Genomic DNA, 57432 nt, shown 5'->3' on the forward strand with positions numbered 1-57432 from the left:
AAACCTCCACAAATTAACCAGAAGACAAATCACCCAACAACGAATCAAAACTGACAACCGGAAATCAGGACTTCACATTCCGCGTCATTTCTGCATCTTCCGCGGCCAAGACCTCATCTCTTTCTGGGAACGCCGAGCCCCAGCTCGGCCTGATGAATTCGAATAAATTCGCGGACCAAAAGATCACAAAAGTTGCGTTACTATTTTTTTACAAAAACGCTTGACCTGCTTTATCGAGAACGCTTTCTCGCTAAATAATCCACCAAACTTTGTTCCATAATTCCATTCCACCAACTTTTACGAAATATGTTTTCCCCAGAACGAGCCACTCCGGCACCCTATGTCGCGGATACCTCAACGAAACTATCCCCTCCCGTTCAAAAAACCGGTCCAGTTCATCCCTCAACGACCCAGTAAACACGTTGTCACGTCAGGTCTATGCATGCTCACAGACACGATCTATTCAGCACCCACCTTTACAGCCTAGGTAGAAGACATTCGCGCTCATTCGCGTCCATTAGCGGACCACATCGAAATCAATAATTCCGCTTCCATTCCGCACCTTCTGCGGCAAAAACACACTTTCTCTCCGGGAACGCCGAGCCCCAGCTCGGCATTCTAAATCACCAGCACTAATTACAACTATCATCTCTCTAATCGCCTCTGCGCCATAGCGTCTCCGCGAAATATAAATTCCTATCAATGAAGAGCCTCATTCGATCTATCCTCCTGTTTTGTTCTGTTGTAACCTTACAGGCTAACAATACTTATCCATTCCCAAGTTCAGGCAATGTGGGGATTGGAACGACTTCACCTTCATCATCATTAGAGGTTGTTGGGAACATTGAATTCAATTTAGGAGCGCTCATTGCTAATAATGGAGGCTCAACAAACCTAGACTATATTCGTTATGATGACGGAGCCTCTGGAGGTACGGGAGGGACATGGTATTTTGTCGCAGATGCGGCGGATACCGCACAAGGAAATGCAACTCTGAGCGGGGGGAGAATTACAATGAATACTCTCGGTGCGCTGAATACAATTACTGGCAACTTAGCTATAGGGGACTCACAGAGTGAGATGGACTCTTATAGTTTCTTTATCCGAGAATCAAGTGATTCTAAAGCTATGAAAATTTTTACGGGCAACGGTAATGATGATGTGGGTAAGGATTTTGTGATTCAGTCATATCAACCATCAATTACCTTTGTTGATAGAAGTAATTCTTCAGGTATGGCTTCTATTAGTTTTGATACCAACTCGATTCATTTTTCTGACTTCAATGGCATCGGAAATATTAGTCAAAAAATGACGATTAACACTCAATCTGGCAACGTCGGCATTGGCACCGCCAACCCAAAAGAAAAACTACAGGTCGGCAACGGCTTTGTATTTCACGATGGCGGTAACAAAGTAATCGGATTACAAACATATTATGAAGGAGGTGCTTGGAAAAATTTGTCCAGCGCGAGACCCACATCTGTTTCTGGTGATGCCGCAGGGCATTTAGTTTTTTCTACAGGTTCAGGAACCTCGGTAGGCGGAGCTTCGAACCTAACGAAGCGCATGATAATTCGTAATTCCGGCAACGTCGGAATTGGAACACTGGGGCCTACTCACAAGCTCTCCGTCAACGGCACTATCCGCGCCAAAGAAGTCATCGTCGAATCCGGCTGGTCTGACTACGTCTTTAAAGACGACTACCGCCTCGCCCCGCTCGCCGAAGTCGAAGCCCACATCACCGCCCACGGCCACCTCCCTGGCATCCCCTCCGCCAACGAGATCGAACAAAACGGCGCCAAGCTCTCCGAACTCGTCACCCTCCAAATGGCCAAAATCGAAGAGCTCACCCTCCACCTGATCGAAAAGGAAAAGCTTATCGAAGAACAAGCCGCGGAAATCATTCTCAAGAGCTCTCGGCCATTTTTGACCGCCTCGAAGCCCTCGAAAACTAACCGCATCGAAACAAAAAATTTCCGCGTTCATTCTGCGCTTTCTGCGGCAAAGATACACTTTCTTCCCAGGACCGCCGAGCCCCAGCTCGGCTCCCCAAATCGCCGATACTAATTTCAACCTGCATTCCTCCAAACACCTCAGCGCCACTACGTCTCCGCGCGAATTATAAATTCCTACCGATGAAAAACCCTATCAGATACCTCCTTCTGTTTTGCTCAGCAATCACTGTACAGGCTAGTAACATATTTCCGAGTTCGGGAAATGTCGGGATCGGGGTGAGTTCTCCATAGGAAAAACTACACGTAAACGGAGCATCTTACCTAAGGGGCAATGTTAAGATTTTTGCTAATGAGGGGATAGGGAATGACGGAACGGCATATTTACAGGCTCGAGACAACTCGGGTGCGAGTGATATTGGGATGCAGTTCAGAACCCAGGAGAATGGCAATTACATCAATGTTCTTCGACTGTCGTATGATGGTGACGTCGGTATAGGCACATCAAATCCAAGGAGGAAACTTCATGTCGCAGGCAATACTTATTTACGAGGGCATATGTCTCTTTATGCGTATGAGGGGGATGGGCAAAGTGGAACCTCCTACATCCAAGCTCGAGATGATTCAGGTAACAGTAGTATTTCAATACAGCTTCGAACTCAGGAGAATGGAAGCTATCGGAATGTTATGCGATTAAATGCGAACGGTTATGTAGGCATTGGAACAGGATTGCCTACAAAGAAACTTCACGTCGCTGGAGATACACAATCTCACAAGCTCACCCTGATATCATCCCAAGACGTATCTAAATCTAACAAAAACGGAACGCTGATGATCGGAGATGTAAATGGCATTAACGTGTCTCTAGATAACAATGAAATCATGGCGCGCAATGGGGTGAACAATACGACCCTTCATTTAAACGCCGAGGGTGGCAATATTAGGATGGGAAATACTGATACAAAAGTCGGCATAGGTACCTCGACTCCAGACTACCCTCTCGACGTCAACGGCACCATCCGCGCCAAGGAAGTCATCGTCGAATCCGGCTGGTCCGACTACGTTTTTGAAGACACCGCCTCGCACCGCTCGCCGAAGTCGAAGCCCACATCACTGCCCACGGCCACCTCCCCGGCATCCCCTCCGCCACTGAGATCGAGCAAAACGGCGCCAAACTCTCCGAACTCGTCACCCTCCAAATGGCCAAAATCGAAGAACTTACCCTGCACCTCATCGAAAAGGAAAAGCAGCTCTCATCAGCCAATGAACGGATCGAAGAACAGTCTGCGATCCTTAGCTCCGTGCTCACGAGATTAGCCGAAATCGAATCTAATGATTAGAGGACAAAAAAGGGACGGAATTATAAATGTAGACATTTCCCCGATTTTTTGATCTTTTTCTGAAGTATGCGAACACGACGAATTTATGGCGCGTCTGAGAGTGCGGTGTATCACTGCATGACGCGGACGGTGAATGGTGAGTTTTTCTTTGAGGATCGGGAGAAGGAGATGATGCGGAAGATGTTGTGGCAGGTGGCTGGGTTTTCTGGGGTGGAGGTGTTGGCGTATGTGTTGATGTCGAATCATGTGCATGTGTTGGTGCGGGTGTGTAGTGCGGCGAAGGAGGTGTCGGATGGGGAGTTGGTGCGGCGGTATGCGCTGTTGTATCCTAAGCCGACGGATCACCAGCCAATGGATTTGGCGGTGCTGGAGGAGGCGTTGAAGACGAATTCTGACGAGGGACAGCGTATCCGTGCGGTGCTCCAAGCGCGGATGGGGGATGTGTCCGAATTTATGAAAACGCTGAAGCAGCGTTTCTCGATTTGGTTTAATCGCAGTCGTGGGCGTTATGGTCCAGTGTGGTGCGATCGGTTTAAAAGTACTGTTGTCGAAGATGATCCGGCGGTGCTGCGGACGGTGGCTGCCTATATCGACTTGAATCCGGTGCGAGCGAAGCTGGTGGATGATCCGAAGGATTATCGTTTCTGTGGCTATGCTGAGGCGCTGGCGGGACAGGGGCAGTTGCGAGCAGCTCTGTGCGCAATGACCCTGCACGATGATTTATCCAAGGCCTTTGCGCTGTACCGCACTGTGATCTTTGCGAAGGGGTTGGGTCCGAAACGCAATGGTGAAGGGGCCGGGATCAGCGATGAGGCTTTTCGTGAGGTGATGGACGCTGAGGGAGCGCTGCCTTTGCCCATGTTGCTCCGTGAACGCATTCGTTATTTTACTCAGGGCGCTGTGATCGGTTCGTCCCATTTCGTGGAGAAGCATATCCAAGACTGGACGGAACGTATCGGTGATCGTCGGAGGCGATTACCCAAGTCTATTGAGGGTGCAGCGATGGGCGGACTGACGAGTTTTAGAGATTTGCGAAATCAGTAGAGTTGAGATGGTGTTTCGCAAGAGTCATTGTTTACATAGAGGAAAGGGCCGAGCTGGAGCTCAGCGTTCCCAGTGAGAGCTGTTTCCAGATTTTAATGCCTTCGTTTTTTGGGCGTCGGGTCTTTTTAGAAAACCTGAAAATTTAAGCAGTTTTGATTCTTTGCACGTTTCTTTGAATCAACGTATCGCAATCCTTGGTGAACTCTGTGATGGAATTAGAAACCTTTTCATCGGATTGTGGGGACTTATTGAGTGAACGAAGTATATCCCAGGTGTCAGACAGCTCTCAACGGGCACAAAAAAACCAGTCCGTATCGCGCGGGACTGGTTTTAAAGGTCAGTCTGATAAATCGACTAACTTAAGCGGCAACAGCTTTCTTATCCTGTGCGAAAAGCACGACGATTCCGAAGAGCGGAGTCATCAAGAAAGATGCTGCGAAGTTACCCCAGAAGCCAAACTTGCGGTCACGACCGAAGTAAGCGACAGCACTCACGAGAGCGATGTAAGGGATAAGTAGGATGAGTTTGTTGAGGAGCATTGTCATAGGTTGTATCTGATTGATATGAATTTAGTTGGTGAATGGAAAAGTGAGTTCTAGATGGCCTTGGCCGCGTCCTTGAAGTCAGCAGCGATCTTTTTCCCTTCTTCGAAAAAGGCTGTGTAGTGTTCCTTTGCCTTGTCGGAGTCGAAGTTGATGAGTGTGCCGCCTGATTCAAAGTGATTAACAAAAATCCTGCCAATGGCATAGGTCGCTGCCCCTGCTGTGATCGGGACAGCAATCATTCCGGCCGCAGTACCAACGAATGGAATAAATTTGGCAGCACTGGCAGCGAGCGTGCGGCCTATAAAAGTGGTTCCTGCACCCGCGAGAAGACCGACGACAAGGCCTTTAATCATATCTTCTTTGAAAGGAACGCCGTATTTCTTGGCAAGATCTGCAACGAGCTTTACCTGGATTCCGGTGATGGCGGCGATGTCTATCCCGGGAACCGGAACTAATCCAGCGGCCATGGAGAGGATCACATTATCGTTTACGATTGTAACGCTGCTATCTTGTTCAGGTACTTTTGTAGCTGCCAGGGTAACTTTCTTTGCCTTCTTTGGGGCGGGTGCACTGCTTGCGGATGCTGATTTGGCTGTCATGATGTGAAAGGATTCGGTTGTGAATTGCTATGAGAAGACATTATTAGAAAATTAGAATCTAAAAACTTCTCAACCAAAATTTTTCCGTAAGTTGCTGATTTTCATTAATTTATTGGACCACCAAAGCTGGATTTATTTGAAATGAAACTCGCGCCCTTTGGTGGTCTTTTTTTTGAATCCCTAGTTTTACTTCATGGCAGTGTTTTAGATAATATCGGAAGACATATAAGTGCAGTATTGTATCGGATTTCAGCTAGACATACACACGGCAACGGTCGATTGTCCGGCCTGAGCTGAGCTATGATTGATCAACAACCAGAGAGTCTCGAGAAATTGGAGCCCGATGTGGTTTCGCCGAAGAAGCGTTGGGATGACCGTGTAATCGACATATGGAATTCCCAGAAGAGTAAGCTCGTTATCTTTTGGTTTTTGGCTGTGTTCTTCGTAGCCTATTTTTGGAACAATATCTTTATTTCTGTGCGCTCAGGAGAAGCTGGCGTTTTATGGCGTCGCATGACTTCACCTCTGGGTACAGTAAAAGGAACTGACCTAAAAAAGATCTACACAGAGGGCCTCAATATCATCTGGCCACTGGATAAAATGTATGTCTACGAGACGCGTGTCCAGGAACGGGAGACCAAGTTTTTCGCTCTTAGTAAGAATGGACTCCGCATCATGATCCATGCGTCAGTGCGTTTCCGGCCTAAGGTAGACAGCCTCCCATTGCTCCATAAAGAAGTCGGTCCCGAATACGTAGACAGGGTTGTGATCCCTGAGGTGCAATCTGCGATACGTCGTGTGATTGGCGCTTACAATCCTGATGAACTCTATGGATCCCAAGGGGGGATCATTAACAATATCGTATTGATCGCGGTGAGCGAAATAGGTGAGCGCTATATTCAGGTGGACGACTTACTGATTCGCGAAATTCGACTGCCGGCCGAGGTCGCGGCATCCATTGAGTCTAAACTCCGAGAAGAGCAACGCGCACTCGAATACGAGTTTCGTTTGCGACGGGAGACTCAGGAGGCTGAGCGAAAGCGCATCGAGGGTGAGGGAATTGCTAAATTTCAAGAGGCGATCACCGCTGGAATCACAGACGAGTTTCTCCGATTTAAGGGGATCGAAGCGACGCTCAAGCTCTCCGAATCACAGAACGCAAAGATTGTCCTCATCGGTGGAGAGGGTGGGTTGCCGCTTATACTGAACATGCCCGAGGATGGCCAAGATCCACAGACGGTGCTCGATAATATGAACCCCAACTACGACCGCAGTCCCAATTCACCAGAGGAACTGGACGCATCAGAGACGAATAATCTGACGGGTGACCCGGCTTCAGCTCCGTTGATGAAACAGTGATTTCTGCGGTCCGTGGTAAGGGTCGAGTCGATTGTGGCCAATCAGTAGGGTGTTGTGGCGAGCCGCCCAGACCAAGCCTGGGTTTACCTGGATTAGTGTGAGTTCCCCGCTTTTTCGAACGAAACAAGAACAAGCCCTCAAAATTGCCTTTTTGCCCCGTTTTGATGCCTGCCCTCCGGATAGCCTCGATTACGAACACATCAACGACAACGATCACGATTTACATCCAGAGTCACGTATCGTGCTGATGAGGTAGGGATGCTTCGCCAAAGTGGTTGTGTGTTTGGTGCCGAGACTCGTTGGCACCTGGTTGGAAACCAGCGCGCTTTTTGCCACATAGAGAGGATGTTTAGTCATTACATCGAGCTGGTTTTCTCTAACAAGTGTTCTGCGATAGCTTGATATGCTGGGAGTGAAGTCGGATCAATGTAGGCGTTCTTTGCCTGTGGGAAAGAGGCGAACCGGACGATGACCATCTCTGCGGTTGGGTCGATGTAGATCGTTTGTCCGTGCACGCCACGAGCTGCGTAGGCGCCATGCTTGTTGTGAAATAGCCACCACATCGACTTATAGCTTCCACCTTCCAGTGTTGTGTAGCTGGCCTTGGCGAACTCGGATTTATCGGCACCTGCTGTGATTGATTCGACCACAGAGGCGGGAAAAATTTGTTCTCCATTAAGTGCCCCTTTGTCCAACATCAATTGGCCGATTCTCCCCAAATCACGCAATCCAGCGCTGAGGCCACCCCCTGCGAACGGGGTTCCAATAGAGTCTACTGTCATATAAGCATCTTGTTCGGCACCCACTCTGCGCCAGATTCTATCGGATAACTGAGTCGCTACATCTTTCTGTGTGACTCTGGAAATAATCCAGCCGAGCGCGTCAGTATTGATGGTCTTGTATGCAAAAGCCTCACCATGTTCTCCATCTTTCCTCACCGTTTGTAGATATTCAAAATAGCTGCGAGGCCCCTCATAACCCTTGGGCTTTGGCAGTGGGTTGGCAGCTGCGCAGTATATCCAGATGTCGGCCTTGGGGTCGGAGTAATCCTCGCTATAGTCGAGCGACGTCGTCATATCCATCACTTCGCGCACGGTTGCATCACCGAAAGCGCTATCTGATAGCTCGGGTACGATGGACGAAACTCGGGCTTGATCGTCGAGTTTACCCTCGGCGACGAGTATTTCTGCGAGGAGCCCAGTCATCGATTTAGTCATCGACATGGCCCCATGCTTTCCGTCTTCACTGAGTGAGCCGAAATAGTCTTCATAGACGATCTTACCCTTGTGGAGAATAAGGATGCCGTCCGTGTAATTTGCTGACAACGACGCTTTCCAAGTCATTGGCTTGTCGCTGCCGAGGGGCTGAAATACCACTGCATCGATTGAAGGATCGAGGTGGACTTCAAATGGGATTGGAGCCCCGAGGCCCCGGCTCACTTGTTTGGTTGGGAGCAGTTCGCGAAAGTGAGAAACTGTCCATCGCAGTTTGGGAAAACTGAAGTAGTTCGAGTCGGGTTGTTCGATTATTTTGTCAGCAGGTGGAGGAAAGCCTTGCATCCAGCCCATAGTCTTAGGATCGGATTCTTCGGCTGTTAGGGGCGTGGTTTGCGCTGAAAGCGCGTAACAAAAAGCGCTTAAAAAAGCAGCTATATGTAGGGCGCACTTGGTTCCCTTAGTAGTTGATGACGACATTGATGAATCCTCCAGTCCAATTGGGTGCACCAGCGGCCACTGCTTCGATGCCATCTCCGGGCATTGAGATGCTGAAGCCGCTGGTCAGGTATGTGTTTCGGTTGATGATGCGGGTGTATTCTAGGAAAATATCATCTGACAGATGAGGTTCGGTGACTCCACTCACTACGCTGGAGACACCCGTTGAAAAATCCAGGCGTGTTGCTTGCCCAAACTGCACGGGACTCCGCAATTCATGGACGCGGACATGAGCATAGCGGAGGGTCAGGATGTCCTTCGGAGAGGGCGTAACGCGTATACTCAAGTTGTGTGATTGCACATTGGAATTAATGAAGACCATCGCCGACTTAGATCCGGTCGCCCATGCACTGGGGGAGCCATCGTAGTAGAGGGGGTCGAATCTTTCGAGTTCCGGTGTATCTGGGTCGTCTCCTGTAAATAACTGATAGGCGTAGGAGAGTGTTGGGCGCCACGGTGCCAGCATGCGCGTGTAGCTTATTTGGGCTTTTCCGCCCCAAGCTCTCACATCGTCCTCATTGTCCCACTGATAAGCTAAGTCGCCAGAATGAAAATTCTCCCGACAGTGCTTCGAAGCCATGGGCGTTGCCATAAACATTGACTGAGTTGAGTCCCTCGCGTGCTCCGTTGATAAATTCAGGTGGCCCAACGCCCCCCGTCGGAGCTTTCGGATACGGCGCTTCGGATCGAGTGACATGAATGAAGTTGATGCCTAGGTTGTTATTGCCGTCATCCCACCGCACATCGAACCCAGCTAATTCATTTTCTGAGTCATTGTCAGACGGTTCATTGGCGTCGATGTAGAATAAAGTGCTGGTGAGCTTTTGCCAGGAGGCCTTGAGAACACCGGCCATTTCCCATGCCTCGCGTGGACCAAATTTGAGAGCACCTCGAGTGAAGCCATCACTCCCTCCGTTTGTGATGAGCATCCGGTTTCCGATTTTAAGGACTTGGGGCCCCAAGGTGGTTTCGATTTCTAGCCCTGAGTCCGTCTTAGCTCTGATTCCTAAGTACCCCTCCTCAAGTGTAGTCCGGCCCGTATCACCCGTATCAAATGCATCGGTCCCGGCTGTGTAAGACGCAACGAACGAAAGCTTTCCAAAAAACTGCAGATCATCGCTGTGGGTCGTTTCAAAACTTACCCCGGGTTCAAGATAGAGCTCCAGCCATTGAGCATCGGCGTCAAAATCAGTGTTATTTGTAGCGTTCGCCGCAAGGTCCCAGAACAAATTTGTTTCAGCGACTGCATTGACCCCTGTTTGGATGTGCCCCCGAACTGTCCAATCGGAATGTTCATATAGCTCAATACCCTCATCGGCAGAGACCGAGACTACGATCATGAGCCATCCGATTAAGGCGCGTGATAGACTATGGATTTTTTGTGATACTCCCACTTCTCTCAAATTAGGAATTCTCGGGTTTAGACTTAACGTGCTTAGCCATCTTTATCTTCCGTTCTACGGATAGGAAACAGTATGCTCGATCAGTCAAATAAGGCCGTGCTTAAATCTGAATTTGATCGGCTCGTCATATCTCGATGCATCAGGGGTGGGCAAAAGTGCACGGAGATGCCATGATTTGTAGGGTGATCCCGAGAGCGATCGCCATCGGGTGGGTAACGTTTAGGCCAGGAATCCCGAACGCCTTCGATGACTTCACCCTACGCGGCCTGCTTCAGGATATGATGCGTCTCAACTTAACGAGTCCGGTTTGCTTCGTAAACGGGCATATACTTCGAAATAAGTGCGGTCATGTTTTTGATGCGTGTGTCGTCTGCCGGATGTGTTGAAAGCAACTCGGGTAGGGACGCGCCTCCTTGTGCGCGCATTTTCTCCCAGAAGGTGAGGGCCGCCTTTGGGTTGTAGCCCGCTAGAGCCATATAGTAGATACCGATTTCGTCGGCCTCGTTCTCATGGACGCGGCTGTAGGGTAAGATAGCCCCGACTGTGGAACCGATGCCATATGCTGTCATCAGCATGGCCTGTGTATCGTCTTCCATGTCGTCCGTTCCTGCATAGAGTAGGGCACCGAGTCCTGCTGCGATGAGTTGCTGGGACATACGTTCATTGGAGTGTCGTGCCGTTACGTGAGCGATTTCGTGCCCAATTACTGTCGCGAGCTCAGCGTCGGAATCCACCAGCTCAATGAGTCCGGTATAGACGCCCACCTTACCTCCAGCCATCGCAAACGCGTTTACCTCGTCGTTATCAAAAACAACAAACTCCCAATCGAAGTCGGGATAGTCATCCGCTATGGCCAATGAGATGCGCTTGCCGATTCGGTTCACTATAGCCAAGTGCTCCTTATTCTTCGAAATGGGTTCAGTGCGTTTCATGTCGTCGAAGGCTTGGAGCGACATCGCCACCAGTTGTGATTCTGGCATCAAATTGATCGCAGAGCGACCGGTCTCATTGACGGTGGTGCAACTCACCAGAGTGCAGATCAGAGCCAGGCTAGTAATATTGCGGGTAAAGCGGGTCATGGGAAAATTTCGATTTTTGACGGAATAGGCCTGTCGACTTAGGCCATCAAGACTGATTTGACTCTTGCAGACCACGGCGTGTCGCGGAAGTTCTTGATGAGGATGACGCAAATAGTAGCGCTGCATGGTTTCACGGGCTCGGGAGCAGACTTTGATGCGACCTGCTCTCTGCTTCGGGAGTATATCGAATGGCATGCGCCGGATCTGCCCGGGCATGGCAAAAATGCTGACCTGCGAGACTGCAATTTGGCAAAAACACTGGACTTACTCACAGTATATTTGGAAGAGCGAAAGCTTCATCGTCCTGCACTGCTGGGCTACTCCATGGGGGGCCGTATTGCGTTGCATTGGGCGCTGCGTAAACCTGAATTATTCAGCAAACTCATTCTCGTCAGCGCGAGTCCAGGGCTCGCTTCCGAGAAGGATCGGCATCAACGGCGGATCGCAGACGCCTGTTGGATTCAGAAGCTTAGAGAGGAGCCGCGCGATGCCTGGATCCGCTCCTGGACTAGTCAAAACGTCCTAAAAACCCAACAACATGCGCCCACGGAAGTCCTGGCCCCTATCCGTCAGCGGCAGATTCAGGCAGATGCTGAGGGTTGGATTGCAGCGATGGAGGGCCTGGGTAACGGGGTGCTTCCTTCACTTTGGGATGTGCTTGCCCAGATGCCATTGCACGTCGATCTAGTTGCGGGCGCATCTGATGAAAAATTCAAAAGCATCAATACCGAAATGGCGAAGTTGCTCCCAAGTTATTCACAAACAGTGATTCCGGACTGTGGCCATTCTCCGCACATAGAAAATCCGGAACGATTTGCGACGACACTGAGGGAGTGTATCGAACGCAGCGCTTAAACGGACGCTATTGCATTTCTTTCGCTTTCTGGCCCCTGGCCTGCACTGGAGAGCCGATGCGGCTTTCTTGGAAAATCTTTGATCTCGAAATGCGGGATCCATGGTCGATCGCCAGTCGACAAGGGGAGGGGGGCAAAGGACTAGATGTCACTCGAACTGTCTTTGTGCGTCTTCAGGACGCTCAAGGAAATATCGGCATCGGTGAGGCTTCGCCGGTTCCCTATTATGGAGAAAGCCCAGAGTCTATGGTGGCCATTTTCGCGAGACTCAAGACGGGTGATTGGGAGTTCGCTGATTGGGAGGTTATAGAGCGAGAATTAGAAAAAATTGATGGCCATTATGCAGCCAAATGTGCTTTGAACACTGCGTTACTCGACGGTGCGGCGCGTGCAGGCTCGAAGCCTCTAGATCAATATCTGAATCTGGCCCGTGCCGCGTCTGATTTAACTTCTTCCTTCACTATCGGTCTGGCTGAACCCGAGGTCATTGAGAGAAAGGTCCGCGATGCAGATGCTTATCCCCTCCTCAAACTCAAGGTGGGTCTCGAAACCGATTTCCAAAATCTTCAAGCCTTGCGAGCCGCAGCTCCCACTAAGCCCTTGCGGGTGGACGCAAACGAGGCCTGGAAAACGCGTGATGTCGCTCTTGCGAAAATCGAGGCCTTGGCGATTGACCCAAACATCCTCTGTGTCGAGCAACCAATGCCACGGAGTGCTTCCCCAGAAGACTGGATTTGGTTGCGTGAGCGCAGTCCGTTACCGCTCATGGCGGACGAGTCCTATCGCCAAGCGGGCGACATCGACCAAGTCCTGGGTGGTTTCGATTGGGTCAATGTCAAGCTCGTCAAAGCCGGAGGTCCTCATCAGGCCAAATTGGCCTTAGAAGAGGCTCGGGCCGCTGGGCTGAAGACGATGATGGGTTGTATGATCGAGTCGAGTTGGCTGATTTCAGCTGGGGTACGTCTTGCCGCACTTGCGGACGATCTAGACTTGGACGGCGCAGCCTTGGTTGGCAATGACCCTTTCCGTGGGGCTGCCATTCCCCATGGTATACTGGATACGGAATCATTAACTCACACTCCGGGCATCGGTGCGCAGCCCACCTCTCCAGGTTTTCTCGAAACAGGTTGGCATTATTGCGGCTGACCTCGTCTGAGTTGAAATCCCACCTACTACCTATCGAAGAACGTGGCCGCGTTCGTACGGAGCCGAAACGGTATGGCACCTCGGTGCGTGGATTGCCTCTTGAGGTGTGGATGCCGAATTCTGACGCGTGCGATATTCTCTTATTTGCTGCAATTCATGGTGAAGAACCTGAGACGACTGCCCTGCTTTCCAAAGCGTTACGCTCGCTGGCACAGCCATCAGAACGTTGTGCCGTGGTGCTTAACGCTAACCCGGATGGCGTTCTTTTGGGAACACGCGGGAATGCACGCGGAGTCGAGCTCAACCGGAATTTTCCCAGCGAGAGTTGGCAGTCAGATCCTGTGAAAACCCGTTGGTCTCCACGGGGCGAGCGCGTAGCCTTCTCGACAGGCGAACAGGCGGGATCAGAACCCGAAACACAGAGCCTCATCAACCTCATACTTCGCCTCCGGCCCCGCGTGGTCATCGCCCTACACAGTCCTCTCGGCTGCATCGATGACCCGGCTATGAGCCCGCTCGGGCATTGGTTGTCGGAACGCACTGGTCTCCCGCTCGTTCCCGATATTGGGTATCCCACGCCCGGTTCATTTGGGACCTGGGCGCGCGAACATGATGTCCATGCTATCACCTATGAATTTCCAGGGCAGTCAGTCTCGGCGCTCCAGCATGTGCACTTACCGATATTTATCGATCTGCTGTTTCACGGTCTCGATGTCCTAAAAGATCGACGGCGCGCATGATCCGACTCAAAGGCACTGGCTATCTGGGGCTGCAACATCACTCGAGCTACCAAAAAGCGGTCACTCAGGGCATGAGCCTGTTTGGGGTGAATAATCCTCAAAGTCGCAATAACCCGGGAGACTTTGCGCCTCTTGAAGCAGTTGAAGCGTCCTTGGTTGAAGACTGGAAAACTGACTGGGCTCGACTGCTGCCTAATGGATTTCTTGCGGGACTTGTGATGCGCGATATCGCCGATAAATCAGGTTGTTCCGTCTATGTCGATCCGCGCGGTCATCGATGTTATTCAAGGAACTCAGATGAGTTGCGACCTGAGCCCATGGGCGATTACTTTTTCCTAGTCGACGCAGCCGATCCGATGTCGGGTCACGCTCATTGGTTAACGGATCCAAACATGAATCAGGATCTCCGCGGGGCGGCATGGGTTGCCGTTGATATGTCACATGCTTTTGGGCTTTGGGAACCAGAAGTGTTTTGGAAACATTGGCCCATACCCTTGGAACGCACCTTTCTTTTTGGATCGCTGGGCAAAGCAACAGCGTTTCCGGCTGGATTTATTTTGGGGCCGAAGGGCTGGGAGCACCTGTTGACCCGGCATCCTGCATTCACCACCGCAGCGCCTCCGGCCAATGCCCACGCGCATGCTTATTTGGAAACTGCTCAATTGAAGGCCGAACTGCGCACCAGGTTGTGGCGCCATTGGGATACATTTGTCCAGAAATTGAGTTGGCCTTTACCCCGACCGCGCGCGCCCGTGGTGGACCTAGCTCTCGACTCAGAAGCTCACAGGCGGCTCATCGCCTCGGGAATCGAAATAGGCGCCTTGGCCTACCCGGACGCTTTAGGACCCCGACGCTATCGCGCAGCCTTCGATGCTAGCCTATCATCAGGTCAGTGGGACAAGATCGCCCAAGAATTTGGGAGCCTTAACATCAAGCCTCATCTACCAGAATACTAAAGCTTACCATACTTCCTAGGAACGCCGAGTGGGTATGACCAGAAGTGCCGGGTATATTTGTGTTTAGTAGGGTGATCGCGAGAGCGATTGCCTTCGTGCGGATCAAAGCTCAAGTCAAGCAATGGCTGTCGCCATCACTCTACGCTTCCAATCTGAACTCAAAATCACGTTTCCGTAGATCGGCTCATATCAGACAAAATAAGAAAAAATAGCAAAATAAGGGACGTAACAAAATAAGGGACGGGAATAAAAAAATAGACATCTCCCAAAATAGGTATTGCGGAAGAGATGGATTGCCTTGTGAGCCAGAGACATCACACGCCGAAGTATCTGAAGGGCGACGGATTCGGGGATTTGACGTGTTTCAATAATTTTCAAAGTTAGTTTTGATGCCCGTTTCAACTGTCCGCAATTTTTTGAAGTCTCGACGCTGTATATCTGTCACATACGTGCTTAGCGCGCTTGTTACATGGGGGCAGAACCCCCTGGAAGATCGAGATTTGCTCAGTCAGCCCGAGATTCGAGAAGTCTTTGATGCGCTGGAGCGCTATCAGCCACAGATTGTTTTCAGCCGGATTTCTAGAGATGACGCTGGGTCGGTGATTGGCATAGAGACCCACACATTTAATGTAGACCCCACGCGTTATTTCTATCCGGCAAGCACCGTTAAACTTCCGGCAGCGATTATTGCCCTGGAAAGGCTGGAGTCTGATCCAAAACTTAATGGAGTCGAAGCGACCACGCGATACCGGATGTTTGGCGAGGATTTAGAAATTGCCTACCCGAACCCAGAGCAGCGGGAAAGCAGCCTGCTTCGCGATATCGAGCGCGTGGCAGTTGCGAGTGACAATATGGCCTTCAATCGCCTTTTTGATTTTGTCGGTCCTGATGTGATCGAGGCGAGGCTATTGCAGGGAGAGCGTCCTCCCCAGCTGAGTCATCGCCTAGCGATTTCCCTGCCTTCTAAGCTCCAGCGTAGTTTGATGGGTTTTGAGTTTGAGGCGGGCGTCGGCAGCTTAGAGCCGCGTCAATTGGGGCCGGATACATTCGCACCCGAGGAGGCGTTGGGAATTGGTTACCGTTCACGTGGTGAACTTATACCTTCTCCATTTGCCGTGCATCGGCGTAATTTTATCAGCTTAGAGGCTCTGCATGATGCCTTGTTGGGTTTGGTGATCGAAGACGGTGAGGCGTTTGGCCTGAGCAGCTACAAATTGTCATCTGAGCACCGAAGTCTGCTCATTGAGCTCTTCTCGCGTCTGCCCCGGAACAGCCCGGAGTATGCTTCAGAGAACCTACCGGATAATTATGTTAAATATCTCATTTATGGTGACCAGCCTGAGGCTGTCATTCCCGATTCACTGACGATCATAAACAAAATAGGACAAGCTTATGGCTTCCTCAGCGACGTGGCGTATGTTTCGGATGCGGAGAGCGGGGTGGCGTTCGCCTTATCTGCGGTGGTATATGTGAACGCTAATGAGATTTTTAATGATAATGTCTATGAGTACGATACGATCGGCCTGCCATTCCTTGGAGCACTCGGGCGCGCAGTGTTGCGCTTTGAGCAGGGTCTTGCTTCCGGAAAGTAAGGCGAGTTTTCGATTATAGCGTGCGGCATTTTGGGTTTTATCGGTGGGCTTTTTTGCAATCTTAGGCGCTCGTTTGATCGTGGCGAGACAGCTGGGCGCCTCTACCGGCGAAGCCAGTTTTTCTCCGGATTAAATTCGGGTTAAAACTGGTGGATAGCATCTTTGAAAACAAGCCCAGCGGTGACGAAGCACCGCGCTCCAGACAGCCCGGTAATTGGAGGGGCACGCTTCGTCGTGACCCGTTGCCAAAGCGTCTCCGTTTGTTTTTTGATCGGCCTTAATAAATTACTATCGATTTGGTCTCTCGAATGGAATGTGGCCGCTGATGGTCGGCTGTCTGTCGACTGTTTCAAATCCACATCTTCGAATGACCGCCTGGGAGCGTTTGTTATTGGGATGAATATCGGCGAATAACAGTTTGAATCCGGCCTGATCCGCGAGTGGCAGAATAGCGCGCACTGCGTTGCTCATTATGCCCCGGTGATCGGCACTTGCCCAGTAGCCTATCTCTGCCCGTCTCAAATCTGCACTCTTGATGTCTAATGCTGCCGCGATGGATTTTTCAGAATTAGTCACTACGTAGACAAAGTGCGTGCTGTTTTGCCACCCGTCGGCTCCCCATTGGATCCACTCCCGAGCCATCGTCTGAGGATAAGGGACTCCGTTGCATAAGGATCTAAAACACCACTCATACACGAGATCTTCGTTACAAATTGCGGCGATTTGCTTAAGATTCCCATGACAAGGCTCCAGTCTATAAATCGGCTGCAAGAGGTAGTTCGCCCCTGTGATTGCATTCTCTATGACGAACGTCCTATCGAGATAGTCGTTGATGCACCTATTCATTTTCAGTGCCTTTGATCTTTGCGCGCGTGTCTTTGTCTATGGTTTCTCGGATCTCTAAAAATACTGGATGCGCCTCCATATATTTCTGTCCGTAGGTGAGGTTGAAGGCGTAATCGAAGTCGGGCGGATTGGCTCCTTGGTTGTGCTGAATGAGGGTTTCGATTTTATCTAACGCTTTGACGACTTTTGCCTCTTCCGAGGTGGCGTTGTCATAGTCATCCCAAAGTGTCAGTATCTCTTGCTTAAGCTCGCAGTTGAGGGGCTTGAGGAGTGTGAGCAGGTCTTCCCGCTCTTGGGTAGATTTGCCTCCTGCGTCGCTTTGTTCGGGTGCCGGGATGTCTCCGTTGATCGCTTCGCCTAGGTCGTGGATGACGCAGATTTTGAGTATTTTCCCAAAGTCTAGGTGAGTGAACTGATCTTCGAACATCATCGCCACCAGACAGAGTCGCCATGTGTGTGCGGCCGTGCTTTCAGCGCGTCCGTCTGTGGTGAATGCGGTCCTAAAAACACTCTTCAATTTTTCGGCTTCGCGAATGAAGCTGAGCCGGCTGTGGATTTCGGAAGCGTTCATGGTCAGAAACTGAAAGAGTGGGGCTGTAAGTGCTTAGACAAGTCAATACGTTCATCAGCCAGGCGAGTGAATACGTGTGTTACCAGATCTAAGGAAAATTGAATTTGAGCTCAGATTAGAAGCGTAGAGTGATGGCGAAAGCCATTGCCTGACTTTAGCTTTGATCCGCACGAAGGCAGTCGCTCTCGCGATCACCCTACTAAACATCAGTTTGTCGCGCACTGTCGGGGCGCTGGCCGTTGCTTCGAACCATACTGTAGGGTCGAGGCTCCAGAGAGCTTTATATATAACGGCAGTAGCCAAGGAGCGACAACCTTGTCACTATCTGATAACCCTCATCTTGGACGGCCATTTGACTTAGTTTTAGAGGGCCTCCGAAAGCTAACGGTCGGCCGTCATTTGATACTTTATTTCCCACGGGATACGCACATGGATATCATTCGTATTTTGCATCAAAGCATGGATATTGAGCGTCACTTTGACGATCTGTAGCGGTAATCTTTGTTAAGAAATCAATGTGCTGCTCACCATTTGCTGCCATGAGCCCCGAGTGTCTTGGATCTGTCTTTTGCTGCATACGAGTGCCTTGACCGAGATGATCGACCTTCGGCTATAAGCTCTGGGCGTTGCGCAAGCTGGTTCATTTTTTTGTTTGAGAGCCGCGGAAGGCGCAGAAATTCGCGGAAGTAGGCGTGTTTTTCTGGATTGAGGAGGTGGGGACGCTTTTCAAAGCGTTTGCTCTTGTGATATAGGTCTGCCACTTAGCGTATTACAAACAGACGCGTAGCGGTGACGAAGCACCGCGCTCCAGCGTGACCGATTAACGAAATAGTATCAGGCAGTGCAAGCGACTGAATTCCTTCGAATATTCAATGGTCTAAGACAAGCCACTGTCGCTCTCGGCTTCCATGCGTTTGATGTATTCGCTGACGTTGCATGAGAGCATGCGCAGGCCGGTTTTGCTGACTTCTAGGACCTTGTTGACGACGGGATCGAGGAAATCGCGGTCGTGAGAAACGAGGAGGATGGTGCCGTCGAACTCGCGAATCGCATCCTGCAGGACTTCCTTACTCTTAATGTCCAGGTGGTTGGTCGGTTCGTCGAGAATGATGAAATTTGCCGGTTTCATGAGCATTTTCGCCAAGGCTACTCGATTCCGTTCACCCCCTGAGAGGACTGAAACGGATTTAAAGTGATCGTCTCCGCTGAAGAGCATAGCTCCGAGAGCACCGCGCGGATTGGCATCTTTATTCGCAGATTCTATCGAACTTTCGACTTCTTGTAGGACGGTTTTGCTCGAGTCGAGTTCTTCGGCTTGCTGCTGCGCGAAATAGGCGATCACGGTATTGAGACCGACATCGATGGTGCCGTCGGTTAGGGGTTCCACGCCCGCAATGATACGAGCCAAGGTCGATTTACCTGCGCCGTTTACGCCGACTACGGCAATGCGGTCTCCTTTGTCAATGCGTAAGCTCAGGTCGCGGAATACCTCGTGGTCTTCATAGCATTTACGCACTTCATTGAGGATGACGACTTTCTGACTAGCTGGCGGGGGTGGGGCGAAACGAAACCAGATTTTCTTCTCTTCGCGCTCTGGTTTGATGACTTCGATTTTGTCGAGAGCTTTGATCCGGCTCTGGACCATGCCTGCTTTCTTCACGTTGCCACGAAAGCGATTGATGAGCTCCTTTTGGCGCGTGATTTCTTTCTTCTGGTTTTCGTAGGCTTTGCGCTGCTGTTCTAGACGAGCTTCGCGTTCGGTCTCGTAGAATGAATAGTTACCGGCATAGGAATTCAGTTTTCCAAATTTAACCTCAAATGTCTTGCTTGTGACGGCATCCAAGAAGGCTTTGTCGTGGGAAATGACCATCAGCGCGCCGGGGTAATTTGCTAGGTAGTGCTCGAGCCAATTTTGCGAAACGATATCGAGGTGATTGGTCGGCTCGTCGAGGAGAAGCAGGGATGGATTGGCGAGGAGCAGTTTGGCCAGGGCTATACGCATCTGCCAGCCTCCAGAGAACTCTTCTGTGTCGCGTTCGAAATCTTTTTCGTAAAAGCCGAGTCCGATAAGAATCCGCTCGATGCGGCTCTTCATCTTCTCAGGCTCGTAATTTTCGAGCTGCTGTTCGAGATCGCCGAGCATGTCGATGACGTCGTAATACTCCTCGGAATCCGGATCGAGCTCATACATTTTCTCCTCCGCCTCGGCGATTTGTTCTTTGAGCTCAAGGGCATCCCCAAAGGCGGTTTCGACTTCCTTGTAGAGGGTCTTGCCTTTGGCTGAAATTCCATCCTGTGGGAGGTAGCCGATTTTAACGGTCCCGGCTTTGTCGATTTCGCCGGTATCGACCTTCTGCTCGCCCATAAGCACTTTCAGGAGTGTGGATTTTCCAGTGCCGTTCGCGCCGACCAAAGCGATGCGGTCGCGCATGCTAATGTGAGCAGAGATTTCCTGGAAAAGGTAGCGTTCGCCAAAACGCAGGGTGAGGTCCTTGATGTCGATCATTGCGGTCAGTGAGATGGGCCGAAGGTAAAAGCGTAGCAGCTTAGGAGAAGCCTGTGCGCTTGCTAGAGAAAATGCAGGAAAATCGACGAATCGCTGTTGGCCGTCTGGCCCAGAATTATTCGGGAAGCTCTAGAGTCTGCTGACGCTCGTTCTCAGTGGAAGTGTTGAAGGCGTTTTTAATTTTTTCCAAATCCACGTGATCCATCACTAATTTCTGGATGATCGGGATTTTATCTACGTCGGTCGGCATGGTTTTGACGGTCATCTGGTTGATCTTCGAGGCGACGCTGTAAGACTCATCACTGCTGAGCACCACAGGTATTTTGGTCTTTGAAATCATGTCGACCAATTTGGGATGCGGCAGGATGTTGCGTGTCAGGATGATGCCGGAAAGTTTTTTCCCATCGGATACCGCGGCTGTAGCGATGGCTGAAAGAATGATGTCCTCACGGTCGCCGGGAGTAATGATCAGCACGCCAGGCTGTATGTAGTCCACAATGCCCTTCGCAGTCATCGCTCCGATAACCACACGGTGGACCCGTTCGCTGGTTCCCTTGGCTCGGCCATTGAGCCAGCGCCCGCCAATCTCTTCGACTATTTGAGATAAATTGGGAGCACCCAACGCCTTTTGAACGGGCATGACGCCGAGTAGGGGAACTCCCAGGCGCTTTAGTCCGAGTTCTGCGTAATCGCGGACCATCTCGACTTTGTCAGGAAGCACTTTGTTTAGAATCGCGCCAATGACTTCGACTCCCTCTTTGTCGAAAAGGGCTTTGTTGAGTGCGATCTCATCAACGGGTCGTCCAATGCCTCCCTGGGCGACGATGATCGCCTTTGCGCCGAGTACTTTGGCCGCCTTGGCATTGCTAAAATCAAACACTGAGCCCACGCCTGCATGGCCTGTGCCCTCAACAATCACATAGTCTTTTTCGTAGGATGCCCGGTCGAAACCCCGACAAATGCGATCGACCATCAAGTCGTAGTTGGATTCTGGATCATTGAGGTAGCGTCGCGTAAAGGAGCCATCGACGGCTACGGGGCTCATAGCCTCGATTGGTACTTTGGGGTCGAATACCGTGTCGAAGAGCACCGAGTCTTCGTCTACCTTGAAGCCTTCGACTTCAATGAAGCGTTGGCCTACGGGCTTGATGAAGCCGATATGTTCGGTCATCGAGCGCATGGCTCCGAAGAGTCCCAGGCAGGTGGTCGTTTTGCCGTCATTCATGCGCGTGGCGGCAACGAAGATCCTCTTAGTCGTGCTGTTGCGCGGGGCCGAGAGGAGGCCATCGACAACATCGTTCTCGAAGGGGGCGCGCGTCAACTGGTCGATGGGGCGCTTCTTGCGTCGTCGGTCGCGATTACTGGGCATGGTCTCGTGTCGGATGGAGCAGTTGCTGGTCGATCGCTTGGCATCCTACGACGACAGCAGTGCCGAAAATGTCATGTGCATTGGCGCCCCGGGAAATTTCGGCCGCGGGCTTCGATAATCCTGTGAGGACCGGTCCGTAAGTGCGGCAGCGAGCGATCGTTTGGATCATCTTGATGGCGATGTTCCCTGCGTTGAGGCTTGGGAAAATGAGTACGTTTGCTTTGCCGGCTACCGAGCTTTGGATGCCTTTGGCTTCGGCGACGTGTGGGTTCAGTGCAGCGTCCACTTGCAGTTCACCATCGACGTCGAAGTCGAAAAATAATTTCCGCGCTTTCTCGTGACAGAGATCAGTTGCCGCCTTCATGCGCATGATCGCGGGGACCCTGGAGTTGGAGCTTTTCGAAGAAAAAGCTAACATGGCAACGCGCGGACGTTCGTTGGTGATGTGATAACAAATCCCCGCGGCGGTCAGCGCGAGATCGGCGATTTGTTTCTCATCTGGTTGCGGTATGACTGCGCAATCCCCTAGGAACAGGGTTCCATTGATGCCCAAAGTGCTGTCGTCCAAATCGAGGATTTGCACAGACGATACGGTATCGACTTCCTTTTGGAGCGGTATGATACGGAGGAGTGGACGAATCGCGCTTGAGGCTGATGCCGTTGCTCCTGAAACGAGGGCAGAGGCTTGCCCGGTGGCGAGCATCATCGTCGCAAAGTAATTGTTATTGAGCAGGTAGTCCTCTGCCTCTTTTGCCTTCAGGTTCGAAAACCGCTGAAGGCCGCGAAATTTACCAGCGAGGTGTTCCATTTCATCGCTGCGTGACGGTTCGATGATGCGAATGTGCTCCAGGCTGATTCCAAGCGCTGCCGCCTTGGCTTTTATTTCAGTACGGTCTCCGAGCAAAATCGGCACGCCGAGGTTATTTTTGGCAAATTCTCTGGCTGCCTGCAGGATCCGTGGATCTCCGCCTTCGGGGAAGACAATCCGCTTGGGGTGGCTGCGGAGTCGTTCCATGAGTCGTTCAAGTAGAGCCATATAGGAAGTAGCTTTGTCGTTGCTTATGCTTTGGGAACAGCGACCATCCGGTCGCTTCCGGGTAATAAAAATTTGTATCGGATGCTGTGTTTATCGACAGTGGACAACAAGAACAAAGTAAAGAACCTCCTCGTCGTTGGCGGATCGACCTTGTTGTCACGGCTGCTTGGGTTGCTTCGGGACGTTTTGGTTTATGCCGCTCTGGGTACGAGTGTCTATAATTCTGCCTTCATTTTGGCATTCACGCTGCCCAATCTGTTTCGCCGTTTATTTGGCGAAGGTGCGCTCACGTCTGCCCTGATACCGGTGCTCGCGCAGGCATCGAGCGGCGAGCGTGAGCGCCAAAAGCCGCGTATCTTCGACCAGGTATTAACGCGGCTTGTTCTGGGCTTGGGAGCAATGATGCTGATTCTGATGGCTGTCTTTGCTGTATGTTCAATGGTTGGCGTGGGGAGCGAACGCTGGCAGATGGGGGCACGGTATGGGGTCTGGCTTGCCCCTTATATGCTTCTCGTCTGCGTCACCGCGGTAATGGCGGCAGCACTCAACCTACTGGGTCGTTTTTATGCATCTTCGCTCTCTCCGGTTTGGCTGAATTTGGCAATGATCGCAGCCGCTTGTTTGCCTCTGCTCATGGAAGATATGAGTCTGCATATGCGGGTGATTTGGCTCTGTTGGGCGGTGCTGTTGGGAGGGGTGGTGCAAGTAGGCTTAGTCTGGGTGGGGCTGAACCGCTGTGGCTGGCGGCCCAGCTGGGATACGGGAACTTCGGTTGAGCTGAGCCGTGTCGCGTCGCTCTTGATTCCTGGGTTGAGTGCGGCGTCGATTCTTCAGGTGAATATTCTCCTAACCCGTTTGTTCGCAAATAGTATCGATGACGGTGCTGTGGCAGTGCTGTATCTGGCGAGTCGTTTTATGGAGCTTCCCCTGGGCCTCTTCGCGATTGCGATATCGACCGTATTTTTCCCCTTGATGTCCAAGGCATTAGCCGCGGGAAACCGGGTGGAGATGTCGCATGCCTGCTTTCAGGGTTTACGCTGGATATGTTTGATGACGCTGCCCAGTGCAGTCGGGCTCTGGATTTATCAAAGAGAGATTGTTGATGCCTTGTTCCGGTATGGTGTGTTTGATGGTGAGGCATTGACGCTGACTGCCCCTATTGTGGGGATCTATGCTTTGTCCATCCCGGCTTATGCTGCAGTGTCTTACTTCACGCGGGCCTTGCATGCCCAAGAAGACATGAAGGGGCCGATGCAGATTTCTGGGATTAATCTCCTATTGAATGCAGCGTTTTGTTTAGTGGGGATCGCGTTGGGCGGTTTAGCCGGATTGGCTTTGGGAAATGTTGCTGCCGCGTGGGTTCAGTGCCTGCTTCTGGGGGTGCGTTTATTTCGCGTTTCTGGCGGAGGTATGGTTGTTCCTCAAGGATTTGTTATGGACCTCTTCAAAATCCTTATTAGTGCATGCCTGATGGGGTTAGGCTGCATGCTGGGTCTCATATGGGTATCAGGGTTTGGTCTATCAGAGAAATCGACTTCATTGTTGATCGTGGGACTGGGCATACCTTTGGCTATCGCTGGGTATTTTGGCGCATTGTTGATGCTTCGGCAGCGTGATGTCTGCTCCTTACTGGTGCGTCTTTTTCAGCGAGTGAATCCTCATGCTTAAGAAATTCATAAATTCTAACAGTTTCCTCATTGGTGTCTGCGTGTCTGTTTCGCTCGCCTGGTTACTGCCGCAGCTTGGCTCTTCTGGAGGGTTGTTGTGGTCGGAGATTACGACCAAGTTGGGCGTTTTCGTGATTTTTATCATTCAGGGTCTGACGCTGCCAACCAATGAGCTCCGCGACGGCCTGTTTCAGTGGCGGCTGCACCTCTTTTGTCAGGGGAGTAATTACCTGCTCTTGCCCCTACTGGGTATCGCTGTGCTAGCTTTGACAGAAATATTTGGCAGTGTCCCTCCGGATCTGCGTGTGGGCTTTCTCTATTTGGCCATTTTGCCGACCACGGTATCGACGGCTATTGTTTTCACTGGCAAGGCGGGAGGGAATGTTGTCGGGGCTTTATTTAATACTTCGGTTTCTAATGTTCTGGGAGTTTTTATCGTTCCGATAGCAGCGACATGGATTATCGGCTCAGTGGCTGTTGCTGGGCCTGACCTAAGTCGCATTGGCGGGCTACTTTTTAAGATAACGAGCCTCATCTTACTTCCTCTGATTCTCGGACAGATTCTCCGCATTTGGCTTAAATCATGGGCGACGACTCATAAGAAAAAGCTGAGCCAGACCAACGTCTATATCATCTACTACATGATCTACGCCGCTTTCTGTAATTCCTTTGTCCAGGGGGTTTGGCAGCAATATGGCATCGAAGTGGTAGGTTGGGCACTTGGGATGACGTTGCTTCTCCTCGCGCTCGGACTCGTGTCCGTGTTTGTTTTGGCCCGGGTGTTTCGGTTCAACCTTCAAGACCAGGCGACCGCGCTTTTTTGTGGATCGCAGAAGACCCTTGCCTCAGGCGTGCCGATGGCTGGATCGATCTTTACCGCAGAGTCGCCAGCACTTGGGATTGTGCTGCTTCCCCTCATGTTTTATCACCCAATCCAGATATTAGTGGGGGGGTACTTGATCGGTTGGTTTGGGAAGCGAACTGGAGACTGAGGCGGAGGCGTGCTCAATCTAAAATCTCTAATTCATTCAGTAAGTTTAAATATCCGTTATAGTTCCGGATGTTTTCGAGGTCTGGATCCTCATTCATCCAGGAAAAGTCGCGGTAGCCCAGCTCGATTGCTCTGCGGATGGAGGCAACTGCGTCCTTTTTGCGAGACTTGAGAGCAAGCGAGCAGCCGAGGTTGTAGTGGGCTAGAGGGTTGTCTGGCTGCAGCTTAACCAGACGGCGATCCATGCGCAGGCCTTCGGTAATGCGTCCGGTCGTGGTGTAGAGGTGACCCAGGGTCTCGATTACGCGTATATCGCTCTTGCCCCGTTCGTAGACGTCACGAAAGAACGCGACTTCAAACTCCAAATCTCTTTCCTTCATCGTCTCCGGGCCTGGTTAGGCTCCGAGCGCAATCTCTCTACTCCGTTTGTCAGGGCATTTTTTACCCTTGCGGCAGCGAGCGGTGACCTGGAGGCGTCGAGAAACGATCTCCATGTCCAGCTTGTCGGCAACCGACTTTCCATACCACTCCATGAATGGGGCATCGATCTCGTAGATTTTTTCGCACTCTGTGCAAATGACCTGTGCCTTGAAGGTGGTGACGTCGTGGTTGGTGGCGTAAAACTTGTGCTCCTTAGCAACGTCGACTTCGCGGATTACGGAACTTTCGATGAGGATCGGAATACTTCGATAGACTGTTGCGCGCGAGACCGATCGATCGATCTTACGCGCTGCGTCCAATAGATCATCCGCTGTGAAGTGGTCAGGCATGGCGAATGCGGCATCGAAGATTGCGATGCGTTGGTTCGTCACGCGCAGGCCCTCAGAGGCTAAATACTTTTTGAATGACTCCAGAATGTCATCGCGAGTGCTCGGTGTATGGTCATCCATCCTTATTGAGACAAAATTGAAATTGAGATCAAGGCGAGCGAAAGCTAACGAGTAATTCGATATTTTTTTAATCCTTTTCTGAAATGGCTTTCCTTCATCAAGAATCCACGTGCTTTGTCCAGGTTATTCCCCTGGCTGCCGGCGCGAAGTTGGATGATGGACTGACTTACCGGGTTCCAGATCATTTGATGGAGGCGATGGCAGAAGGTTGTTTAGTCAGGATTCCTCTTCGGAACTGCTCGGAGCTTGGAGTTGTGGAGAAATTCGATGATGCCGCGCCGCTCGATTTTAAACCAAAACTAGTCACCGAAATCGTTCATCCGTTTCCTATTATCACGGCTGAGCTTATGAAGTTGGCTCGGTGGATTGCACGCTATTACGCCTGTCGTCTGGACCAAGTTTACGAGATGATGCTTCCTGCTGCGGTACGCCGTGGGATGGCTCCTCGAGTGACTGTGCTCGTGCAGCCTGGAAAAGTTAAACCGAGCAAAGAGGATCTGGACACTCTAAAACGGCGTGCGCCTAAGCAGGCCAAATTGCTCTCATTTGTCAGGGATCAAATCCAACCGGTCCCGAAGGTTCCGCTGCTAAAACGTTTAAAAATTGGGGTGTCGAGTTATCGATCTTTAGTGGCGAAAGGCTGGCTAGAAGAGTTGTTTCAGACTGTGCAGCGCGATGGCTATGCGGATGCTTTGGGCGAGGAAGCTGAAGAGATTCAGCAGGGTGGGTTTGAGTTGAGTCCTGATCAGGAGCGCGTAGTCGAAGAACATAGGCAGGCACTCGATTCAGGTGCTTTCAGCGTGCGGCTGCTGCATGGCGTGACGGGTTCGGGGAAGACGGAAGTCTACCTGAAGGCTGCTGAAAAAGTCTTAGCAGAGGGAGGCAGCGTGCTCTTTCTTGTGCCCGAAATCGCTTTGGCTCCTCAGACAGTCGCTCGGCTTAGATCACGCCTTAAAGCGCAGGGGTTAGAGGCAGTCGCTTGGCACAGTCATCTCGCCGATGGTGAACGTTTTGATGCCTGGCGTGCAGTAGTCACCGGAGCCTGTCGCGTGGTCGTGGGAGCCCGTTCTGCGATTTTCGCTCCCCTGCGCGATTTGCGCCTCATCATTGTTGATGAGGAGCACGAGCCCGCCTATAAACAGGAAGAGACGCCGCGCTATCAAGGGCGCGATTTGGCAGTCTTCCGCGCGAGTCTGAACAACGCGTTGTGCGTACTTGGTTCGGCCACACCTTCGATGGAGACACTCTACAATGTGGAGCAGGGGAAATACGGGGTCGATGAAATGAAGAAGCGCATCATCGATCGTCCGCTCCCAACGATCCATATCGTCGATATGCGTATGGAGGTGCTCAAAGCTAAGGGGAGCACGGGGATCTCACGGATTCTTGCAGATGGCTTGATTGATCGTCTTGAAAAGAAGGAACAGAGTATCCTTTTTCTCAACCGTCGTGGCTTCTCGAGTGCATTGCAATGCCTCGACTGTGGCTGGTTTGCGGAATCGCCTAACTCCAGTATTTCAATGACCTACCACCAGGCCGATGAAGTCTTGCGGTGCCATTTGTCCGGAGTCGAACAACCGGTGCCGCAGCGCTGCCCGCAATGTGGTTCGACGCAAATGCGTAAACGCGGTTTCGGCACACAACGGATCGAAGCCTCAGTAAAGGCGTTGTTACCCCGCGCTCAGGTGGTGCGTATGGACGCCGACACGATGAGCAAAAAGAATCTGTATCGCAGCATCCTGAACGATTTTCGACGCGGGCGTATTGATGTTTTGATTGGTACCCAGATGATCGCCAAAGGGCTTGATTTTCCCAATGTCACACTGGTTGGACTCATCGACGCGGATCTATCGATGCATATGCCCGATTTCCGAGCGACCGAACGGACTTTTCAGCTCTTGGTTCAAGTCGCGGGTCGAGCGGGGCGGGGTGATGCGGCAGGCGAGGTGATCGCCCAGACTTTCGCCCCGCATGCCGGGCCGCTATTGTTTGCGCGGCAGAACGATTTTGAAGGGTTCTATGCCGAAGAGTTGGAGCAGCGAAAGGAATTTTTGTATCCGCCCTATCGGCATCTCGTGCGTCACATTTTTCGTGGACGCAATGAAGACAAAGTAAGTTTCTATATCGATAAATGGGTTACCTTCGCTGAAGCGAATATGCAGATCCCCGTCGAAGTCCGCGGTCCGGCCCCAGCACCCATTCTTAAAATACGTGATACTTATCGCTACCAAGTGTGGTTTTTCGCACCCCAGGCTATGCCGCTCGTCCGCGAACTACGGAGATTACGTGCGTCGTTTCCCCTGGATCCCGAGGTGACCGATGTGATGGACGTGGATCCGATGAATTTGTCGTAGCCGTTGCATCGAGCGCTACCCGCTTAGAACTAGAAGCGATTCTTTACGATTTTCGAAATCAATAATCTGTTCTCTCTTTGATCGGAAAAACTGTTCTGTTTCTGCTCGTCTCATATTTGGAGTGTTAATCCAAATAATCTTCGGAGGCCCACCAAGAGTTAAAGCTCTTTGATGAAAATCATCATCTTTCGTTACGATTGTATAGCCTTCCCGTGCGGCGAAATACCAAATTTTTTCATCACTTGCATTTTCCAGGTTGAAAAAGTTTATGTGGTGGCAGCCCGGGAAGTCTTGAGAGAGCAATTTGACACTTCTGTAAGAGAAATGCTCGTCGAAGAGCAGCTTCATACTCTTATGCGCTCAACAACCGGCGTTCTCTATCGGCTGCGAATTTGAAGCAGGCTGTGATATCGTCGATTTTGAGCTGAGGGAAATCTTCAAGTATTTCGTCAACAGATTGGCCTGATGCTAAGAGGTCGAAAATATCGTAAACCGCTATTCTAGAGCCTCTTATGCATGGCTTACCAGATCTCTTTTGGGGATCGATCTCGATGTGGTCCTCGATTTCCATAATTCACACTATATGCGGTCAATATATTCGATCAAACACATTTAAATGGTTGTAGGCTGGGGTAGTCTTTGGGAATTCTGAGATAAGAGCCGTGTGATTGAGAATGAGTCCACTCCTTATCCGCTAATTCACGCGAATGAACGCGAATCGTTCCTGAAGCCTGTCGTGGTGATTGGAATTTGTGGCCGAGAAAGGAATCTGAGGTGATGCGGGGGGTGAATAATTGATCTCTTTGGGGCTCTTCTGCCAGAATGACTTGAAGTTCGATATATGCTGACGAACGTTATGATTACAGTCCTAATGAAAACGCTCCGTGACATCTTATGCTTTCTGATCTCAAGCGGAGTGATTTTGGGCAGCGTTTCGTTTCCTGCGGTTAGTGATTTTTCCCATGATTCGGGCTCGTGCTGCTGCTCGAGTGAGGCGGATTTATCGATTGTTGTGGAGTCGTGCTGTTCACCTTCGGGGAATAATGATCCGTGCGACCTTTTAAAAGATTCCGAATCATGCTGTTCTGAGCACTGTCAGAATTGTAATACATTCTTCTCGAAAATACTTTTGTATCATCAAGAGCAGCCCCATTGCTCGCTGGGTCAGGAGAGTTTTCATTTTCGGTTTTCCCGTGAAATCGGGTCATCTTTAACTCATTCGCCCGATACACCGCCTCCGAAGGCGTTGGCTTAATTTTGAGATTCTAATTCGATTTTAAATTTAAACCAAAGTATCAAAATGAAAACACTTATAGCCTTAGCAATGGCCTGCTCACTAGGAGTAGCCACAAATATAGCAGCCGAACAGAACGGGCCATGCCCATGCTGCGAAGCCGACTGCACCTGCACAGTATGTGCTTGCTGCGAATGTGCTGAATAGAGGGACTCTCTCGGGCATTTAGCCGACCCCGCCACAACGTGTGGCGGGGTTTTTTGTTTTGATAGGGTCTTGGAGAGCCGCTTTTTTCAATCCATTGATGGAAACATCGGGTATTTCGTTGTCCTCGCTTGGCTTCTGGTGAGCGGGGATGTTTGAAGTGGTTCCGAACCTTGGACAGGTTTCGATCCACTTCAGTCCATATCGCAGCGAAAGGCAGGGAAATCGACCCGTCACTCTATGGTAAGCCCGAGGCCGAAGGAAGACGATTCAACTGTGAATCAATGGCTTAACGACTTCTAAAATCAGCCCGTTTACGAAAACCGCGATCCTTCCACTCATATTTCGATTTTTCATTATTAAGATCGTCTACGAATCCAGTGAGTTTCTTACCGGTGTCATCCGCTAAAAATTCGTTTGCGACAGCCAAGTTGATGATCGACTTGAGCTCGTTTGCTGACTTCGAGGCGGCGAATCTTTTCAAAATCCTAGCCTTTGCAGAGTGCGGGATGACCCCTAGAAAGCCCCAAAATCTATAGCGGATGATAACAACTATACCCATGACTATTGAGGCGATCAAAAGCACTTCAATCGAGGTGATCCATGAGTAAAAGGAGGTCACCTTCGACCCCCAGCCATGGATAGTATCAGAGACATGGTCATATATGCGCTCAAACCAGTTACGATATTCGGAGATCTTCACATATCCGCCATACTCGTTAGCTTTGACTTCAAAAACGATCTCCTCATTCAATGAGTCCGTGAGGATGTTTAACAATGAAGAGCCAGTGGAATAACGATTTTCAATCTTCATTGGGCGATTGAGGATATCATCGTGCAGATTAACCTCTAGAGAGTAGTATTGAGACAACTGATCTAAGATCTCTTTCATGGGCACCTCAATGATGCGTGGCCCGGACACCCCCCTCACATTTACAACAGCGATAGCTGCTGCAAAAACGAAGCCCAGTAGCAGAGTGAGGACGAAAAGCAATTTCACCTTCATGACCCCAAGTCTCCTATGGGATCGGTTTTCGCTTCATTTGGTTTTTCCGGCTTGAATATCTTTAAATTACGCGGGCGGGCCAAATGCCGGAGCTTCCTTCGGTAGAGTCCCATATCATGATAGCGATCAATTCGGCGATAGGAGTCCGGCATAGTTATGATTGATATCAGGCGCTTAATTCGCTGGCCCAAGTCGAAATTCGTGAAGGTCTTAAAGGTGAATTCACCATCTTTATCCTCGGTAGCATTAGCCATGTATCTCAAGTCACCCGCATGAAGGTATCCCTGACGTTTCGTCGCGAATTTTCGGAACCATAAAAAGAATGAAGGGAAAAGAAATGTAGATAGCACCTGGTTTATAAACTTCAGCACGGCCACATGTTCTTTAGAAGGTGGGAGTAAGGTGACCGGATCAAACGAGTTTACGACCCGGTATATAGGGGTATAAAACTCCTGGAAAAACTCATAATTACCCAGGCGAGGCGCTCCAAAGGTGTAGCAAGCAGCCAGGTTATCTTTGGGTTGGAAATAAGCACATAAGACTGCGAGCGCTCCTCCGAGAGAATGACCGGTAAGGTAGAGCGGGTATTCTCGAACGCACTTCAGTTGTTCGTTTATGTCCGTTTCTGCATTCTTGTAGCTCCTCCAAATTCCTCGATGCACTTGTGGAGGTACTTTTTCATCTGGTCGCTTCGCTCTTACATCCTCGAGCTTTGCATCGACATTATTGAGCCAGTCTACAGCAGAGGTGGAGCCCCTGAAGGCGATCACTGCAAACCGATGGTCAGGATTATCCGGGTCATCGTAGGTCGCTAAAAAGGCCTCGGTGTCGTTAGTAGGATCCCCCTCATCATTAAAGATGGTCGCCTGCAATTTTAAGCCAGCTAGCCCCAGGATTTCCTCAAGCTTAGACGCATCGCCTCTATTTTCAGACCATCGTGACTTAAGCTCTGAGAGGCGCACCTCGATTGTTTTCGGATCGGAAATTTCCGCCAAGTCTTCGGCCAGCTTGAACACTGACTCTTCCGTGGCTTGTTCGAAACGTATATAAGCCGCATCTGCTAAGATCGCCATGAGCCATGCGGTTCGATTGCTAAATGCGGCACGCTGGGTCGGGTAATGAGCTCCATTTTGGCCGAGCTCCTTTGCATTTTCTAACAGGTTTTTCTCATCTGGCATGCCGGATTGATAGCAGGATCTGTGAAAATCTCTTTTCAGATCTCATAGGCTACGAAGCGGATCATCGGAGAGAGTGTTGTAAGATAGATCCTGCTTCATCTCTGATTAAATGGCTGCGCCTCTTTTTTTCTCCCAAACTCTAACTTCACGAAACGATCGGGGATGCTGCATCTTTCCCGATTACTGTGGTCCATTCCCGGACATGCCAAGAAGTCACGAGTCTATTGGTGACATAAGGATCTGCCTTTGCATAAGATTCCGCGGCCTCGGGGGAATCCCCTTTAAACACCAGTGCGGCTCCGTCAGCTGGGTCTGCAAAGGCACCACCCAAGAATAACTCGCCTCGATCGATAGCGGCTTTTGCTAGGGAGAGGTGCTCATCCCGGTAGACTCCGCGTCGCTCGAGATAGTCAGACGCATATTTATAGAAGAGTATGTAATGCATGAGCTAGGTGTATTTATCATCTGGTTCCGCTGAGACCTTCTTAGCTGGGGTACGTTTCTTTGCTGCTGTCCTCTTTTTGGCAGGGCTTTTCTTGGGGGCTGTTTTCTTTTTTGCCGGGGTCTTTTTCTTGGCTGGCGTGCGTTTTTTAGGAGCGGCTGTGTCGGTTTTTGAGGGGGCTTTTTGTTGAGCTGAGTCGCTGGCTTTCAGTTCTGACGAAGCAGATTTTTTAGCGGGTGCCTTCTTCTTGGCGGCAGATTTTTTGGCAGGGCGTTTTTTGGGTGCAGGCTCATCGGCTGAATCTGTTTCTATGGGGGTTTTTTCTTCCTCAACGGTTTTGTTATTGGGCTCTTTCTTTTCCTCGGGCTGTGGGGTGTCACGTTGCTGGGAGCGACGTTCTTTCCAGCGTCGTCGGCGTTCGCGGTTGCGCTGTTGTTTGCGATTGGGAGTCGATTCGTCAGAGCTTCCTTTTTCTTGATTTGACGGGGATGAATCGTCGTCTTTGTCGGTTGAGTTAGTATCGCGGGTGTCGGGCTTCCGACCACGTCCGCCGCGGCCGCGCGAGCGTGATTTTGGCTGGGCCTCGACGCGGGCTTCAAATTCTTCTTCAGCCGCTTCGTCGTATTCTAGGGACTCGACTAGGCTGGTGTAGGTGACGGGTTCGTCGCTGGGTTTGGAGTTTTTGCGCTGGGGCTTGAGTGTGGGGATGAGTTCAGGTTCGCGCCGGGTTTTGTCCGGGGGCGGAAGTTGGACGCTGCTGTAGCTGCCTGGTTTCAGGACTGTGCGCGCGAGAGGAGCTGGGCCCTTAGGGGTGCGGGGGCGGAGGTAGATTTCTGTTGCGAAGTTGCCCTCGCGTCCGATCACCAATTGTTCCAGCACGTCGGCTACGGCTTCGGGGTCGATGCGGTTTTGGGAGTCGATGTGTTGTTTTACATCCGCCTCAGCACTTTGTTCAGAAGAGTCGCTTTCCGTGACGAAGAACTCGGTGTGGAGCATTGTGATTCTGAGGCCTGAGTCGTGGTTCTGACGCTGTAGAGCCTCAAATGCGGCTTTGAGCGGACTCAGCGTCGCGAGAGACAGGACGGGCTGGCTTTCCTCAACGGCTTGTGATGGGCACACATAGAGCAAGTTGCCGTGCGTCTGGTTGAGGTCTTCGATGCAGAGCCGTGCGACGAAAAGTGGAAGAGCCGTATGGAGCTTTAAAAAGAGTTCGAGCTCTTCGGGTGCAATGCGGTTAAACTCAGTTTGCTGGGGTAAGTAGTTGCTGGTGAACGCGACCACTGAAAGGCATGCGCCGGCCTCGTGGATCTTTCCGATGGCGTCGTGCACCGCGCTGAAGTCTGCCAGATCGATCTCGAGTTTTATAAACGACTTGTCGTCGATCCCACTCGCTGAGAAATCGCGTCCGAGGGCAAAGACTCGAAATCCAATTTTAAGAAGGCGCCGACAGAGGCCTTCACCAAGGCGCGAATCGGCGCCGATCACTAAAGCTTGATCCATTGATCTGTAAAAGGGGGTTAACCGACGGCCACGGGGACTCGGGGAAATGCTTCCTCGAGTCTATCCTGTATGAACGTGACGACGGATTGGTGGTGCTCATTTTTGAGAGAAACGAGGCCAGATTTGCGTTCGAGTTGCTGGAAGTAAAGATCTGAATCGGGACGCTGTTTACGTATGGTCTTGAAGGTGTCGAGGCCCATGCGGAACGTGCCTAGGCTGAAGCTATCCAGCTCTTCTGCTTGGAAGCTGGATTGGACTGCATCGAGCAGCTCGGTATAGGCGGATTCCCAGCCCTCGATGGGAATCGCGGGATCGATGCAGAGGCGGACGCGCCATCCGGCATCCCGCGCGGCACGTGCCGCCTTGAGGCGACGTTTTGGAGAGGCAGTCCAAGATTCGTAGCGGCGATAGACGCGATCGGGCGACAGAGTCCAGGCCAGCAGAATCGAGGGGTCGGGTTGGATGTCTGAGATGACACGGAAGTTGGAAGACTTGGTGCGGATCTCTATCTCCAGATCGCTCCGCGCACGCGCCGCTTCGATCCAGAACCGCGAAACGGGGAACAGGTGTTCAAAGCCAAGTAGGTCTGTGTTGTAGGAGAGGGCTAGGTAAAGGGGTTGGCTGGTATCGCTCCGCTCAGGAATCGCCTGGTCTACGGCTTCTAGTATGTCTTCTTGGTTCACGTAGAGGACAATGTTTCCAGACGGGTAGAGTCCTTGGAGAAAGCAATAATCGCAGTTGTAGAGGCAATTCGCGATGGGGGTGTTGTAGGTGAAATTAGTATAACCAAAGTCTTGGGCTTGTTCACTCCCGTCATAGAGGTAGGGGGCTTCTTTATATGCCAGGATAAGCTTCATGCTCTTCTTCTGGCTTTGGAAGTGTTGTCCGGGTCGGTTGAATACGTCTTTGTAATGATCAACGGGTATCCAGATTGCCTCTGGGAATTTCTCGGCTACATGTTTTCCCAGTCTAGTATTCCGCGTTTCCGGTTCGTGGTAGATGTGGGAGAATCTAGAGGTTGTGGAACTCATCAAGTAAACGGGCACAGCGTGCGTTACGTGCACTAGGTTGAGAGGAACTGAGGGCTTTGATCGGCTGAGCAAGGCGTTTTGCGACTGCATCAGCATTGCGTAGCAAAGCCCCGTGCACAGCTTCGCGCAACTGGCTGCTTTGGCTTTGGGTGAGGCGTAGTGTGTGAGCCGCCAGTTCAATCCATTGTAGGTGACTGTTCTGTAGAGGGTTGGGGCAAGGCGGCGCTATCTTTCGTGCTTGTGCTCGGTATGCTTCGACGGGTTCAAAGGCTGTGCTAACGAGTGATCGAACTTCGCCTACATCCAGACGTTTCGATCCATAGTCGGAGAGGAGTTTAAGGCAGTGAAAGTGGTGCGTGGGTAGGAAGCGTCGAGCGGCTTGAAAAAACGCCGATGCTTCCATGTCGACCCAGCCCTGCGCGCCCGGCGTTTGATGGGTGACAATTTGGTCGTGAGTGGTAAGCGCGGATTCCGGGATGTCGGTCTGAACGAGTCGGTCTGGGTAAAAAGATCGGCCGGTGGCCTGCTCATCAATACGATGGATGAGGCGAAGGGTTCCGCGTTTTGGAGGTGTCCCGTCCGTATCGATGAATCCTGCCAGGCCAAAGTTGATAACTACATCGGGTAGGTCAGGGCTCACTAGATGCGGCCATATTGCTAGGGTCTGAGTCAAAGCAGTCGCCATAGCGATGCGACCAGTTCCCGTGATCAAGACTGCGGTTTGCTGTTCGGCGTTGAGGAACAATTCCAGTTTGCCTGAGCTGTTATGTTTTATCAGTTCGAGGCGATTGAGCCAGGGTTCGGCCTCGATCCGTAGTGCTGTTACGATGAGGTCCAATTCAGGTGTTTTGCGCGATGTATTTTGCGACCTGTTTCGGAAAGTCTGGTCCGCCGTAGACGAAGCCTGTGTAAAGCTGGATAAGGGACGCACCGGCCTTGATCTTTTCCAGGGCGTCCTCGGGGGTCATGATGCCACCCACTCCGATTATGGGGAGCTGCCCTTTGGTTTTTTGGGCGATAATCGAGATGATCTCGGTTGCACGATCCGTGAGCGGCTTGCCGGACAAGCCTCCTGCTTCATCGACCCTCGAGAAAGGACCTGGACGAGCGAGCGTCGTATTTGTGGCGATGATGCCGTCAAACCCATGTTGCTGGAGGGCATCGAGGATGACATCCAATTCCTCCTCAGTAATGTCGGGAGCAATTTTCAGGAAAATGGGAAGGGCGCGTTCAATCGTCTCGGATACCTGCGTGCGCGATCCTACGATCGGGCCTAATAAATCGTTTAAGTAAGAGGCTCCCTGCAGATCGCGGAGCCCTTGGGTATTGGGGCTACTGATATTGATGGTGATATAGTCAGCAAGGGGGCCCAGAGCTTCGATGCCTTTAACGTAGTCTTGAGTGGCTTGGTCCAGGGGAGTGACTTTTGCCTTTCCTAGGTTGACGCCAAGAATGCCTCGTCGTGTTGCTCTGGAAAAATTCTTTTCGAGGCGGTGGCGCATGGCTGCCGCTCCTTTGTTATTAAAACCCATGCGATTGATAAGGCCTTGCTCCTCGGGGAAGCGGAACATGCGTGGCTTGGGATTTCCCGGCTGCCCGTCAGGCGTTACCGTGCCGACTTCGACATGACCAAAACCCAGGGCAGTAAAACCAGGTGCGCAGCGGCCATCTTTATCCATGCCCGCCGCGAGTCCGACGCGATTTGGAAACTCGATACCCGCGACGGTCACTGGATCTTTCACAGTGTAGAGGGCTTCCATCAATTTGAGCACGGGCGGTATGGCAGATACCCGCTCCATCCAATCGATGGCCCATTCGTGAGCCACCTCGGGATCGTTCCGGAATAGGTATGGGCGGATGACGGATGAGTAGAGCATAATTTAGATAGAGTCTTCACAATCGCCATAGGTGCGTCCATGCAAAAGCGAGTTGGTCGGTATCCTACAGTGATGGGGCTTTGCAGTGTTGTTTTGATCCGCGAATATACGCTAATGAACGCGAATTTTTTAGTTTGTGGAATGCGGTTTTTTAACGGCAAGTCGCTGAGCAACGGACTGGCAATTTAGGCTGACTATGAGTGTTTGGCAGGAAACTCTCGTTGGGTTTTGCGGTAACGGCCAGGTGTTATTCCGGTGATTTGTTTAAATCGCTTGGCGAGGTGAAATTCGTCAGTGAAGGCGTAACGCTCAGCGAGTTGAGCAAGATTGATATCTGTCGAAATAAGCTCTCGTGCGACCTGCTCCATTAAAAATCGTGACCGGTAATTGTGCGGAGAGACTCCAGTAGCTACTTTGAACTTTTTTCTGAAGTGCTCGTAAGACAGATGAACCGATTGGGCTACTGCCTGGTAGTCAATTTGTTTCCCAGGCTGAGCCCGGAGAGCCTGAATTGAGCTTTGCAGCCATGGCTCAGGGTGGCCTCTTCTCATCCAAAGATCGCTCAATATTTGGAGTAGGTTGAGCACTTCGGTTGTGAGGGTGTGTGGTGTTATGTCAGCCGAGTCTTTTACAAGAGATTGTATGCGTTCTTTCCAGTGAGAAACAGGCTCAGCGATAGTAATCGGTTGGAGTGGGTCGAAGCGCCCTTGATTTCTCCAGAGGTCAAACACCGGTCCTATAAATATAACATAGGTTTCTGACCAGCTATCGCCATCGGGCTGATAGCTGTGGGGGAGTCCAGGTTGAACAACAAAGGCTGTGCCGGGATCAACACGCCAAGACTGTTCGGACTGACGCAACTCTCCTGTTCCGCTTTCAACCAACACTAGAGCGTATCGATCCCAAGTGCGCGGCATATTATGAGGAATACCGCGGTTCTTGTGGAGATGTGCAATGCGAGTGATTGCACCGAACGAGAGATCTAGATTTTTTTCGAGGCGGAAAAACACTATGTCAATGATATGACCAGAATATACAAAAAAAAGATCATAATCATCATGTTTTTCATTCCTTGAAATTGATACCTTTTAGGGATGAAAAAATACCCGGAAGAATCTGTGACTATCTCCCAAGGTGTTCAGCTTGAAGGTATGGCTGATCTAATCGAAGATACTGATTATATTTTTAATAAGAAGAAACTTAAAATACTTCTGGATGAAAAAGGATATCTGTTTATACGTGGGTTTCATCCACGTAAAGAAGTAGAATTTGCTAAGAATCAGGTTCTCGAAATTCTCCATGAAGCAGGCAAATTAGCCGTCGATTCAGATTGGCATGCTGGTAAATTTAGAGCACCCCATAATTTACTTGGAAAGAAAGTTCCCGGCGTTGAAGCACTGCTCTATGGAAAACGCACTATGCAGTTCTTTGATGATCTCTTTGGGGAGCCTTCGCGCCATTTTGACTTCACTTGGCTGCGTGCGATGCCTCCAAAGATGGCCTCTAAACCGCATTGTGACATTGTCTATATGGGTCGCGGAACAGATGAGCTCCTCACGACATGGACACCACTAGATGATATCTTTAGGACGGAACTCGGCGGTCTTATGATCTTGGAGAACTCGCATCAGACCTCGGCAAAGCGAGGGAGTTACCTCGATCTGGATGTTGATAGCTACTGCGAGAATTCTGCGAAGGCTCAAGCACGCATCAAAGCAGGAGAGCCCATTCATAGGGCAGGGCATTTGGGTGCGCATCCCCAAAGTCTGCCCCGGCGTCTGGGGGGCCGTTGGCTTACAGCGGACTTTGAAATGGGAGATCTCTTAATTTTTGGAATGAAGATAGTCCATTGCTCGCTTGATAACCAGTCCGACCGTTTCCGTATATCCGTAGATTCTCGTTATCAACCTGCTTCGCAAGCGATCGATGAGAGATGGATTGGCGAAAAACCTATTGGGCATTCACTAGCTGGGGCACGTGGTCGCGTGTGTTAGCTCTTCGCAGCGTTGCGAGTTTTACTGTTGGGCGTTAGTTGGGGTGAGGACTGATGTAGGTCGAGTGGCAAACAATTACAGCCTTTTTGGCAATTGAAGTCGTGAGTATTTTGGCTGGTGCTATCGGCAATTGTATATACATAGATATATATGAAAAATATATCTATCAATGTATCAGAACCTGTTTATCGAGATTTTCAGGCTTATGCGCGAAAGGTAGATCGCAAGGCTTCGGAACTCATTCGTGAGGCTATGGAAATGTATCACGCTGAGCGGATTAACACACAGCCTCATGAGAGCGTTCTTGCCATGGCACCTATGGATTTGGGGGAAATGCGGGTGGATTCTGTGTTTGAGGGAGATATTCTCGATGAAATGTCGGAGATCTAGGTGGTGAAGTCGAATTCTCGAATAGTAGGTTTGGATACCACAGCCCTGGTTGCCTTCCATATTGCCAGTCATCGTCATCATACGGAGGCACGCGACGCTGTCTCTAGCATTGTAAAGGGTGGCGGACGTCTGGCGCTCTGCCCGGTAGTCCTTGATGAATTTGTTCATATCACAACAGACGTGCGTCGATTCGAGCGGCCGCTTTCGATGTCTGTTGCAGTCAATTGTCTCGATCGCATGCTTTCTGGGAAGGAAACGATGTTGGTATTGCCCACTCAGTCTTCCGTGGCTCAACAGTGGGGCTGGATGACTGAACATCGCCTGGGGCGGAAGCGGATTCACGACACGGAGATTGCCGCAATCTACTCTGGCCAGGGGATTCGGGAAATTATGACAACGAACGAACGGGATTTTAGGATTTTCGACGGTTTCACTATCCTCGATTGGATCCATGCATGAACAACGGGTTCCAGTGGCACGCTGCGTCGGCGAAGTTAAGCAAGCGAAGTCAGCGCACGAGGTAGCGGTTTACTATTGAAATGCCGCTGAGCATGGCACCGACGATGCCGAGGAATCCTTGGTCCGTTCCGGCGATGAAGACATTATCCAGGTGGGTCAGGCCGTCTTTACGTTTTTCGGTGCTGCCATAGATGGCACCGCCTAGGTGGCCCGTGAAGCGCTCGACGGTGAGTGGGGTGAACATGTCGGTATCGAGGATATGATCGGCAAAATTTTCAGGAGCCGGTTGGGCTAGATAGGGCTGGATTGCGGTTTGGAGCTGAGTGTATCCGACTTCTTTGGCTGCTGCATAGGCGTCGGGATCCAGGGCTTTCCAGCGATCGTAATGGGCTAATGCTGTTACGCGAAGGAGGCCTTCTTCGAGCTGCTGACCGTCGGCGTATTGGTAGTTGTTTGGGAAGCAGATGACGCCACTGCGAGGATCGATGAGACCGGTTTCGGGAGACTGGTAGTCAAAGCGTTCGGCATCGTTGAAGAAGATGATCGTCTCATCCCAACCTAGGTCTTTGGGCTGTTGGTCAAGGACGGTGATGGTTTCGCAAAAGGAAAGCTTGCCGATGGCTTCAGCGCCCGAGTCTTTAGGTTGGTCGGAGCAGAGGCGTGCTGTTTCTACCATGCCAGCAGTGGAGACAATGTTGTCTGCCGTGATGGTGCTGCCGTCAACCAGATCCAAAGCTTGGGCGCGGGGACCGTCGGTGTGGATCTGCTTCACTCCGAGGCGCATACGGCGCTCGCCACCGAGGTTGGCATATTTCTGGGTAAGCGCTCTGATGATTTGGCGGACACCCGCGAAGGGCCGTGCGAAGCCTTCGAGAAAGAGGGCGCTAAACATGATGACGAACTGGCCTAGATCGATGTCATTTTCCCGTGAGCTGCCGTAGTAACAGATTGGGCAGTAGAGCATGTGGCGCAACAGGGTATCGCTGATAAATTCGGCCACTACAGGATCAGCCGAGCGCTCGCCAGCATCGAGGTCGGTGGCATCGAAGGTTTTGACAAATTCGACCAGACGTCGAAAGCCGTCGATTTGATCGGGGAAGGCTGCTTCTACCTCGGACTCAAGGACGGCGATGTCATTTGAAAAATGGAGATCTACACCGGGAAATGCGATGCGGGAGCCGCATTGTTCACTCAGGTCGAAGGCGTCTCGTGGGATCCGGAGTTGGCGAAAAATTTTGGCGAGAGGGGTGCCTTTGACGCCTGCCGAGACGTAATTCGTCATAGCATGTAGACCCACGTCGTAGCGGCGTTTACGTAGGCTGTAGAACGAATTTAGCCCTCCCGGGGCCTCGTGTCGTTCGAGAATCAGGCAGGGCTTGTCGGCAAGCGCGAGACGGATGCCAGCGGCGAGTCCGGCCATGCCGGCGCCGATAATGACGGTGTGGTAGTGCTGTCGCTTCAGCGTAGCCAAGGGAGGCGGACGCTGGAAATTAGGAGGCGGCCTTCGCGAGAAACTTGGGCGTCAGGTAGGTCGCACAAGACTCGAGGCTGGCTAGCTCTGGATAGTCTGCTTCAGGGACTTCAATCCCGTGTTGTTTGCGCAGTTCCATGACGATGTCGAGGAAATCCATGGAATCCAGGTCAAGCTGGTCGCGGAGGCGCACTTCGTCCTTGAGGTCAGATGTATCCTCGTCCGGAGCGATTTCTTCGATGATGTCTTTTACGATTTGTTTGACGTCTTCTTCTGTCATTTTCTGAAAAGTGTGAGGGATGCGCGGTTGACCGGTTGGGTCGATGTTCAGCGTTATTCTTCGAATTTGGCGATGATGAGGGCGGAATTAATCCCGAGCATTCCAAAGGAGTTGTTGAGGATACGCGTCACGGAGTCGCGTTGTTCGGGCACGTTCTTCACGAGCGTGGGAAGATCGCAGGTGGGGTCAAGGTCAACAATGTTGATGGTCGGGTGTATCAGTCCGTCTTCAAGTGAGGGGAGATTTCCTGCTAATTCGAGGGCACCGGCTGCTCCCATGGCGTGGCCGATATAGCTCTTGGTGTTGTTGACTGCGGTTGTGGGCGAGTCGCCGAAAACATCGCGAATGGCCACACACTCTTGGATGTCGCCTTGTGGGGTGGACGTAGCGTGGGTGCTCACGAGGTCGATATCCATTGGCTCCAGGTTCGCTCGTTTCAATGCCTGGCGCATGCAGACTGCCTGTTGCACGGGGTTGGGTAATACGTAGTCGCTGGCATCGGAATTGATGCTGTATCCGACGATCTCTGCTATAATCGGAGCACCGCGCTCGAGTGCGTCTTCAAGGCGTTCCAGCACATACACTGCGCCACCTTCGCTGACTACGATCCCGTTGCGACCTTGGTCAAATGGGCGTGAGGCTAGGGTAGGGTCTTCGTGCTCAGCGAGGGCGCCTTGGCTCTTGAATCCAGCAAAAATCCCGAAAGTATGAATGCTCTCCGAAACGCCACCGGCCAGGGCCACATCGACTTCACCGAGCTGGAGCATCTGTAAGCCTTGGATGATGCCGGCGTTTCCTGCAGCGCAGGCAGCACCAATAGCATAGTGTGGTCCGGTGATCCCCATGTTAATGGTCACCTCCCCAGCGGGATTATTGGCGACGGTGCGGGGATTGTGGTGATGGCTCCAATACTTGGTTTCGTATTCGAACTGAGAAATGTTGTAGACTTCGTTCTCTGTTTCGACGTTACCGTGCTCGGTGGTGCCGATGTAGACGCCAACGCGTTCTTTGTTAAAGTTTTCCCAATCGAGTTGGCTATTCGCGACAGCTTCGTGGCAACAGTAAATGGAGATGCTGCCAGCTCGTGTGCCGATGCGGACTTCTTTGCGTTTCTGGTATTTATAGGGATCGAAATGACAAACGCCGGCAGGGACTTTCCCCATGTAGCGCATGTCGATCAGCTCGACACCGCTTTTTCCAGCTAAAAGGTTTTTCCGATAAGTAGCCAGGTCGTTTCCTAGAGGAGAGGTTAGGCCTAGACCTGTGATCACTATGCGACTGCGTTCCATCGATTCCAAAAGACAAGCAAAAGCATGGATTTGCTGAGGGGTGTCAACGGCGAAGCGATAAAGGCGGGTTTGCGGTTGAGGTTTGGAACGTTAGATGATCTTTAGTTTCAGAAACGTCTCTTAGAGACTTTCTGGAACTCTCGGATATGGTCGAAAAACATTGCTTTGGAATCTACGCGCAAAGCTGATGAAGGATATGGGCATCTTCTGCCAATGCTTCAGATGAGTTATTGCGAACAAACTCGAGAAGTAAAAAATGAGTTCGAGGTGAGTCTTTGAGATACTCTATCCATGCTTGCCATGGTTTGATGCCTTCAGATAAAGCGCGCCGTTTGGGTGGATCGTTCCGCCAATGAAAAACGTGAAGGTTGAGGAGCCATTCATCCAGCTGACCAATTTGGTTGAGGCCACATTCTGCTGACGTGTCTGGAAATGGCTGCCAAAGCGAAAATAGATTCGGGTGATTTACGTCTTTTAAAAACTCAGAAGTAGATTCTGGGGTGTCCGCGAGGGTATTTAAGTGATACTCTAGCGCGACTTTGATGCCGTGATTGCTAGCAAGATCGCAGATGCGATAGCAGTCTTCAGCTAATTTGGAGCGCTGAGCATCGTCGATTTCCGCTGAACTTTGGTTACCGGTCCATACGCGAATAGAAGGAGCGCCCAGAGCAACCGCAGTTTCTAGGACCGTACGGAACGGTAGACCCTCTGCTTCACTTACTCCACACTTGTAGTAGGAACCGTAAGCAGCGACGGAGAGACCGGCATCTTGGGTTTGTTTTGCGATGTCCTGCGCCTGTGTGATTTTACCATGCGGCACGTGGATATCGCCACCCCACTCGATGGCTTTGAGTCGGTTAGTCTTACAGATCGTGATGATTTCTCTAGGCGTAAGGTTTCGAAAAGTGATGGATACCAGGCCGGGAATTAGCATAAAAAGGAATGAGTTTGTGCCTAGGCACTGCGGAGGAATTGTGTGTGGCTTATCTGGTAGCTGAGAGGACGTCCCGCCAGATAGTTTTCCAGGTCCTGTTGCATATAATATCCCATACGATGACACTCGCGGCCATGAGAACCAGAGATATGTGGTGTTAGAAAAACATTGGGGAGTTTTCTAAGAGGTGAGTCTGGAGGTGCAGGCTCTGGAAAGGTTACATCAAGTAGGGCCTGGATGTCCGGGCGTTCTGTTAGAGCACGGATCATTTCAGGTTCATTAATGACGGATCCGCGAGAGGTATTGATAAAAACACTCCCGCGCGGCATGGACGCAAGCAGGGGATAACCGATCAGCCCAAAAGTTTCTGGGAGCTCAGGTGTATGGACAGAGACTGCATCACAGGTCTTAAACAGGGTGTCCAGATCCACCATATTTACTCCGAGTCGATCTGCATCACTCCGAGAGACGAAGGGATCATAAGCGAATACTTCCAGATCAAAGGGCTGGAGCCTTTCTGCTACCAAACGTCCGATATTCCCGAGTGATACAATGCCCACCTTGGCCTGGTATGTTCTGGTATAGGGGATCTCACGGATTCGCGTATGTTTCTCACCATGGTGTAGGCCTACAGTCTGAAAGGCCTGCTTAAGGCCAAGGATGATCTGCGCTAGGGTAAAGTCGGCCACAGGTATTGCGTTCGCGGACACGGCAGAGCAGATAGGGATTTGTCGATCCCAGAAGGCATCCGAAGTTATCGATCGGACGGTGCCTGCTCCGTAAAGAACGAGCTCGAGGTTGGGAATTTTACTCAGTAGGTCCGAGTCTAAACACGGTGAACCCCAACCACCCAGGATGATTTGGCACTGTTCCAAATCATCCTCCGTAGCCCGTTTCCAATCTCCGTCATGACGGAATGGGTCAGACCATGAGTAGGAGCTGAACACTTTGCGGACCTCCGGACCGTATATTTTCTCGGCTGAATCTGCTGAAAGGAGGGCGAGAATGTGGCGCTGTGTAGACATTACTATTAAAAAGTGACCTTAGAAGTTGCATGCAATTAAAAATTGGCAATGGATTGCATGCAACAAATGAAAACGACATCGAATAACTCAGATTTAAACACGGTTCATGGGTGGCAAGAGCAGATCAAGCCACGTCGACAAATTGAGGGCATGGCGGCTTGTTTGCTTCCTTTCGAAGCTGACGGTGGCGTGGCTTGGGATGCATTCGCGCAGGCTCTCGTGCGCACTCGCGACGCCGGCCTCGCCTGCGCGATCAACATGGACACCGGTTACGCTAATCTGATCTCGGATGCTGAGCGGGCTGAAATCCTCGATTTTGCTGCAGGTGTTTTGGGTGACGCAGGTTTTGTCGCGGGCGTATTTGTTGAGGGCAAGGAGGGCGATTTAGTGGGACTCTATCGCGATCAGGCGGATGCGATCGTTGCTAAAGGAGGGACTCCGATTCTTTTCCAGACGACAAGATTTCATTCATGGAGCCCTGATGAGGTGATTAATCTGTATTCGGAAATTTGCCGAGGTTATCCAGCAGTCATTGGCTTTGAGCTAGGCAAAATATTCGCCCCGAATGGTATGATCTATGACGAAGAGACTATCCGAGGCCTCATGTCGATACCTGAGCTTAAGGGTATCAAGCACTCTTCGCTCGATCGTAAAATCGAGCTGAACCGCTTGGCATTACGTGATGCAGTGCGACCGGATTTCAGGATCTACACGGGTAACGACCTGGGAATTAATATGATTGAATACGGCTCTGATTACTTGCTTGGCTTGGCGGCATTCTGCCCTGAGAAATTTGCTGAGCGGGATCGTCTGTGGGCTGCGGGTGATTCGAGCTACTATGAGCTCGCGGACGCATTGCAATACCTCGGGAATATTGCATTCCGCCATTCAGTTCCTGCGTATAAGCATAGCTGTGCGGTCTTCCAACACCTGCTCGGTAGAATTCCGACGGATAAAACGCATCCTGAATCACCCGCGCGCCCTGAGTGGGAAGTAGGCATTTTGAAGGACTGCGCGTTACGTCTGGGTTACGAGATAGCGTGAGCTAGGTATGAAGATAACCATTTACGATATCGCGAAAGAGCTGGGCGTATCTGCGAGCACAGTTTCACGTGGATTAAATGAAAGTCAGCTGATCGAGCATGATCTGGTGACCACCATTCAGTCAAAAGCCGAGGAGATGGGCTACACTCCTCGCCGCATCAGAAAGCAACGTGAACGTGCCATTCTCAATGTTAAGCTGGTCCTTCCCATGTTCCAGGATCGCTCGCTCCAGCTGTTTTATGATTTCGGGGAATTGGCTGAAGCGATTGTCGAGGGAGCAGATCCGTGCCGGGTACAATTAATTGCCGAGACGTTGACGCCCGATTTCCAACCCTTCTCTCATAAAAAGGGAGGGGATGTGGATGCGTTTATCTTCGCATTTTGCGAGCCGCCAAGTGGTGTGCTTGAAAAGCTGAATAAGCACCGCGTTCCAATCCTCTTTCTCAATCGAACAGTAGAGGGTTCCAACTACATCACAGGGGACCACTTCTCTGGGATGCAGCTGATCGTGGAGCATTTGTTGTCACGGCGTGAGAATATGCACCCCGTTTTTGTTCAGATCGGTAAAAAATCTCAAGTTATGAGGGAGAGGCAGGCAGGCCTGAAACATGCGCTGGATTTAGCAGGCATTTCTTTCAGCTTGCGCAGAGATGTTCTCAGTTTCTCTGGGCCAGACCAAATCACGGAAAGTGATTTGACGGTGCTTCTGGAACGTGGCGTGGATGTATTCATCGGATACAACGACATGACGGCGTTGTGTTTGGCGCAGCGGCTTCGGGCGATGGGGTGTAAAACACCCGAAAATGTAATGCTCACTGGTTTTGATAATTCGCCGGTCCGTCCCCTGTCTTATCCTCTTATCACAACAGTCGACATGCCGGTGAAGAGCTTCGGGTATCGAGCTGGCGAGTGGCTTGTTCGTCGCGTGATTGAGAGAGAAGAGGGCCTGCTTCAGCTTAAATTGGACGGAAAATTAATTCCTGGAGGTACAACATGAGTGACGTCGACCTAAGCAGCATGGCTGTGCATACAATGACCAATAAGCCTTGGTCAATTAATGAGTGTATCGAGCACTATGCCCGACGCGGAATAGGTGGAATTTCAATCTGGAAGGAGACCGTTGAAGGCGAAGACTTGAAACAGGTCCGTAGGCACCTAGTGGACAGTGGATTAACGGGAGTAAGTTATGTGCGTGGCGGCTTCTTCACTGGGCGAACGCCTGAAGAACGTGATAACGCGGTCAAACAAAACCTTGCGAGACTGAGTGAGTGTGCAGCCCTTGGCTTACCTATGATCGTCCTCGTTTGTGGGGCGACTCCCCAACAAACTCCTGAGGAGAATTTCGAACAGATTCTTGCTGGTGTCAGTAGCATTCTGCCATCGGCGCGAGACTCAGGGATCAAATTAGCAATCGAGCCCTTACACCCCATGTATGCTGGAGATCGTTCAGCGATTGCATGCTTAGACGATGCCATGGCTGTGTGCGATGCGATACGCGATCCTTTAGTTGGTATCGCTGTGGATACTTATCACGTCTGGTGGGAACGTGGTTTGCGGGAAAAATTTCAGCAGATGGCCGCGGCCCAGCAACTTTTTGCTTACCATGTATGTGATTTTAAGCCCGATATGGCGGACTTGCTCCAAGACCGCGGTATTATGGGTGAAGGATGCATTGCATTGAGGGAGTTCGATCTGTGGATGCGTGAAACCAATTTCTTAAAGAACGGAGGATTCCGCGAGGTCGAGATTTTCTCGAAGAAATGGTGGGCTGAGAGTCAGGAAGCTTTCTTGGACGAAATCGTCGAGAGTTATCGAGTGCATTACCTCGAACCCAGTCATTGAGGGCACGATAGAACAATAAAAATCAGAAGGATATAAATTATGAAAGAACACAAAATAGGGATCATTATGAACGGCGTCACCGGGCGGATGGGTAAAAACCAGCATCTGTTGCGGTCGGTTATGGCTATTAGGGACCAAGGCGGCGTGCGCATCTCCGACAATGAAACCATTATGCCAGATCCAATTTTGGTTGGGCGTAATGAGAATAAGCTCAAAGAGCTCGCAGCGTTGTCCGGTTTCACCAAGTGGTCGACAGACCTGGATGCATGTCTAAAAGACGATGCTTACACAGTCTATTTTGACGCGCAGACGACATTGCGTCGGTTTGAGGCGGTTAAAAAAGCTGCGGAGGCTGGAAAGCACGTATACTGTGAAAAACCTACTGCAGTAACGACCGAGGACGCCATCAAACTCGCTGAAATATGCCAAAATGCCGGTGTGAAGCATGGTGTGGTACAGGATAAACTATGGCTGCCGGGCATCATGAAATTGAAGCGGCTCAAAGAGCAGGGCTTCTTCGGCAAGATCCTGTCAGTCCGGGGTGAGTTCGGCTATTGGGTATTCGAGGGACAAAACATTCCTGCCCAAAGACCTTCATGGAACTATCGCAAAGAAGATGGCGGCGGCATCATTGTGGATATGCTCTGCCACTGGCGATACGTGCTCGATCACGTCTTTGGTGCGGTAAAGAGCGTTTCATGCAGAGGCGCAACGCACATTTCTCAGCGGGTAGACGAAGCTGGAGAGACTTACACCTGCACCGCTGACGACTCAGCTTACGCAACCTTCGAGCTGGAGGGCGGCGTGATTGCTCACATCAATTCTTCGTGGAATGTTCGTGTGCGGCGTGATGATCTACTGACCTTGCAGGTTGATGGGACGCATGGCTCGGCTGTAGCGGGCTTGCGCGACTGTTGGACCCAACACTATGGCAACACGCCGAAACCGGTTTGGAATCCCGATATCGATCAACCTATCAAGTTCTTCGACGGATGGGCCAAAGTGCCCGAACAGGAGACATACGACAACGCATTTAAGACCCAATGGGAATTGTTCCTGCGCCATGTGCTGCTCGACGATCCATTCACCTGGGATTTATTCGAAGGTGCAAAAGGAGTTGAACTGGCAGAAAAAGGGATCGAGTCTTGGGAGGAAAGAAAGTGGGTAGACGTGAATGCCCCATCTGCCTAATAAGACAAAATTATCGTGAATCCTATCCAAAAGCCCAATATCCTTCTCATCATGACCGACCAACAGAGCGCAGATGCTCTAGGTCACAAAATAGAAGGAGGGTTTTTGGATACACCCGCACTGGATCTTTTATCCCGAGAGAGCCTTGCCTTTGAGAACGCGTATTGCGCGCACCCGCTCTGCGTTCCATCACGCAATTCCCTTTTTACTGGGCGCTACCCCCATAAGATCGGGGTGATGGTAAACAATGATTCCAAGAAGGATCTCTCTTCGGTGCCCTGCATGGGTAAAGTCCTAACGGACGCTGGCTATGATACGGGTTATGTCGGAAAATGGCACCTGTGTTACTCTGCCGGGAGGCATGCAGACATACACGGGTTTCGTTACGTCGATAATATCAGGTCTAACGGCGCCGATGCACACAATGTAGACGCGGCCGTTAAGTTTCTGGACGAGGAACGATCTGATCCGTTTTTCTTGGTCGCCTCGTTTAACAATCCGCACAACATTTGTGAATGGGCACGCTCTCCTGAGACAGGTGCTTTCCCTGATATCGATGTTGGATCACCACCACATCTTTCAGATCGTCCCCCCCTTAGGTCTAATCACTCAGACCAGCATGGACGGCCTCAGATTTTGGCAGATTTGCGAGAAGCGTATCAGGCGACGAATACATTTCCTGTGGGTCATTTTGGGGAAGAAGAGTGGCGAGCTTATCGCTGGGCGTATTATCGTATGGTCGAATCGATTGATCGCGAAATCGGCCGTCTTCTTGAGGAGCTTCAGCGTCGTGGTTTAGCGGAGAACACCGTGGTGGTATTTACTTCGGACCATGGCGATATGCAGGGAGCCCATGGATGGAATCAAAAAACGACATTGTACGACGAGTCTACGAAAGTTCCCTTCATGATCCGTTGGCCCGGTGTGGTAGAACCTGGTGAGAGTAAAGCTTTGATACAAAATGGTATCGATCTCATGCCGACTCTCTGTGCGGCAGCGGGCGTTCAACTATCGGAAGACTATCCAGGCGTCGACGTTCTCGGTTTGAATTCGGAGAATGATCGAGAGTTTATCGTATCTGAGACCTGCTTTGCTCAAGGCGCGGACCTGGGCAGTTCAGATGCGAAAGTTGACGGGCGTATGCTGCGAACTGAACGTTACAAATATTGTGCCTATCGCGCGCCGACCTCGGATGATCTAGAGGAGTCTCTAACAGATCTTCATGAAGACCCAGGTGAGATGCTTAACTTGTTGGCGAGTGATACCGGAGGGAGTCTATCTTCAATCTTAGATGAACACCGCCGACTTTTGAAAACGCATTGTGAATCACAGGGAGATGCTTTTTTTGACAGACGGCATTGATAGAAAATTGGGACGCCAGTGAATTTTCAGGTTTTTTAGTCTGTTACGCCCGGTGGGAGTTAACTAAAGACTATTGTTAATGAAAGTGCTAGTCGTCGGCGGAGCTGGGTATATCGGGAGTCATTGTGTGAAGCAGCTGGAATGTGCGGGGCACACGCCTGTGGTCTTGGACAATTTAGTCTACGGGCATCGTGCGGCGGTGAGTCCCGAGATTCCTTTCTACACGGTAAATCTAGGCGACACGGCTGCAGTGGGGGAGATTTTGAAGCGGGAGGCGATCGATGTGGTGATGCACTTCGCGGCTTATGCTTACGTAGGCGAATCGGTTACCGATCCGCGCAAGTATTATCACAACAACGTCGTTGCGACGCTCGGTCTGCTAGATGCGATGTTAGACGCAGGGGTGAAGCGTTTTGTCTTTTCTTCGACCTGTGCCACCTATGGTGAGCCGGACAAGCTCCCGATTACTGAGGATACGCCGCAGTCGCCGATCAATCCGTACGGGCAGACCAAGTTGGATATGGAGTTTACGCTCAAGAATTACGCTCGAGCCTATGGGTTGAGCTTTGCGGCGTTCCGCTATTTTAATGCTGCGGGTGCAGCTGCAGGCGGAGAAATCGGAGAGCACCATGATCCTGAAACACACCTCATTCCGTTGGTGTTTGATGCCGCGATGGGACGCCGGGAAAATATCAAGATTTTCGGAACGGATTATCCGACGCCCGATGGCACCTGTTTGCGTGATTATGTGCATGTCGACGACCTGTCCCGTGCACATATCGCGGTCTTTGATAAACTTCCCGAGCCAAGCGTGGCTCTGTTTTATAATCTCGGCACGGGTAAGCCAGCTTCAGTTCGTGAGGTGATAACCGCAGTGGAACGGGTAACTGGGAAAACGGTACCGGTGGTCGAAACCGAACGCCGTGCTGGTGACCCGCCAGCGTTGTATGCTGATAATTCTAAGGCGGTCAGCGAGCTGGGGTGGGAAATTGAATTTGATGACATCGAAGCGATCGTCGCTTCTGCCTGGGAATGGCACGCGGCTCATCCCGATGGGTTTCGAGCCTAGTAAACAAAAAACGCCGAGCGAGGAGGGCCCGCTCGGCGTTGAATGAAAGAGCTTATCCGAGTAGTCTCAGAGCGCTCTGTTGGCTTGAGTTCGCTTGGGCAAGCATCGCAGTTCCAGACTGAACTAGGATGTTATACTTAGCAAACGCTGTCGACTCCGCCGCGATGTCCGTATCGATGATACGGCTATTTGCAGCTTCGAGGTTAACCTTGTTTGTGTTCAGGGTCTCTGAAGCGAATTGCAGACGTGATGTCTGCGCTCCGTTCACAGCGCGCTGAGTGGCTACTTCCTGAATGGCATCTGTCACGTTCGTGACCGTGACGCTGGTCAGAGAGCTTGCCGCAGTGATGGTGGCTACATCAGAGCTTGCTTGATTGAAGTCAGCTTGGGAGATGGTGACTGCTCCTCCGCCTGTTTCAGTTGTTGCAACACTGAGTGCCCCGTCTGCCGCGGCAAAGAGGTTAACGCCGTTGAACTGCTCGTCGTCCAGGTTGTTGAGTTGAGCTACCAGTTCGGTGAACTCTGAGTCATAATTGGCCTTGTCGTCAGCTGACTTGGTGACGTCATCATACATGACCTTGAGCTCAGATATCCGATCGAGGATGTTTGTAGCAGTCTTCAGAGCACCGTCCTGTGTTTGCAGGAACGAGATAGAGTTCTGAATGTTTTCATTAACCTTTTGTGTCCGGTTAATGGCTGCAGTCATCTTCATAGAAACCGCAAGACCGCCCGCGTCATCGGAGGGTGATGCGATTTTTGAACCGCTAGACAACCGTGCCAAGCTCTTCCTGAACATGGCACTGCTGGAGTTGAGGTTATTCGCTGCAGTAGATGCACCGGTGTTTGTATTGATTACCATCGACATAACGATCTTCCTTGATTCGTGGCAGCTCCCTGCTGCCCAGGGCCAATAGACGTTGCGGGGATTGGCGCCCCAATCGGAGCATCCGTGCTCCGGAAACCTGTGGCAGAATGAATTTCAGATAGAACAAATGTCTGAATTTCATCATACTCCACGTGCTCAACTTGGATGTTGGCAACAATCCATAGGGAATGATCGTCGAGGTAAGGTGTGACGAGAATACGCCCACCGGGTGCACCCGCTACAGAGTATGCCTCTGGAGTCGAGTGTTCTGTTTTCTGCAATCTGGAATAACGCGTGGTTGTCTCCCAGCGAAAGTACTTGCCGATTTAAATCGGTTCAGCATCCGCAAATGCGTTAGGAGGATTGCAAGAAATGTTTATCAAAGAACGGGGTGAGAGGTTGGCACTTTGGGTTTGTTTACTGTGGCCGCGCATTAAGTCGGCAGGAGCAGACGATTCTGGAGTGCAATGGTCTCCCGCATCGCAGTCTGTGTCTGCTCCGAATAGGTCGTGGTTGGAAGAAGGATCCAGATGGTTGCGGATCCTAGATGTGATGGTCGTGGTCGATTGTGGTAAAGTCAGTCAGAACATCGGGTCCCGATCGTGGACCCGATGCCTGACGGAGAAGAGCTTATCCGAGAAGTCTCAGAGCGCTCTGTTGGCTCGAGTTCGCCTGAGCAAGCATCGCGGTTCCAGACTGGACCAGGATGTTGTATCGGGCGAACGCGGTAGATTCAGCGGCGATATCTGTATCAGCGATACGGCTATTCGCGGCTTCGAGATTGACCTTGTTCGTGTTGAGGGTCTGTGAAGCGAACTGGAGGCGTGAGGTCTGCGCACCATTTACGGCGCGTTGAGTCGCGACTTCCTGGATCGCGTCTGTGACGTTGGTCACGGTGACATTAGCTAATGAAGCAGCTGCGGTAATCGTGGCCACATCTGAGCTGGCTTGATTAAAGTCAGCTTGTGAGACGGTGACTGCGCCCCCACCTGTTTCAGTGGTGGCTACCGTGAGTGCTCCATCAGCAGCAGCGAACAGGTTAACCCCGTTGAATTGCTCGTCATCTAGATTGTTGAGCTGAGCCTTTAACTCAGTGAACTCAGTATCATAGTTGGCCTTGTCATCGGCTGACTTAGTGACGTCTGAGAACATAGTCTTCAACTCCGAGATCCGGTCGAGGATGTTGGTTGCGGTTTTCAGTGCTCCGTCCTGAGTCTGCAGGAATGAGATAGAGTTCTGAATGTTCTCGTTGACCTTTTGAGTCCGGTTAATGGCAGCAGTCATTTTCATGGATACTGCGAGTCCACCGGCATCATCGGCTGGGGAGCTGATTTTCTGTCCACTAGACAGACGAGCTAAGCTACGCTTGAACATAGCGTTGCTTGTGTTGAGGTTGTTCGCTGCTGTAGAGGCAGCGGCATTCGTGTTGATTACCATCGACATTGTTATTCTTCCGTGATTCACAGCAACCCGCTGTGAGGGACCGATAGGGAGACAGGGGATCGGCACCCCTCCAAAGCGTCCTTGCTTTGGAAGTCGATCAGGCACGGGCTTAGCTCGGATAATGCCGGGCTAGGCTGCGCTCGCTCAACTTGGATGTGTGCAGCATCAGGCGGAAGAATGATTGTAGTCGGACAGCCACGGATACGAAGCCGCTGCCCTTGAGCGTAAAACAACCTCAAGGTAGATTCCGCAGGAGCGGCTGAAGAGTTCTTTGGTGTGGGAGTAGGCGGTGGCTAAGCACCGCGCTCCATTGGGCCCACAGATCCATAAGGGTCGATCTGTGAGGTGATGCGAACTCTCTAGTCGCTCCTGGCTAGACTTTTCAAAGAACAGGTTGGGTGGATCGGGTAATGGATCCGGTGTGGCCCGGCTATGATGCCTGGCGGAGACGGCTGATTCAGGAGAGGGAGGCGAGGGTGGGTGGCGGATCGGACGTCACCCAGAGCCCTCTTTACCTTCTCATTGTCTATTCCGTCATCGTGTAAGAAGTCCTTAAAGGTCTGATGACCTACCCGAGGAGCCGGAGGGCAGACTGCTGGGACGAGTTGGCCTGAGCGAGCATCGCTGTGCCTGACTGAACGAGGATGTTGTATCGAGCGAATGCTGTAGATTCCTCGGCTACATCAGTATCCTTTATTCGACTATTCGCGGCTTCGAGATTCAGGCTGTTGGTTGACAGCGTATCGATCGCGAATTGTAGGCGGGATACCTGGGCACCGTTCACCGCACGTTGTGTGGCTACTTCCTGAATAGCGTCGGTGATGTTCGTCACCGTGATGCTAGTCAGTGAGCTGGTGCCCGTTACGGTCGCTACGTTAGAACTGGCCTGGTTGAAGTCGGCCTGAGATATGATGATGCTACCTCCTCCTTGTTCGGTAGTCGCGACAGATAGAGCTCCATCTGCGGCTGCGAATAGGTTGACTCCGTTGAACTCCTCGTCGTCGAGGTTATTCAGCTGAGCGACAAGCTCCGTAAACTCTGAATCGTAATTTGATTTGTCCTCTGAGCTTTTGGTGACGTCATCATACATCACTTTTAGCTCGGAGATACGATCGAGTATATTTGTTGCTGTCTTCAGCGCTCCGTCCTGCGTCTGCAGGAAGGAGATGGAGTTCATGAGGTTTTCCTTTACCTTTTTCGTTCTGTTGAGTGCAGCAGTGATCTTGAGTGATACTGCTAGGCCACCAGCATCGTCAGATGGGCTGACGATTTTTGATCCACTTGAGAGCCGTGCTAGGCTCTTTTGGAACATTTTGGTGCTCCCGTTCAGGTTATTTGCGCCGACTGATGCGCCGACGTTTGTGTTGATTACCATGGAAATGTGGTTGATCCTCCGTGATTGGATTTAGTGACTTCCGTGTCACTAAGAATTGCCGACGTTTTATCCTGGGTGGTCAGCACACCCTTTTTGGACATCCGTGTCCAAAATTTGGAAAATTATAACAAATCGTTGAGTTAATACATTCTTAGATGATTCTATGGTTTGGTGGCCGCATACGGCCGATTGCGATATTGAGCAAAGATAGGGGTAGAGAGCGCGTAGAGATGACGCTCAGTTTAAAGTCCTTCGACTCCTTGGACGGGGGGGAACGACCAGGGCCGTGCCCCCCCGCAGTGTCACTATTTTGATGTTGCTTATCCAAGGAGCCGGAGTGCGGCCTCTGAAGATGAGTTGGCCTGTGCCAGCATGGCGGTGCCCGACTGAACCAGGATATTATACCTGGCGAACATTGTGGATTCTTCGGCGACATCCGTGTCTTTAATCCTGCTGTTCGCAGCCTCCAGATTGATTGAATTGACCGATAGCATATCGATCGAGAAATTGATGCGGCTCGAAGTCGCGCCGTTCACTGCTCGCATTGTGGCTACATCTTCGATGGCGGTGACAACATCCGTCACTGTGAGCGATGTAATTCCGGCCGCTGATGTGATGGTGTTTGTCGTGCCGGCGAGGTCTGCCTGACTCAAATCAACAGTTTGACCACCACCTTCGGTAACAATGGTGGATAGCGTGTTTCCACCATTCACGAAGAGATTCACGCCATTGAACTCCTCGTTAGTCAGGTTGGTGAGCTGATCCTGAAGTTCGGTGAACTCTGCGTTATAGTTTGAGATGTCTGTGCTACTTTTTGCGACATCCTCTGCCATTATTCGCAATTCAGACATCCGATCTAGGATCTGAGCCGCGTTTTTCAATGCACCATCCTGAGTCTGCAGGAACGAAATACTGTTCTGCAGGTTATTTTTAAGCGCTTTGGTGCGGTTAATTGTCGCAGTGATCTTTAGGCTGACTGCGAGGCCTCCAGCATCATCGGCTGGTGAAACGATTTTTGAGCCGCTGGATAAACGAGCCAGGCTCTTCTGTAGACTTTGATTTGAGTGACTTAGATTAAGGGCTGCCGCGCTGGCCGCCGAATTAGTATTAATTACTAGTGACATTATATCCTCCGTGATTTTTTGCGCACCATCCTTGGTGCAGCGTGCCCAGATTTTTCAGGTTTGAGCTTCCTGGTTCTGACCTCCTTGTCGGAACACCTTATAACTCGCTGGCCACGGGGGGGGCCTTTAACAGAAAAGAGGATTTTTTGTCGAAAAGATGATCTTACTTGCAGGATGACGAGCGCGGTAGTGTGTGATCAGTGCTTCCGCATGTTTCTATGAGGTATATTCCCGTTTCTAAACTATCCGAAAAAAGAGTCGATTTCGCGGCGTTCTTTCTTGGTGGGGCGTCCGGCGCCTCTGGGCCGCATTAGGTGAGGAAAATCGCGGTCAAGCTTTTCGGTCTTCGGAGGCGCGGGGGGCGTGTGGTCTATAAGGAACGGGGCCACCTGAGAGGCGGAAAGCCGCTTTTCAAGTAATCCGGCTACCTCAATCGTGAGTGCGTTTCCCGCTCGCTCGACGGAATATATCTCACCTATTTTTACGCAATGGGAAGGTTTGAGTCGCTGTCCCTCAAGTTTTACATGACCCCCTTTGCAGGCATCGGTCGCTAAGGATCTTGTCTTGAAAATACGGACTGCCCAAAGCCACTTGTCTATGCGGAGCTTTTTTGTCTGACTAGGTATAACAGAATCCAAAATCGAGTATTTTGAGTGATGAGGCTATTAACTCATAGAAGTGTTTTTCAAGTCGCGATTGCCTTATTGTTATTGTGGTGCAACTGCCTGAGAGCTGAAGCGCCGAGAGTGCCTAGTTTAAAACTGGAGCTTGAGAGTAAGTCTTTTCGCGAGGCCAGAGGCGTGTTGCGCATAGCGTTTTTTAGTTCTTTGGATCAAATGAAAGCTCAACGTCCTGCCGCACACAAAAATATAGTTGTTAATAAAAGTGCGGCGACGATGAGTGTATCTATGGATCATCCTGGGGAGGGCTTCTATGTCGTAGCAGTATATCATGATCTCAATGAGAACGATGAGCTGGATCTCGGGCTTTTCGGCATGCCTTCCGAGCCTTACGGTTTTTCAAATAATGCGCGCGCCGTCATTGGTTTGCCAAGCTTTGAGGCAGCAGCGATCAGCCTGGAATCAGCGGAGTCAGGCGCACAGCCGACTTATTACATTCGCTTGCACTAGTCTCTCAATCGATCTGAGCGATTGCCTTCAGGATATGTGCTGCTGCGGCGAATCCTAAGGTTCCTGTGATAGAGCTCATCGTCCCAAAACCATTGTCGCAATTCAGACGGTAGTCAGCGCCT

At 51.1% G+C, this 57432-nt stretch carries 57 protein-coding genes and 1 pseudogene (1 of these 58 only partly in view); 23 read left to right on the forward strand and 35 right to left on the reverse strand.

Annotation, left to right across the window (positions count from 1 at the left end):
* The first annotated feature begins 702 nt into the window (after positions 1 to 702).
* Positions 703 to 2067: a hypothetical protein gene (locus tag HRU10_01475; GenBank protein ID NRA25902.1), complete on the forward strand. Its 1365-nt coding sequence runs from the start codon at positions 703 to 705 to the stop codon at positions 2065 to 2067.
* A 943-nt stretch (positions 2068 to 3010) separates the two neighbouring features.
* On the opposite strand, the gene HRU10_01480 is transcribed toward HRU10_01475, so the two are convergent.
* On the reverse strand, positions 3011 to 3151 hold the full coding sequence (locus HRU10_01480) for a hypothetical protein (protein NRA25903.1): 141 nt from the start codon (positions 3149 to 3151) through the stop codon (positions 3011 to 3013).
* Here HRU10_01480 and HRU10_01485 point away from each other — a divergent pair, their 5' ends adjacent.
* Positions 3152 to 3292: a hypothetical protein gene (locus HRU10_01485; protein ID NRA25904.1), complete on the forward strand. Its 141-nt coding sequence runs from the start codon at positions 3152 to 3154 to the stop codon at positions 3290 to 3292.
* Between the two features lie 66 nt (positions 3293 to 3358).
* Entirely contained in the window at positions 3359 to 4336 is a 978-nt protein-coding gene (locus HRU10_01490; GenBank protein NRA25905.1) for a transposase, read from the forward strand.
* A 359-nt stretch (positions 4337 to 4695) separates the two neighbouring features.
* On the opposite strand, the gene HRU10_01495 is transcribed toward HRU10_01490, so the two are convergent.
* Positions 4696 to 4881, reverse strand: coding sequence for a hypothetical protein (locus HRU10_01495; GenBank protein ID NRA25906.1), 186 nt, complete (start codon positions 4879 to 4881; stop codon positions 4696 to 4698).
* A gap of 50 nt (positions 4882 to 4931) precedes the next feature.
* Positions 4932 to 5480 carry a DUF697 domain-containing protein gene (locus tag HRU10_01500; protein ID NRA25907.1) on the reverse strand — a complete coding sequence of 183 codons (549 nt, stop codon included), beginning with the start codon at positions 5478 to 5480 and terminating at the stop codon, positions 4932 to 4934.
* A 300-nt stretch (positions 5481 to 5780) separates the two neighbouring features.
* Here HRU10_01500 and HRU10_01505 point away from each other — a divergent pair, with 300 nt between their 5' ends.
* Positions 5781 to 6839: a prohibitin family protein gene (locus HRU10_01505; protein NRA25908.1), complete on the forward strand. Its 1059-nt coding sequence runs from the start codon at positions 5781 to 5783 to the stop codon at positions 6837 to 6839.
* Positions 6840 to 7052: 213 nt separating this feature from the next.
* Here the strand turns inward: HRU10_01505 and HRU10_01510 are convergent, their stop codons facing one another.
* From HRU10_01510 to HRU10_01525, 4 genes and pseudogenes are all read right to left on the reverse strand, one after another.
* The gene (locus tag HRU10_01510) at positions 7053 to 7196 is read right to left on the reverse strand and encodes a hypothetical protein (protein ID NRA25909.1); all 144 of its coding nucleotides are present in this window, start codon (positions 7194 to 7196) and stop codon (positions 7053 to 7055) included.
* Positions 7196 to 8533, reverse strand: coding sequence for a serine hydrolase (locus HRU10_01515; protein NRA25910.1), 1338 nt, complete (start codon positions 8531 to 8533; stop codon positions 7196 to 7198). Before HRU10_01515 ends, HRU10_01510 begins: the two co-directional genes overlap by 1 nt.
* Positions 8514 to 9858, reverse strand: a pseudogene (locus tag HRU10_01520) (hypothetical protein). The gene HRU10_01515 and the pseudogene HRU10_01520 overlap by 20 nt, the downstream one beginning before the upstream one ends.
* A gap of 389 nt (positions 9859 to 10247) precedes the next feature.
* Complete coding sequence (locus HRU10_01525) at positions 10248 to 11033, reverse strand: M48 family metallopeptidase (GenBank protein ID NRA25911.1); 786 nt, start codon at positions 11031 to 11033, stop codon at positions 10248 to 10250.
* 102 nt (positions 11034 to 11135) lie between these two features.
* On the opposite strand from HRU10_01525, the gene menH reads away from it, so the two are divergent.
* The 5 genes from menH (at position 11136) to HRU10_01550 (ending at position 16321) form a co-directional block, all read left to right on the forward strand.
* Positions 11136 to 11888: a 2-succinyl-6-hydroxy-2,4-cyclohexadiene-1-carboxylate synthase gene (menH, locus tag HRU10_01530; protein NRA25912.1), complete on the forward strand. Its 753-nt coding sequence runs from the start codon at positions 11136 to 11138 to the stop codon at positions 11886 to 11888.
* A gap of 56 nt (positions 11889 to 11944) precedes the next feature.
* A complete protein-coding gene (locus HRU10_01535; protein NRA25913.1) occupies positions 11945 to 13033 on the forward strand; it encodes a dipeptide epimerase in 1089 nt (362 codons plus the stop codon).
* Positions 13034 to 13044: 11 nt separating this feature from the next.
* The gene (gene mpaA / locus HRU10_01540) at positions 13045 to 13773 is read left to right on the forward strand and encodes a murein tripeptide amidase MpaA (GenBank protein ID NRA25914.1); all 729 of its coding nucleotides are present in this window, start codon (positions 13045 to 13047) and stop codon (positions 13771 to 13773) included.
* A complete protein-coding gene (locus tag HRU10_01545) occupies positions 13770 to 14729 on the forward strand; it encodes a hypothetical protein (protein NRA25915.1) in 960 nt (319 codons plus the stop codon). Before mpaA ends, HRU10_01545 begins: the two co-directional genes overlap by 4 nt.
* Positions 14730 to 15178: 449 nt before the next feature.
* A complete protein-coding gene (locus HRU10_01550; protein NRA25916.1) occupies positions 15179 to 16321 on the forward strand; it encodes a serine hydrolase in 1143 nt (380 codons plus the stop codon).
* Between the two features lie 288 nt (positions 16322 to 16609).
* On the opposite strand, the gene HRU10_01555 is transcribed toward HRU10_01550, so the two are convergent.
* Entirely contained in the window at positions 16610 to 17167 is a 558-nt protein-coding gene (locus tag HRU10_01555) for a GNAT family N-acetyltransferase (GenBank protein ID NRA25917.1), read from the reverse strand.
* Positions 17160 to 17738, reverse strand: coding sequence for an HD domain-containing protein (locus HRU10_01560; GenBank protein ID NRA25918.1), 579 nt, complete (start codon positions 17736 to 17738; stop codon positions 17160 to 17162). The genes HRU10_01555 and HRU10_01560 overlap by 8 nt, the downstream gene beginning before the upstream one ends.
* A 282-nt stretch (positions 17739 to 18020) precedes the next feature.
* Here HRU10_01560 and HRU10_01565 point away from each other — a divergent pair, with 282 nt between their 5' ends.
* Entirely contained in the window at positions 18021 to 18230 is a 210-nt protein-coding gene (locus tag HRU10_01565; GenBank protein NRA25919.1) for a type II toxin-antitoxin system RelE/ParE family toxin, read from the forward strand.
* A gap of 385 nt (positions 18231 to 18615) precedes the next feature.
* Here the strand turns inward: HRU10_01565 and HRU10_01570 are convergent, their stop codons facing one another.
* The 3 genes from HRU10_01570 to HRU10_01580 all read right to left on the reverse strand — a co-directional run bounded on the left by HRU10_01570 (position 18616) and on the right by HRU10_01580 (position 22649).
* Complete coding sequence (locus tag HRU10_01570; protein NRA25920.1) at positions 18616 to 20244, reverse strand: ABC-F family ATP-binding cassette domain-containing protein; 1629 nt, start codon at positions 20242 to 20244, stop codon at positions 18616 to 18618.
* 115 nt (positions 20245 to 20359) lie between these two features.
* Positions 20360 to 21613, reverse strand: a complete 1254-nt coding sequence (locus tag HRU10_01575; protein ID NRA25921.1) for an AAA family ATPase — start codon at positions 21611 to 21613, stop codon at positions 20360 to 20362.
* Entirely contained in the window at positions 21603 to 22649 is a 1047-nt protein-coding gene (locus HRU10_01580; protein ID NRA25922.1) for a phosphate acetyltransferase, read from the reverse strand. The genes HRU10_01575 and HRU10_01580 overlap by 11 nt, the downstream gene beginning before the upstream one ends.
* Before the next feature lie 99 nt (positions 22650 to 22748).
* Between HRU10_01580 and murJ the strand changes: the two genes are divergently transcribed.
* Together murJ and HRU10_01590 are read left to right on the forward strand one after the other, a co-directional pair.
* Complete coding sequence (gene murJ, locus HRU10_01585) at positions 22749 to 24317, forward strand: murein biosynthesis integral membrane protein MurJ (protein ID NRA25923.1); 1569 nt, start codon at positions 22749 to 22751, stop codon at positions 24315 to 24317.
* Positions 24310 to 25308 (forward strand): bile acid:sodium symporter, encoded by a 999-nt coding sequence (locus HRU10_01590; protein NRA25924.1) that lies wholly within the window; start codon positions 24310 to 24312, stop codon positions 25306 to 25308. The genes murJ and HRU10_01590 overlap by 8 nt, the downstream gene beginning before the upstream one ends.
* Before the next feature lie 13 nt (positions 25309 to 25321).
* On the opposite strand, the gene HRU10_01595 is transcribed toward HRU10_01590, so the two are convergent.
* Positions 25322 to 25687, reverse strand: coding sequence for a hypothetical protein (locus tag HRU10_01595; protein NRA25925.1), 366 nt, complete (start codon positions 25685 to 25687; stop codon positions 25322 to 25324).
* A 15-nt stretch (positions 25688 to 25702) separates the two neighbouring features.
* Positions 25703 to 26197, reverse strand: coding sequence for a transcriptional repressor (locus tag HRU10_01600; protein ID NRA25926.1), 495 nt, complete (start codon positions 26195 to 26197; stop codon positions 25703 to 25705).
* Positions 26198 to 26280: 83 nt separating this feature from the next.
* Between HRU10_01600 and priA the strand changes: the two genes are divergently transcribed.
* Entirely contained in the window at positions 26281 to 28551 is a 2271-nt protein-coding gene (gene priA, locus HRU10_01605) for a primosomal protein N' (GenBank protein NRA25927.1), read from the forward strand.
* Positions 28552 to 28566: 15 nt separating this feature from the next.
* On the opposite strand, the gene HRU10_01610 is transcribed toward priA, so the two are convergent.
* From HRU10_01610 to HRU10_01655, 10 genes are all read right to left on the reverse strand, one after another.
* Complete coding sequence (locus HRU10_01610) at positions 28567 to 28899, reverse strand: DUF5615 family PIN-like protein (protein NRA25928.1); 333 nt, start codon at positions 28897 to 28899, stop codon at positions 28567 to 28569.
* A 4-nt stretch (positions 28900 to 28903) separates the two neighbouring features.
* The gene (locus tag HRU10_01615; GenBank protein NRA25929.1) at positions 28904 to 29122 is read right to left on the reverse strand and encodes a DUF433 domain-containing protein; all 219 of its coding nucleotides are present in this window, start codon (positions 29120 to 29122) and stop codon (positions 28904 to 28906) included.
* 1156 nt (positions 29123 to 30278) lie between these two features.
* Positions 30279 to 30995 carry a hypothetical protein gene (locus HRU10_01620; protein NRA25930.1) on the reverse strand — a complete coding sequence of 239 codons (717 nt, stop codon included), beginning with the start codon at positions 30993 to 30995 and terminating at the stop codon, positions 30279 to 30281.
* A complete protein-coding gene (locus HRU10_01625) occupies positions 30992 to 32173 on the reverse strand; it encodes a lipase family protein (protein ID NRA25931.1) in 1182 nt (393 codons plus the stop codon). Before HRU10_01625 ends, HRU10_01620 begins: the two co-directional genes overlap by 4 nt.
* A gap of 145 nt (positions 32174 to 32318) precedes the next feature.
* The gene (locus HRU10_01630; protein ID NRA25932.1) at positions 32319 to 32618 is read right to left on the reverse strand and encodes a YciI family protein; all 300 of its coding nucleotides are present in this window, start codon (positions 32616 to 32618) and stop codon (positions 32319 to 32321) included.
* Positions 32619 to 32621: 3 nt separating this feature from the next.
* Positions 32622 to 34115, reverse strand: coding sequence for a hypothetical protein (locus tag HRU10_01635; protein NRA25933.1), 1494 nt, complete (start codon positions 34113 to 34115; stop codon positions 32622 to 32624).
* Positions 34116 to 34132: 17 nt separating this feature from the next.
* A complete protein-coding gene (locus tag HRU10_01640; GenBank protein ID NRA25934.1) occupies positions 34133 to 35146 on the reverse strand; it encodes a DNA photolyase in 1014 nt (337 codons plus the stop codon).
* Positions 35127 to 35984: a hypothetical protein gene (locus tag HRU10_01645; GenBank protein NRA25935.1), complete on the reverse strand. Its 858-nt coding sequence runs from the start codon at positions 35982 to 35984 to the stop codon at positions 35127 to 35129. The genes HRU10_01640 and HRU10_01645 overlap by 20 nt, the downstream gene beginning before the upstream one ends.
* A 1-nt stretch (position 35985) precedes the next feature.
* Positions 35986 to 37023: a quinone-dependent dihydroorotate dehydrogenase gene (locus tag HRU10_01650; GenBank protein NRA25936.1), complete on the reverse strand. Its 1038-nt coding sequence runs from the start codon at positions 37021 to 37023 to the stop codon at positions 35986 to 35988.
* A 194-nt stretch (positions 37024 to 37217) separates the two neighbouring features.
* Positions 37218 to 37940: a helix-turn-helix transcriptional regulator gene (locus HRU10_01655; protein NRA25937.1), complete on the reverse strand. Its 723-nt coding sequence runs from the start codon at positions 37938 to 37940 to the stop codon at positions 37218 to 37220.
* 177 nt (positions 37941 to 38117) lie between these two features.
* Between HRU10_01655 and HRU10_01660 the strand changes: the two genes are divergently transcribed.
* The 3 genes from HRU10_01660 to HRU10_01670 all read left to right on the forward strand — a co-directional run bounded on the left by HRU10_01660 (position 38118) and on the right by HRU10_01670 (position 39866).
* Positions 38118 to 39017, forward strand: a complete 900-nt coding sequence (locus HRU10_01660; GenBank protein NRA25938.1) for a phytanoyl-CoA dioxygenase family protein — start codon at positions 38118 to 38120, stop codon at positions 39015 to 39017.
* Between the two features lie 150 nt (positions 39018 to 39167).
* Positions 39168 to 39407 carry a hypothetical protein gene (locus tag HRU10_01665; GenBank protein ID NRA25939.1) on the forward strand — a complete coding sequence of 80 codons (240 nt, stop codon included), beginning with the start codon at positions 39168 to 39170 and terminating at the stop codon, positions 39405 to 39407.
* A 30-nt stretch (positions 39408 to 39437) separates the two neighbouring features.
* The gene (locus tag HRU10_01670) at positions 39438 to 39866 is read left to right on the forward strand and encodes a hypothetical protein (GenBank protein NRA25940.1); all 429 of its coding nucleotides are present in this window, start codon (positions 39438 to 39440) and stop codon (positions 39864 to 39866) included.
* Between the two features lie 49 nt (positions 39867 to 39915).
* On the opposite strand, the gene HRU10_01675 is transcribed toward HRU10_01670, so the two are convergent.
* The 5 genes from HRU10_01675 to HRU10_01695 all read right to left on the reverse strand — a co-directional run bounded on the left by HRU10_01675 (position 39916) and on the right by HRU10_01695 (position 44865).
* The gene (locus tag HRU10_01675) at positions 39916 to 41337 is read right to left on the reverse strand and encodes an FAD-dependent oxidoreductase (GenBank protein ID NRA25941.1); all 1422 of its coding nucleotides are present in this window, start codon (positions 41335 to 41337) and stop codon (positions 39916 to 39918) included.
* A 19-nt stretch (positions 41338 to 41356) separates the two neighbouring features.
* Positions 41357 to 41617, reverse strand: coding sequence for an acyl carrier protein (locus tag HRU10_01680; GenBank protein NRA25942.1), 261 nt, complete (start codon positions 41615 to 41617; stop codon positions 41357 to 41359).
* Between the two features lie 53 nt (positions 41618 to 41670).
* The gene (locus tag HRU10_01685) at positions 41671 to 42906 is read right to left on the reverse strand and encodes a beta-ketoacyl-[acyl-carrier-protein] synthase family protein (GenBank protein ID NRA25943.1); all 1236 of its coding nucleotides are present in this window, start codon (positions 42904 to 42906) and stop codon (positions 41671 to 41673) included.
* Positions 42907 to 43078: 172 nt separating this feature from the next.
* Positions 43079 to 43840, reverse strand: a complete 762-nt coding sequence (locus HRU10_01690) for a sugar phosphate isomerase/epimerase (protein NRA25944.1) — start codon at positions 43838 to 43840, stop codon at positions 43079 to 43081.
* 20 nt (positions 43841 to 43860) lie between these two features.
* Positions 43861 to 44865 (reverse strand): hydroxyacid dehydrogenase, encoded by a 1005-nt coding sequence (locus tag HRU10_01695; GenBank protein ID NRA25945.1) that lies wholly within the window; start codon positions 44863 to 44865, stop codon positions 43861 to 43863.
* Positions 44866 to 44931: 66 nt separating this feature from the next.
* On the opposite strand from HRU10_01695, the gene HRU10_01700 reads away from it, so the two are divergent.
* The 6 genes from HRU10_01700 (at position 44932) to galE (ending at position 51373) form a co-directional block, all read left to right on the forward strand.
* Complete coding sequence (locus tag HRU10_01700; protein NRA25946.1) at positions 44932 to 45909, forward strand: dihydrodipicolinate synthase family protein; 978 nt, start codon at positions 44932 to 44934, stop codon at positions 45907 to 45909.
* 7 nt (positions 45910 to 45916) lie between these two features.
* Positions 45917 to 46906: a LacI family DNA-binding transcriptional regulator gene (locus HRU10_01705; protein ID NRA25947.1), complete on the forward strand. Its 990-nt coding sequence runs from the start codon at positions 45917 to 45919 to the stop codon at positions 46904 to 46906.
* On the forward strand, positions 46903 to 47751 hold the full coding sequence (locus tag HRU10_01710) for a sugar phosphate isomerase/epimerase (protein NRA25948.1): 849 nt from the start codon (positions 46903 to 46905) through the stop codon (positions 47749 to 47751). Before HRU10_01705 ends, HRU10_01710 begins: the two co-directional genes overlap by 4 nt.
* A 39-nt stretch (positions 47752 to 47790) precedes the next feature.
* Positions 47791 to 48942, forward strand: a complete 1152-nt coding sequence (locus HRU10_01715; GenBank protein NRA25949.1) for a Gfo/Idh/MocA family oxidoreductase — start codon at positions 47791 to 47793, stop codon at positions 48940 to 48942.
* A 15-nt stretch (positions 48943 to 48957) separates the two neighbouring features.
* Complete coding sequence (locus HRU10_01720; GenBank protein ID NRA25950.1) at positions 48958 to 50304, forward strand: sulfatase-like hydrolase/transferase; 1347 nt, start codon at positions 48958 to 48960, stop codon at positions 50302 to 50304.
* Between the two features lie 79 nt (positions 50305 to 50383).
* Positions 50384 to 51373, forward strand: coding sequence for a UDP-glucose 4-epimerase GalE (galE, locus tag HRU10_01725; protein ID NRA25951.1), 990 nt, complete (start codon positions 50384 to 50386; stop codon positions 51371 to 51373).
* A 52-nt stretch (positions 51374 to 51425) separates the two neighbouring features.
* Here galE and HRU10_01730 read toward each other — a convergent pair whose 3' ends face one another.
* The 5 genes from HRU10_01730 to HRU10_01750 all read right to left on the reverse strand — a co-directional run bounded on the left by HRU10_01730 (position 51426) and on the right by HRU10_01750 (position 56806).
* Positions 51426 to 52238, reverse strand: coding sequence for a flagellin (locus HRU10_01730; protein ID NRA25952.1), 813 nt, complete (start codon positions 52236 to 52238; stop codon positions 51426 to 51428).
* A gap of 630 nt (positions 52239 to 52868) precedes the next feature.
* A complete protein-coding gene (locus HRU10_01735; protein NRA25953.1) occupies positions 52869 to 53681 on the reverse strand; it encodes a flagellin in 813 nt (270 codons plus the stop codon).
* Positions 53682 to 54249: 568 nt separating this feature from the next.
* The gene (locus HRU10_01740; protein ID NRA25954.1) at positions 54250 to 55062 is read right to left on the reverse strand and encodes a flagellin; all 813 of its coding nucleotides are present in this window, start codon (positions 55060 to 55062) and stop codon (positions 54250 to 54252) included.
* 314 nt (positions 55063 to 55376) lie between these two features.
* On the reverse strand, positions 55377 to 56180 hold the full coding sequence (locus HRU10_01745; GenBank protein NRA25955.1) for a flagellin: 804 nt from the start codon (positions 56178 to 56180) through the stop codon (positions 55377 to 55379).
* Between the two features lie 242 nt (positions 56181 to 56422).
* Positions 56423 to 56806, reverse strand: coding sequence for an RNA-binding S4 domain-containing protein (locus tag HRU10_01750; GenBank protein ID NRA25956.1), 384 nt, complete (start codon positions 56804 to 56806; stop codon positions 56423 to 56425).
* A 30-nt stretch (positions 56807 to 56836) separates the two neighbouring features.
* Between HRU10_01750 and HRU10_01755 the strand changes: the two genes are divergently transcribed.
* Positions 56837 to 57310 (forward strand): DUF2141 domain-containing protein, encoded by a 474-nt coding sequence (locus HRU10_01755; protein ID NRA25957.1) that lies wholly within the window; start codon positions 56837 to 56839, stop codon positions 57308 to 57310.
* 4 nt (positions 57311 to 57314) lie between these two features.
* Here HRU10_01755 and HRU10_01760 read toward each other — a convergent pair whose 3' ends face one another.
* On the reverse strand, positions 57315 to 57432 hold the 3' end of the coding sequence (locus HRU10_01760; protein NRA25958.1) for a tRNA threonylcarbamoyladenosine dehydratase. 662 nt of this gene lie beyond the right edge of the window; the window shows 118 of its 780 coding nt (coding positions 663-780); its start codon lies beyond the right edge, outside the window; it ends in the stop codon at positions 57315 to 57317.

The organism is Opitutales bacterium, from assembly GCA_013215165.1.
Classification (GTDB): domain Bacteria; phylum Verrucomicrobiota; class Verrucomicrobiia; order Opitutales; family JABSRG01; genus JABSRG01.

What these genes read in the sequence shown, in the direction of transcription:
- HRU10_01680 (NRA25942.1), bottom strand. Translation starts at nt 41,617, where the DNA reads ATGACAGAAGAAGACGTCAAACAAATCGTAAAAGACATCATCGAAGAA.
- HRU10_01570 (NRA25920.1), bottom strand. Translation starts at nt 20,244, where the DNA reads ATGATCGACATCAAGGACCTCACCCTGCGTTTTGGCGAACGCTACCTT.
- HRU10_01610 (NRA25928.1), bottom strand. Translation starts at nt 28,899, where the DNA reads ATGAAGCTGCTCTTCGACGAGCATTTCTCTTACAGAAGTGTCAAATTG.
- HRU10_01620 (NRA25930.1), bottom strand. Translation starts at nt 30,995, where the DNA reads ATGAAGGTGAAATTGCTTTTCGTCCTCACTCTGCTACTGGGCTTCGTT.
- HRU10_01595 (NRA25925.1), bottom strand. Translation starts at nt 25,687, where the DNA reads ATGAAGGAAAGAGATTTGGAGTTTGAAGTCGCGTTCTTTCGTGACGTC.
- HRU10_01490 (NRA25905.1), top strand. Translation starts at nt 3,359, where the DNA reads ATGCGAACACGACGAATTTATGGCGCGTCTGAGAGTGCGGTGTATCAC.
- HRU10_01510 (NRA25909.1), bottom strand. Translation starts at nt 7,196, where the DNA reads ATGACTAAACATCCTCTCTATGTGGCAAAAAGCGCGCTGGTTTCCAAC.
- HRU10_01555 (NRA25917.1), bottom strand. Translation starts at nt 17,167, where the DNA reads ATGAATAGGTGCATCAACGACTATCTCGATAGGACGTTCGTCATAGAG.
- HRU10_01735 (NRA25953.1), bottom strand. Translation starts at nt 53,681, where the DNA reads ATGTCGATGGTAATCAACACGAATGCCGCTGCCTCTACAGCAGCGAAC.
- HRU10_01615 (NRA25929.1), bottom strand. Translation starts at nt 29,122, where the DNA reads ATGGAAATCGAGGACCACATCGAGATCGATCCCCAAAAGAGATCTGGT.
- HRU10_01535 (NRA25913.1), top strand. Translation starts at nt 11,945, where the DNA reads ATGCGGCTTTCTTGGAAAATCTTTGATCTCGAAATGCGGGATCCATGG.
- HRU10_01700 (NRA25946.1), top strand. Translation starts at nt 44,932, where the DNA reads ATGAAAACGACATCGAATAACTCAGATTTAAACACGGTTCATGGGTGG.
- HRU10_01475 (NRA25902.1), top strand. Translation starts at nt 703, where the DNA reads ATGAAGAGCCTCATTCGATCTATCCTCCTGTTTTGTTCTGTTGTAACC.
- HRU10_01695 (NRA25945.1), bottom strand. Translation starts at nt 44,865, where the DNA reads ATGTCTACACAGCGCCACATTCTCGCCCTCCTTTCAGCAGATTCAGCC.
- HRU10_01590 (NRA25924.1), top strand. Translation starts at nt 24,310, where the DNA reads ATGCTTAAGAAATTCATAAATTCTAACAGTTTCCTCATTGGTGTCTGC.
- HRU10_01665 (NRA25939.1), top strand. Translation starts at nt 39,168, where the DNA reads ATGAAAAATATATCTATCAATGTATCAGAACCTGTTTATCGAGATTTT.
- HRU10_01710 (NRA25948.1), top strand. Translation starts at nt 46,903, where the DNA reads ATGAGTGACGTCGACCTAAGCAGCATGGCTGTGCATACAATGACCAAT.
- HRU10_01705 (NRA25947.1), top strand. Translation starts at nt 45,917, where the DNA reads ATGAAGATAACCATTTACGATATCGCGAAAGAGCTGGGCGTATCTGCG.
- priA (NRA25927.1), top strand. Translation starts at nt 26,281, where the DNA reads ATGGCTTTCCTTCATCAAGAATCCACGTGCTTTGTCCAGGTTATTCCC.
- HRU10_01485 (NRA25904.1), top strand. Translation starts at nt 3,152, where the DNA reads ATGGCCAAAATCGAAGAACTTACCCTGCACCTCATCGAAAAGGAAAAG.
- HRU10_01500 (NRA25907.1), bottom strand. Translation starts at nt 5,480, where the DNA reads ATGACAGCCAAATCAGCATCCGCAAGCAGTGCACCCGCCCCAAAGAAG.
- HRU10_01575 (NRA25921.1), bottom strand. Translation starts at nt 21,613, where the DNA reads ATGCCCAGTAATCGCGACCGACGACGCAAGAAGCGCCCCATCGACCAG.
- HRU10_01745 (NRA25955.1), bottom strand. Translation starts at nt 56,180, where the DNA reads ATGTCACTAGTAATTAATACTAATTCGGCGGCCAGCGCGGCAGCCCTT.
- HRU10_01755 (NRA25957.1), top strand. Translation starts at nt 56,837, where the DNA reads ATGAGGCTATTAACTCATAGAAGTGTTTTTCAAGTCGCGATTGCCTTA.
- HRU10_01505 (NRA25908.1), top strand. Translation starts at nt 5,781, where the DNA reads ATGATTGATCAACAACCAGAGAGTCTCGAGAAATTGGAGCCCGATGTG.
- HRU10_01600 (NRA25926.1), bottom strand. Translation starts at nt 26,197, where the DNA reads ATGGATGACCATACACCGAGCACTCGCGATGACATTCTGGAGTCATTC.
- HRU10_01630 (NRA25932.1), bottom strand. Translation starts at nt 32,618, where the DNA reads ATGCATTACATACTCTTCTATAAATATGCGTCTGACTATCTCGAGCGA.
- HRU10_01690 (NRA25944.1), bottom strand. Translation starts at nt 43,840, where the DNA reads ATGCTAATTCCCGGCCTGGTATCCATCACTTTTCGAAACCTTACGCCT.
- menH (NRA25912.1), top strand. Translation starts at nt 11,136, where the DNA reads ATGACGCAAATAGTAGCGCTGCATGGTTTCACGGGCTCGGGAGCAGAC.
- HRU10_01640 (NRA25934.1), bottom strand. Translation starts at nt 35,146, where the DNA reads ATGAGTTCCACAACCTCTAGATTCTCCCACATCTACCACGAACCGGAA.
- HRU10_01515 (NRA25910.1), bottom strand. Translation starts at nt 8,533, where the DNA reads ATGTCGTCATCAACTACTAAGGGAACCAAGTGCGCCCTACATATAGCT.
- HRU10_01635 (NRA25933.1), bottom strand. Translation starts at nt 34,115, where the DNA reads ATGGATCAAGCTTTAGTGATCGGCGCCGATTCGCGCCTTGGTGAAGGC.
- HRU10_01580 (NRA25922.1), bottom strand. Translation starts at nt 22,649, where the DNA reads ATGGCTCTACTTGAACGACTCATGGAACGACTCCGCAGCCACCCCAAG.
- HRU10_01715 (NRA25949.1), top strand. Translation starts at nt 47,791, where the DNA reads ATGAAAGAACACAAAATAGGGATCATTATGAACGGCGTCACCGGGCGG.
- HRU10_01655 (NRA25937.1), bottom strand. Translation starts at nt 37,940, where the DNA reads ATGCCGCGCACTTGGGATCGATACGCTCTAGTGTTGGTTGAAAGCGGA.
- HRU10_01730 (NRA25952.1), bottom strand. Translation starts at nt 52,238, where the DNA reads ATGTCGATGGTAATCAATACAAACACCGGTGCATCTACTGCAGCGAAT.
- HRU10_01545 (NRA25915.1), top strand. Translation starts at nt 13,770, where the DNA reads ATGATCCGACTCAAAGGCACTGGCTATCTGGGGCTGCAACATCACTCG.
- galE (NRA25951.1), top strand. Translation starts at nt 50,384, where the DNA reads ATGAAAGTGCTAGTCGTCGGCGGAGCTGGGTATATCGGGAGTCATTGT.
- HRU10_01525 (NRA25911.1), bottom strand. Translation starts at nt 11,033, where the DNA reads ATGACCCGCTTTACCCGCAATATTACTAGCCTGGCTCTGATCTGCACT.
- HRU10_01650 (NRA25936.1), bottom strand. Translation starts at nt 37,023, where the DNA reads ATGCTCTACTCATCCGTCATCCGCCCATACCTATTCCGGAACGATCCC.
- HRU10_01495 (NRA25906.1), bottom strand. Translation starts at nt 4,881, where the DNA reads ATGACAATGCTCCTCAACAAACTCATCCTACTTATCCCTTACATCGCT.
- HRU10_01660 (NRA25938.1), top strand. Translation starts at nt 38,118, where the DNA reads ATGAAAAAATACCCGGAAGAATCTGTGACTATCTCCCAAGGTGTTCAG.
- HRU10_01685 (NRA25943.1), bottom strand. Translation starts at nt 42,906, where the DNA reads ATGGAACGCAGTCGCATAGTGATCACAGGTCTAGGCCTAACCTCTCCT.
- HRU10_01625 (NRA25931.1), bottom strand. Translation starts at nt 32,173, where the DNA reads ATGCCAGATGAGAAAAACCTGTTAGAAAATGCAAAGGAGCTCGGCCAA.
- HRU10_01560 (NRA25918.1), bottom strand. Translation starts at nt 17,738, where the DNA reads ATGAACGCTTCCGAAATCCACAGCCGGCTCAGCTTCATTCGCGAAGCC.